Raw genomic sequence first — 57671 nt, 5'->3', positions numbered from 1 at the left:
AGACGCGCAGCCAGTGCAGCGCGGAGGCGATCATGAAGCCGTGCACCTCGTGGCGACCGAGGTTGTAGATGTAGGTGTCCCAGTCCTGGTGGAAGCCCTCGAAGGGGTGCGCGTACTCGTAGAGCGCGGTGCCGTCGAAGCGCGCCAGGCCGTGCTCGTCGGTGGGGAAATGCGCCGGCACCCAGTCGAGGATCACCCCCAGGCCGGCCTGGTGGCAGGCGTCGACGAAGGCGGCGAAGTCCGCCGGGCTGCCGTGGCGGGCGGTGGGCGCGAACAGCGACAGCGGCTGGTAGCCCCAGGAACCGCCGAAGGGGTGCTCCATGATCGGCAGCAGTTCGAGGTGGGTGAAGCCCATCTCCAGGGCATAGGGGATCAGTTGCTCGGCCAGGGCCTTCCAGTGCAGCACCGGCCCTTCCGGCCCGCCCTCGCGGCGCCAGGAGCCGACGTGGACCTCGTAGATCGACAGCGGCCGGTCATGGGCCTGGGCGCGGCTGCGCTCGGCCATCCAGGCTTCGTCGTGCCAGTGGAAGGCCAGGGGCTCGGCCACCACCGAGCCGGTGGCGGGCGGGTGCTCGGTGGCCAGGGCCAGCGGGTCGGCCTTCAGCGGCAGCACGCCATGGCTGCCGAGGATCTCGTACTTGTAGACCTCCCCCGGTTGCAGGCGCGGCACGAACAGCTCCCACACGCCCGTGGGGTGACGCAGGCGCATGGGGTGGCGACGGCCATCCCAGCCGTTGAACCCGCCCACCACCGAGACGCGCCGGGCATTGGGCGCCCACACGGCGAAACGCACGCCCTCGACGCCTTCGTGCTCCACCCGCTGGGCGCCGAAGACCTGGCCGAGTTCGCGGTGGTTGCCTTCGGCGAACAGGTAGAGGTCCATCTCGCCCAGGCAGGGGCCGAAGCTGTAGGGGTCCTCGGTCTCCTGCACGCCGCCGGCCCAGTGGATGCGCAGGCGGTAGCGGCCCTGGCCGCTCCAGGGGGCGCTGAACAGGCCGGGGGTGGCGGCCGGCTGCATGGGCACGGCGCCCTGCTCGTCCAGCAGCTCCACCTGCAGGGCGCCGGGCAGGTAGGCCCGCACCCGCCAGCCATCGGCCACGGGGTGCGGGCCGAGCCAGGCGAAGGGGTCGCCCTGCTCGGCCCGCACCAGGGCCTGGATGGCGTTGCGTTCGGCATCCGCGCCGACAAGGGTCTCACTCATGGGTCACTCCGGGGTCTTGGGTCAGCGCCACCAGGCCGCGCAGCGGCACGGCGAGCCAGTGCGGGCGGTAATGGGCTTCGTAGAGGATTTCGTAGGCGGCCTTCTCGATGCCGAACAGCGCGAGGGCAGCCTGCTCGCCGTCCCGTTCGAACCAGGCGTGGGGCAGCCCGGCGGCGGCGATGCGGTAGGCCTCCAGGCAGGCGCGGCCGGCTTGCTGCCGGTAGCGCTCGGCCAGTTGCCGACGCAGGGCTGCGGCCTGGGGCGCGTGGTCCGCCACCCCGTCACCCCGCACCAGCATGGCGGCGGCGTAGTCGAACGAGCGCAGCAGGCCGGCGACGTCCTTGAAGGGGCTGTGGCGGGCCCGGCGTTCGGCCAGGCTGCGGGTGGGTTCGCCTTCGAAGTCGATGAAACAGGCGTCGCCGTCCTCCACCAGCACTTGGCCCAGGTGCAGGTCGCCATGGACGCGGATCAGCAGCCCGCCGGCGCTGCGCCGGGCGAGGGTTTCCACCTGCTGGTGCAGGGCATCGCGACGCTGCAACAGCCCTGCGGCCAGGGCCGCCGCCTCGGGATCGAGGGCGGCGCGGTGGTCCTCCAGCGTCGCCAGTGCTGCGTCCAGCTGGGCCACCACGCTGCGGGCCCAGGCCTCGGTGGTGGCGGCATCGCTTTCCAGCGGGCCGAAGTCAGCCTCGTCGGCGGGGCGTGCCAGCACGCTGTGCAGCTCGCCCAGGCGCCGGCCGAGCACCCCGGCGAAGGCCTGCAGGGTGCGCAGTTCGGTTTCGGCGGCCTGCTCACCCCCGGCATCCGCCGCCAGGGCATTGCGCAGGGCGCGGTCGAGGTGCTCCAGGGTCCATTGCCAGGCGTCGCCCTGGTTCGGCCGGAAGGCCTGCAGCACGGCCAGGGTCCGGGCAGCGCCGTCGGCGTCCACCCGGCGCACCTGGCCCAGCAGCGCCGGGACGTGGGCGAAGCCCTGGGCGGTGAGGTAGGCGCCCATCTCCGCCTCCGGGTGCAGGCCGGGCAGCACCCGGCGCAGCAGCTTGAACATGTAGCGCCCGTCGATCACCGCCGAGCTGTTGGACTGTTCCGCCGAGAGCACTTTGACCGGCGCCCCCTGCCAGCCGGGCAAGGCGCCGGCAGCGGCCACCGGCAGCCAGTGCAGCTCGCCGCCGGCCACGGCGCGCACGGGCTCGCGGGCCAGGTCATCGAGCCAGCGGGTGATGAACGCCGGCACGCCGAAGCCCTCCATCAGCACGCCGTCGCGCCCGTCCAGGCGCAGGCGGGCCACGGCGCCGCGCAGGGCATCGGAGGCGCCGGCGGCCTGCTCCAACGGCACGAAGACCAGGGGCACGGGGTAGCTGGCGGGGTCGCCGGGCACCTCCACCTCCGCCAGCACGGCCGGCAGCTCTGCGTTGCCACAGGGCAACAGGTACAGCAGCCGGGCGGCATCGGCACGGGTACCGGGGTACCAGCGGCGGCTCGGCAGCCAGCCTTGCAGGGCCGCCTCCAGGGCAGCCGGTGGGAGGTCGGCCAGGCTGCCGTCCAGGGTCAGGGTGGGCAGGTCGGGCGGGGTCGCGGGAGCCGGTTCGGGCCTGGGCATGGCGGTGTCCTCAGTCCTGGGGACGGATGCGCCAGATGCCGAATGGCAGGCGCCAGGGTTCGATGCGCATCCACTGGACCTTGCCGTGCCAGGTCCAGGTGTGGCCGTTCATCAGGTCTTCGCCCTGGGTCATGGCGTCGTCGGGCAGGCCCATCTCCCACAGCGGCAGCTCGAAGTGCGCCTCCTGGGCCTGGTGCGGGTCGAGGCTGATGGCCACCAGGACGAAGTTCTCGCCGTCGGCGCTGCGCTTGCCGAAGTAGAGGATCTGGTCGTTCCAGGCGTTGTAGACCTGCAGGCCGAGGTGGCTCTGCAGGGCCGGGTTCTCCCGGCGGATGCGGTTGAGCTGGGCGATCTCGGCGACGATGTTGCCGGGCGCCTGGTAGTCCCGGGCGCGCAGCTGGTACTTCTCCGAGTCGAGGTACTCCTCCTTGCCGGGCACGGGGGCGGACTCGCAGACCTCGAAGCCGGAATACAGCCCCCACAACCCCGAGCCCATGGCCGCCAGCGCGGCACGGATGAGGAACGCCGCGCGCCCCTGGCCCTGCAGGTGGAAGGGGTTGATGTCCGGGGTGTTGACGAAGAAGTTGGGCCGGTAGCAGTCCCGCAGCGGCGGCTGGTTGAGTTCGAGCAGGTACTCGGCCAGCTCGGCCTTGGTGGTGCGCCAGGTGAAGTAGGTGTAGCTCTGGGAGAAGCCCAGCTTGCCCAGGCGCGCCATCATCGCCGGGCGGGTGAAGGCCTCGGCGAGGAAGATCAGCTCCGGGTGGCGACCGCGCACCTCGGCGATCAGCCATTCCCAGAACGGCAGCGGCTTGGTGTGGGGGTTGTCGACGCGGAACAGCGTGACGCCCGCCTCCACCCAGCCCAGCACCACGTCGCGCAGGGCCAGCCAGAGGTCGGGCTGGGCCTCGCGGGCATAGAAGTCGACGTTGACGATGTCCTCGTACTTCTTCGGCGGGTTCTCGGCGTGGCGGATGGTGCCGTCGGGGCGCCAGCTGAACCAGCCGGGGTGCTGCGCCAGCCAGGGATGGTCGGGGGAGCACTGGATGGCGAAGTCGAGGGCGATCTCCAGGCCGTGGTCACGGGCTGCCTGCACCAGCGCGAGGAAGTCGTCGCGGCTGCCGAGCTGGGGGTGGATGGCCTCGTGCCCACCCTCGGCGCTGCCGATGGCGTAGGGGCTGCCGGGGTCGTCCGGGCCGGCCTCCAGGGCGTTGTTCGGCCCTTTGCGGTGGGTGCGCCCGATGGGGTGGATGGGCGGGAAGTAGAGCACGTCGAAGCCCATGGCCTGGATCGCCGGCAGCCGCTCGATGACGTCGCGGAAGGTGCCGTGGCGCTGGCCGTCGTTGGCGGCGGAGCGCGGGAACAGCTCGTACCAGCTGGCGAACTCCGCCCGCTTGCGCTCCACCTCCAGGGGGAACAGCGGGCTGCACACCCGGTGCGGGTGGGCCTGGACCCGGTCCACGGCGGCGCGGGTTTCCGGTGCCAGCAGCAGCGCCACGCGCTCCTCCACCGACTGGGTGGCCTCCACCGCCTCGATCAGCGTGCGCAGCGCTTCCACCTGGTCCGGCGGGGCCTGGGCGGCGACCCGCTCCAGGTGGGCCACTCCTTCGCGCAGCTCCAGCGCGATGGAGACGCCGGCGGCGTGTTTCTTCGCCAGTTCGTCGCAATAGCTGGCGTACAGGTCCCACCAGGCCTCCACGGCGAACACCACGCGGCCGACACCGGGTGGCACGAAGCGGGCCTGCCAGTGGTCGTTGCCCAGCGGCAGCATGGGCTCCCGCTGCCATTGGGCCTCGCGGGACTCGCGCCACAGCAGGTGGGCCGCCAGCTTGTCGTGGCCATCGGCGAAGATCACCGCGCTCACCGTGCGCGGCTCGCCGGCGATGGCCTTGGCAGCGAAACGGCCGCCATCCACCACCGGCTCCACCGCCTCGATGGCGATGCGCGGGCAGGCCAGGGCTTCTTCCAGGGACAGCGCGCCGGTCAGGCGCGCCACGGATTCGGCAGGGTGCATGGGAAACATGGACGGGCTCCTTGTGGCCGGCGCGCAGCGGGCCGACCCACGGCCGCGCCGGTTGGCGGGAATCTGCTAGTTCCGAGCCCGGGCCGTCGGCAAAGTTCGAACTGATTGCGCCACCCCGGCACCACCCGGGCATGGCTCCGGCCCGGCGGGAGCGGCATAATCCCCGCTCCTTCGTACGGCCCGGTTTCCATGCGCATTCACGTCACCTTCATCGATCGCGTCGGCATCACCCAGGAAGTGCTCGCCCTGCTCGGCGGACGCAACCTCAACCTGGATGCGGTGGAGATGGTGCCGCCGAACGTCTACATCGACGCACCGACCCTGAGCCCCGAGGTGCTGGACGAGCTGCGCGAGGCCCTGCACAAGGTGCACGGTGTGCAGGACGTGACGGTGGTGGACATCCTCCCCGGCCAGCGCCACCGCCTGCAGCTGGATGCGCTGCTGGCGGCGATGACCGACCCGGTGCTGGCGGTGGACGGCAATGGCCGCGTGCTGCTGGCCAACCCGGCGCTGGTGGCGCTGTACGGCGAGGAACCGGCCGGCATCACCCTGGCCCAGCTGTTCGGCGACGAGAGCCTGCACGAGGTGCTGCGCGAGCAGGGCTTCCGCCTGCCGCTGCGGGAAATCCAGCTCAAGGGCCAGGCGCTGCTGCTGGACGCGGTGCCGATCAACGAGGGCGAGCGGCTCACCGGGGCGCTGCTGACCCTCTACCTGCCCAACCGCATCGGCGAGCGGCTCTCGGCCCTGCACCACGACCACGCCGAGGGCTTCGACTCGCTGCTGGGCGACTCCCAGCCCATCCGCACCCTCAAGGCCCGTGCCCTGCGGGTGGCGGCCCTGGATGCGCCCCTGCTGATCACCGGCGAGACTGGCACCGGCAAGGAACTGGTGGCCCGGGCCTGCCACGCCGTCAGCGCCCGGCGCAACCAGCCGTTCCTGGCACTGAACTGCGCGGCCCTGCCGGAGAACCTCGCCGAGAGCGAGCTGTTCGGCTATGCCCCGGGCGCCTTCACCGGTGCCCAGCGAGGCGGCAAGCCGGGCCTGCTGGAGCTGGCCAACCAGGGCACGGTGTTCCTCGACGAGATCGGCGAGATGTCGCCCTACCTGCAGGCCAAGCTGCTGCGCTTCCTCAGCGATGGCTGCTTCCGCCGGGTGGGCGGCGACCGCGAGGTGAAGGTGGACGTGCGCATCCTCAGTGCCACCCACCGCAACCTGGAGAAGATGGTGGCCGAGGGCAGCTTCCGCGAGGACCTGTTCTACCGCCTCAACGTGCTCAGCCTGGACGTGCCGCCGCTGCGCGAGCGGGAGCAGGACATCCTCCTGCTGGCGCGCTTCTTCATGCAGCAGGCCTGCACCCAGATCCAGCGGCCGCCGTGCCGGCTGGCGCCCGGCACCTACCCGGCGCTGCTGGGCAACCGCTGGCCGGGCAACGTGCGCCAGCTGCAGAACGTGATCTTCCGTGCGGCCGCCATCTGCGAGAGCAACATCGTGGAGATCGGCGACCTGGACATCGCCGGCACCGCCGTGGCCCGGCAGAGCGACGGGGAAGTGAACAGCCTGGAAGAGGCCGTGGAGAACTTCGAGCGCGGCCTGCTGGAGAAGCTCTTCGCCAGCTACCCCTCCACCCGCCAGTTGGCCGCCCGGCTCAAGACCTCCCACACCGCCATTGCCCATCGTCTGCGCAAGTACGGCATCCCGGGCAAGAACGCATGAGCGACCTTGCGAATCACTCGTAAGCGATTGATTTTCAAATAATAAAACCACCATTCAAGAGCGACCTTCGCCGCCGCTGGCGGCCGCCTGCCTGGGGCTGCGAGCACGCGCCTGGCAGCCTCGGGGGGCTCGCAGCGCTCAAAACAAATAATTCACATTAGATAAACATCCTATCTAATTGTTTTTATTGGATTTTATTTAGGTTTTTTACTCGAACGTATCGATTTCGATACAGCGTATCGAATTCGCAACAAATCCTTTGAAAGCCCCATCACGCCTGGATTTCGCGCACATGGCCGGTCGGTCACCGCGAGAGCCGTAGCGATTTCGCTACACGCACCAAAAGATTTCACATCAACAAAATATTATATCTATTTGTTTTTATTGAATTTTTATTCAATGGCATCCGCCTTGCTATGAGGCGCCCAGACAGCACGGGGCGACGCTCCGTGCCGGGGGTCCCTATCAGCGCCCGGCAAAGAACCGGGCCACCGCATCGAGGAGTTACCAATGAGCCAATTGCGCTTTACCGCTGATCACGAATGGCTGCGCCTGGACGCAGACGGCCTGGTCACCGTCGGCATCACCGACTTCGCCCAGGACGCCCTCGGCGACGTGGTCTTCGTTCAACTCCCCGAACTGCAACGCTACGCCAAGGGCGAGGAAGTCGCCGTGCTGGAGTCGGTCAAGGCCGCCAGCAACATCGTCATGCCGCTGGACGGCGAGGTGGTGGAAGTCAACGGCGAGCTGCCCGACACCCCCGAGCAGGTCAACGAGGACCCGCAAGGCAGGGCCTGGTTCTTCCGCATGCGCCTGGACGATGCCGGTGCACTGGATGGCCTGCTCGACCAGGCCGGCTACGATGCTTTGGTGAAGAACGCCTGAGGAACACCCGCCATGCCCATCCAGACCCGTTCCCTCGACACCGCCAACGAGTTCATCGCCCGCCACATCGGCCCGCGTGAGGCCGACATCCAGGCCATGCTGGACCTGCTCGGCCACAGCGACCTGGAAGCCCTGACCGCCAGCGTCATCCCCGAGTCCATCAAGGACAGCAGCGTGCTCGACCTGGCCCTGCCCGGCCAGGGCGAAGCCGAGGCCCTCGCGGCCATCAAGGCCATCGCCGCCAAGAACCAGCTGCTGCGCAACCACATCGGCCAGGGCTACTACCCCTGCCACACGCCGAGCCCGATCCTGCGCAACCTGCTGGAAAACCCGGCCTGGTACACCGCCTACACCCCCTACCAGCCGGAGATCTCCCAGGGCCGCCTGGAATCCCTGTTGAACTTCCAGACGCTGATCAGCGACCTCACCGGCCTGCCCATCGCCAACGCCTCCCTGCTGGACGAAGGCACCGCCGCCGCCGAGGCCATGACCTTCTGCAAGCGCCTGTCGAAGAACAAGGCCAGCAACGCCTTCTTCGCCTCCCGTCATTGCCACCCGCAGACCCTGGACGTGCTGCGCACCCGCGCCGAGCCCCTGGGCATCGAGGTGGTGGTGGGCGATGAGCGCGAGATCAGCGACGTTTCCGCCTACTTCGGCGCGCTGCTGCAGTACCCCGCCACCGACGGCGACATCCATGACCACCGCGACCTGGTGGAGCGCCTGCACGGCGCCAACGCCCTGGTGGCGGTCGCGGCCGACCTGCTGGCCCTGACCCTGCTGACCCCGCCCGGTGAGTTCGGCGCCGACGTGGCCCTGGGCAGCGCCCAGCGCTTCGGCGTGCCGCTGGGCTTCGGCGGCCCGCACGCGGCCTACTTCGCCACCCGCGATGCGTTCAAGCGCGACATGCCGGGCCGCCTGGTGGGCGTGTCCATCGACCGCCACGGCAAGCCGGCCCTGCGCCTGGCCATGCAGACCCGCGAGCAGCACATCCGCCGCGAGAAGGCCACCAGCAACATCTGCACCGCCCAGGTGCTGCTGGCCAACATCGCCAGCATGTACGCCGTCTACCACGGGCCCCAGGGCCTGACCCGCATCGCCAAGCGCGTGCACCAGCTCACCGCCATCCTCGCCGAGGGCCTGGCCCAGCTGGGCCACAGCGTCGAGCAACAGCACTTCTTCGACACCCTGACCCTGGCCACCGGCGGCCGTACCGCCGAGCTGCACGCCAAGGCCCGCGCCCAGGGCATCAACCTGCGCGAGATCGATGACCAGCGCCTGGGCCTGTCCCTGGACGAGACCACCACCCAGGCCCATGTGGAAGAGCTCTGGGCGCTGTTCAGCGACAGCCAGGCCATGCCGGCGTTCGACGCCCTGGCCGGCACCGCCGCCAGCCGCCTGCCGGCCGCCCTGCTGCGCCAGTCGCCGATCCTCAGCCACCCGGTGTTCAACCGCTACCACTCGGAAACCGAGCTGATGCGCTACATGCGCAAGCTGGCCGACAAGGACCTGGCCCTGGACCGCAGCATGATCCCGCTGGGCTCCTGCACCATGAAGCTGAACGCCGCCAGCGAGATGATCCCGATCACCTGGGCCGAGTTCGGCAACCTGCACCCCTTCGCCCCGGCCGAGCAGTCCCAGGGCTACCAGCAGCTGACCCAGGAGCTGGAAGCCATGCTCTGCGCCGCCACCGGCTATGACGCCGTGTCGCTGCAGCCCAACGCCGGCTCCCAGGGCGAGTACGCCGGCCTGCTGGCCATCCGCGCCTACCACCTGAGCCGTGGTGACGACCAGCGCGACATCTGCCTGATCCCGCAATCGGCCCACGGCACCAACCCGGCCACCGCAAACATGGCCGGCATGCGCGTGGTGGTCACCGCCTGCGACGCCCGTGGCAACGTCGACATCGCCGACCTCAAGGCCAAGGCCGAAGAGCACCGCGAGCGCCTCGCCGCGATCATGATCACCTACCCCTCCACCCACGGCGTGTTCGAGGAAGGCATCCGCGAGATCTGCGAGATCATCCACACCAACGGCGGCCAGGTGTACATCGACGGCGCCAACATGAACGCCATGGTCGGCCTCTGCGCCCCGGGCCAGTTCGGCGGCGACGTGTCCCACCTGAACCTGCACAAGACCTTCTGCATCCCCCACGGCGGTGGCGGCCCGGGCGTCGGCCCGATCGGCGTCAAGGCCCACCTGGCTCCCTTCCTGCCCGGCCACGGCCATCTGGCGCGCAAGGAAGGCGCGGTAAGCGCCGCGCCCTTCGGCAGCGCCAGCATCCTGCCCATCACCTGGATGTACATCCGCATGATGGGCGGCGCCGGCCTGCGTCGCGCCTCGCAGCTGGCGATCCTCAACGCCAACTACATCGCCCGTCGCCTGGAAGAGCACTACCCGGTGCTCTACACCGGCACCAACGGCCTGGTGGCCCACGAGTGCATCCTCGACCTGCGCCCGCTCAAGGACAGCAGCGGCATCAGCGTCGACGACGTGGCCAAGCGCCTGATCGACTTCGGCTTCCACGCCCCCACCATGTCCTTCCCGGTGGCCGGCACGCTGATGATCGAGCCCACCGAGAGCGAGTCCAAGGAAGAGCTGGACCGCTTCTGCGACGCCATGATCCGCATCCGCAACGAGATCCGCGCGGTGGAGACCGGCGCGCTCGACGCCGAGGACAACCCGCTGAAGAACGCCCCGCACACCGCGGCGGAACTGGTCGGCGAGTGGGCCCACCCCTACAGCCGCGAACAGGCCGTGTACCCCACCGCCAGCCTGGTGGAAGGCAAGTACTGGCCGCCGGTGGGCCGGGTCGACAACGTCTATGGCGACCGCAACCTGGTCTGCGCCTGCCCGTCCATCGAGGCCTACCAGGACGCCTGACCGGCCCGTGAAGGTGGGAGCGAGTTCATTCGCGAATGAATTCTCTCCCACGCACCGCCTTGCGCTTCAACGGTCGGGCCGCATGGCCCGGCCACCCCAAGTGTCTACGCTGACCCAATAACAACGAGCACGAACCAGGCTCAGGAGCGACACCATGTCCCTCAGCGTCTTCGACCTGTTCAAGATCGGCATAGGCCCTTCCAGCTCCCACACCGTCGGCCCGATGCGGGCGGCTGCCCGCTTCGTCGACGGCCTGCGGCGGGAGCACCTGCTGGCCAGCACCACCAGCCTCAAGGTGGAGCTGTACGGCTCCCTGGGCGCCACCGGCAAGGGCCACGGCAGCGACAAGGCCGTGCTGCTCGGCCTGGAGGGCGAGCAACCGGACAGCATCGACACCGAAACCGTGGAGGCCCGCCTGAAGGCCATCCGCGACAGCGGCGAGCTGCGCCTGGGTGGCGAGAAGCCCATCCGCTTCGTGGAGAAGGAGCACCTGGCGCTGATCCGCAAACCCCTCGACTTCCACCCCAACGGCATGATCTTCCGCGCCTTCGACGCGGCCGGCCTGCAGTTACGCGCCCGCGAGTACTACTCGGTGGGCGGCGGTTTCGTGGTGGACGACGAGGCCGCCGGGCGCGACCGCATCGTCGAGGACCAGACGCCCCTCGCCTACCCCTTCAAGACCGGCAAGGAACTGCTCGCCCACTGCGCCGCCAGCGGCCTCTCCATCAGCGCGCTGATGCGTGAGAACGAGAAGGCCTGGCGCAGCCCCGAGGAGACCAGCGCCGGGCTGCAGCGCATCTGGCAGGTTATGCAGGACTGCGTGAAAGCAGGCTGCCGCAAGGAGGGCATCATGCCCGGCGGGCTCAAGGTCAAGCGCCGCGCCGCCGCGCTGTTCCGCCAGCTCAGCGAGCGCCCGGAAGCCGCCCTGCGCGACAGCCTGACGGTGCTGGACTGGGTCAACCTCTACGCCCTGGCGGTGAACGAGGAGAACGCCACCGGCGGGCGCGTGGTCACCGCGCCCACCAATGGCGCGGCGGGCATCGTCCCGGCGGTGCTGCACTACTACACGCGCTTCGTCCCGGGCGCCAATGACGAGGGCGTGGAGCGCTTCCTGCTCACCGCCGCCGCCATCGGCATCCTCTACAAGGAGAACGCCTCCATCTCCGGCGCCGAAGTGGGCTGCCAGGGCGAGGTGGGCGTGGCCTGCTCCATGGCCGCCGGCGCGCTCTGCGAAGTCATGGGCGGCAGCGTGCAACAGGTGGAGAACGCCGCCGAGATCGGCATGGAACACAACCTGGGGCTGACCTGCGACCCGGTCGGCGGCCTGGTCCAGGTGCCCTGCATCGAACGCAACGCCATGGGCTCGGTGAAGGCCATCAACGCCGCACGCATGGCCCTGCGCGGCGACGGCCAGCACTTCATCTCCCTCGACAAGGTGATCCGCACCATGCGCCAGACCGGGGCCGACATGAAGAGCAAGTACAAGGAAACCGCTCGCGGCGGCCTCGCCGTGAACATCATCGAATGCTGAGTGCCGGTCCGTCGGGCGCCCAGCGCCCACGGACCCTCAATCGGTGCGCGCGGCGCACCTACAGGAAGACGGAATGACCACTGAAACCCTCGCCAAGACCCCGCTGCACGCACTGCACCTCGAACTCGGCGCGAAGATGGTGCCCTTCGCCGGCTACGACATGCCGGTGCAGTACCCCCTGGGCGTGCTCAAGGAGCACCTGCACACCCGCGGCCAGGCTGGGCTGTTCGATGTCTCCCACATGGGCCAGATCCGCCTGCGCGGCAACCACGCCGGCCAGGCCCTGGAAACCCTGGTGCCGGTGGACATCATCGACCTGCCGGTGGGCCTGCAGCGCTACGCGGTGTTCACCGATGCCAACGGCGGCATCCTCGACGACCTGATGGTGGCGCGCCTGGCCCCGGATGAGCTGATGCTGGTGGTCAACGCCGCCTGCAAGGACCAGGACCTGGCCCACCTGCGCCAGCACATCGGTGGCCAGTGCGAGATCGAACCGCTGTTCGAGTCCCGCGCCCTGCTGGCCCTCCAGGGCCCGGCTGCCGCCGAGGTGCTGGGCCGCCTGGCCCCGGAAGTGAAGAAGATGACCTTCATGCAGTTCGGCAGCGTGCGCCTGGAAGGCGTGGAGTGCTACGTCAGCCGCTCCGGCTACACCGGCGAGGATGGCTACGAGATCTCCGTGCCCGCCGACAAGGCCGAGGCCCTCGCCCGCACCCTGCTGGCCCAGCCCGAAGTCCAGCCCATCGGCCTCGGCGCCCGCGACTCGCTGCGCCTGGAAGCCGGCCTGTGCCTGTACGGCCACGACATGAGCAGCGCCACCACCCCCATCGAAGCCAGCCTCGGCTGGGCCCTCTCCAAGGTGCGCCGTGCCGATGGCGCCCGCGCCGGCGGCTTCCCGGGTGCCGAGCGCATCTACGCCCAGCAGCGCGATGGCGTGGCGCAGAAGCGCGTCGGGCTGCTGCCCCAGGAACGCGTACCGGTGCGTGAAGGCGCGGAAATCGTCGATGCCGACGGCGCGGTGATCGGCCGCGTCACCAGCGGCGGCTTCGGCCCCAGCCTGGGCGGCCCCGTGGCCATGGGCTACCTGCCCGCCGACAAGGCCACGCTGGACACCGACGTCTGGGCCATGGTGCGCGGCAAGCGCGTGCCCATGAAGGTCGCCCGCACCCCCTTCGTGCCGCAGCGCTACTACCGCGGCTGACGCTTTACCCTCGATGCCCCACCGGCGGCCCCTCGCCGGCCCGGGGCCTTCAGGCGGCGGGTCTACCGCCGCCTTTTCTTATCCTCGCCTCAACGCGTCAACGGCAACGCCAGGCCCGCCATCCCGAACAGCCCGCCGCACACCTGGTTGAAGCGCCGGCCGCTGCGCGCCAGCCAGGGGCGGACGCGGTGGGCCAGGCGGGCGAGCAGGTACTCCACCACGCATTCGATGCTCACGAAGGTCAGGGTCATGACCACGCACTGCAGCCACAGGGGCCGTGCGGGGTCGAGGAACTGGGAGACGAAGGCGCCGAAGAACAGGATCACCTTGGGGTTGGACAGAGCCGAGAACATGCCCTGGCGGAACAGGCTGAGGTTGCTGCGCCGGCCGACCTCGGTGCCGGCGTCCAGCTGGATGCCGGGCGAGCGCCAGAGTTGGATGCCGAGCCAGATCAGGTACAGGCCGCCGGCCACCTTGAGCAGGGTCAGTGCCTGGGCGGAGGCCTTGAGCAGCGCGCCGATGCCGAACATGGACAGCGCCATCAGCAGGGCGAAGCCGAGCGCGCCGCCGCTGATGGTGAACAGCGCCCGACGGTGCCCATGGAGGGCGCCATGGGACAGTGCCAGCAAGGCGTTGGGGCCGGGTGTTAGGGACAGGCCGAGGACGGCCAGCAGGTAGATCAACCAGGTATGCAAGGCCATCGGGTGGGGCTCCAGGGCAGGCGCGAGGCGCCAGTCTAGCGAGCCGCCCTGGGCTGCGCGAGGCCGGCGTTCACTCCCGGTAGCGCTGCTGGAAGTCGGCGAGCATCTTCTGGTAGCGCCCCGTGCTGCGCAGCGCCTGCAGGCCCTGCTCGAACACAGCCGCGAGCCGCGCCCCATCCGGGTTGACCTTGGAGAAGGCCAGCCAGAAGCCATCCTCCTGCATCAACCCCACCTGTTTCACCCTGCCCCGAAATTCGCCGCTCTGCTGGATGCGCATCAAGCCGGGCATGGTGTTCATCAGGATGTAGTCGACACGCCCCGCCGCCAGCATCTGCAGCAGCTGCGCATCGGAGTTGGCGGTGAAGCGCTCGATGGCCGGGTTCTCCATGAAGGCCGTCGGGTAGGTGTAGCCGTTGGTGATGCCGACGCTGTGGCCGTCGAGGTCGGCGGTCTTCAGGTCCTGCCGGGGTTCGTCGGCGCGACCGAAGATGGCCAGGCCTTCCTTGAATAGCGGGGTCGGGTGCCAAACGTATTGGTCGCGGTTGGCGTCGGTGATGGTGACGTCGAAGCAGGCCACGGCCTGCTGGCCCACCTCTGCCAGCAGCAGGCAGCGGGAAAACGGCACGGTGAGGAACTGCACCTCCACACCCTGGGTGGCGAACGCCTCGCGCACCAGCTCTGGTGCAAAGCCTTCGGGCTCGTTGCTGTCGAAACGCTTGGAAGAATAAGGTGCCCAGTCGTCCTCGGCGGCAATCACCACCGTTTCGGCCGCCACCGGCCCGACGCAGGCAGCCAGCACAACTGCCAGGAGCCATGCTTTCATCACGCCCCTCCTCTATTGGCGCGGGCCGGCGGGCCCGCTATTGGCCTCCACCAGTTGGCTCGGCAGCTCGCGGGGCATCCAGATCTGGAAGTGCACGCCGGCACCGGGAGCGGACTCGAACTTCAACCGGCCGTTGAGCTTGCGGGTGATCAGGTTGAAGACGATGTTCAGGCCCAGGCCGGTCCCACCCTCGCCGCGCTTGGTGGTGAAGAAAGGTTCGAAGATGCGCTCGTGCAGCTCCGCCGGTACGCCGCTGCCGTTGTCACGGTAGTCCAGCAGCACCTCGTCGCCCTCAGCCTTCAGGGACAGGACGATGCGCGCGGCCTGGGTCTCGGAGAAGGCGTGGCGCACGCTGTTCATGATGAGGTTGGCCACCACCTGGGTGAGCACGCCAGGCAGGCTCTGCATGGTCAGCTCGGCGTCGCAGTCCAGCACCGGCTCCACCGGCACCTTGCGGGTCTCGGGGTGCAGGCTGGTTATCAGGGCCTCCAGCACCTGGCGCACCTGGAACTGGCAGCGGGCTTCGGACACCTGGTCCACGGCGGTCTGCTTGAAGTTGGCGATCAGCCGCGCGGCGCGGCCGATGTTGTGGTCGAGCATGGTGCTGCTGTCCTGGGCGCGCTGCAGCAGGCTGCGGAAGGCGTCGCTGGTCAGGGTCTGGGCCTGGAACTGGCTCTGCAACTCGCCCAGCACCTCTCCCAGCACCGAGGAGGCGGTGACGGCGATGCCCAGCGGGGTGTTCACCTCATGGGCCACCCCTGCCACCAGGCCGCCCAGTGCCGCCAGCTTCTCGGACTGGATCAGCTGCCCCTGGGCTTCGCGCAGCTGGCACACGCTTTCAGTCAGCTCGCGGGTCCGCTCGGCGACGGTGGACTCCAGCTGGTCGGAGTAGGCCTTGAGCTTCTCCTCCCCTTCGCGCACCTGCCGCAGGTTGTCACCCAGGGCCTGCAGGTGCTGGTTGGTGGCGCGCACCAGCACGCCGATCTCGTTCTCGGCGTGTCCGGCGGGCTCGCTGAGGCGGGCGTTCTCCGGGGCGGCGATATCCACCCGGGCGATGGAGAAGATCAGCTGGCGCAACGGGCGGGTGACCCAGATATAGAAGATCAGCAGCAGGATCAGCGAGATGGCCAGAGCGTAGACCAGGCCGCTGACCAGGGTCACCACGGCGCGGTGGAGGAACTCGCCACCGTAGGGGAAGGTGTCCACTTCCACCAGCAGGTCACCCAGCCAACCGGCAGCGCCGATGCCGAGCTTCTCGGTGGACAGGCGCAGTTGGTAGTGGCGCGTCATGCCGAACAGCATGTCGTTGAGGGCGCGGCCTTCGGTCTGCGTCAAGCTGCGGGAACGGTCGGCGAACAGCTTGCCTTCCGGCAGCATGATCCGTGCGCCGACCACACCGCGCTGCTCGAGCATGCCCTTGAGCAGGTCGTCGGCGGTGCTCTGGTCGAGGCTGAACACCACGGTGGTGGCCGGGTCGCGCACCAGCCCGAACAGGGCCTGCACGTCCGCGTCCGGCAGGTCACGGCTGCGCTCGTAGTCCAGCGCGATCTGCACCAGGCTGACCACCAGGCCCAGCGCCACCGCACAGACCAGGGTCAGGCGCAGCAGGCTGGCGGAAAGGCTGCGCCCGACCACAACCTGGCCTTGCTCGGGGCCGACAGGTGGCGCGGCGGTCATGAGTGGTGCTCGTCCGGGTCGTCGGGGTACTGGTCACGGATGGCGAAGAAGGCGTCCTGGTGCTCCAGCAGCAGGTCCACCAGGCGAGGCTCGAAATGCCGGCCGCGCTCGGAGCGGATCAACTCCAGCACCTCTTCCCGGGGCCAGGGCTCCTTGTAGGCGCGCCGGGAGCACAGGGCGTCGAAGACGTCGGCCAGGGCGATGATCCGCCCAGCCAGTGGAATGGTGTCCCCGGCCAGGCCCTGGGGGTAGCCGTTGCCGTCCCAGCGCTCGTGGTGGTTGCCGGCGATTTGCGCGCCCACCTGCATCAGCAACCGGCGGGAACGCTGGAGGATGGCCACGCCGTAGTCGACGTGCTTCTTCATCACCACCCACTCGTCGGGGTCGAGCTTGCCGGGCTTGTGCAGGATGGCGTCGGGAATCGCCACCTTGCCGATGTCATGCAGCGGCGAGGCGTGCTGGATCAGGTACACCTCGCGCTCCGGCAGGCCGTAGAGCCGCGCCAGCATTTCGCTGAACAGCGAAACGCGCTGCACGTGGGCGCCGGTCTCCTTGCTGCGCACCTCCACGGCGTTGGCCAGGGTGTAGACCAGCTCCTTGGAGGTTTCCTGCAGGTCTTCCAGCAGGTTGATGTTCTCGAAGGTGATGGCCACGTTGCGCATGTAGATTTCCAGCAACTGCCGGTCCAGCTCGCTCAGCGGCTCCAGGTGGGTGACGTAGAGCAGGCTGGCGCCGCCGCGCTCGTTGCTGTGATAGAGCACGTAGGCGTCGTCGTAGTGGCACGAGGCTTTGGCCTCCAGCACCTGGCGGAAGCGCTCGGCGACATCACCAGGCAGGGTCTGCAGCGAGTCGTCGGCCTGGTAGCTGTGGAACTCGCCGGTGGCGGCCAGGGTGCGGGTCTGTTCGTGCCCTTCCCCCGGGCAGACCATGCAATACAGCGCCGACTGCCCCAGGTGCAGCAGGGTGGTCAGTTGCTCCAGCACCGTGGAGGAGAACACCTTGAGGGTCGCGGCGTTCTGCACCTTGGCGCAGGCCTCCAGCACGTGGCTCAGGCCCCGGCGCTGGGCCTCGATCACCCCCAGGTCGCGGTACGACCGCAGCATCGAATACAACAGCGTGCGCAGCTTCTGGGTGGTGAGCTCGGTCTTTTCCTTGTAGTCATCCACCTCGTACTCGCGGATGACCCGGTCCTCCGGAGCCTGGCCGGCCTGCCCGGTGCGCAGCACCAGGCGCGTCATGCGGTTGTTGCAGGTTTCCCGCAGGTACCGCACCAGGTCCAGCCCGGCGTGCTCGGTTTCCATCACCACGTCGATCAGCGCCAGGGCGATGTCATCCCGTGACTTGAAAATGTCACGGGCCTGGGCGGCGGAATAGGCGGGAACCAGCTCCAGGGGTCGCCCCTGGAACTCGAAGCCGCTCAAGGCGAGCCGGGTGACGGCGTGTACCTCGGCATCATCGTCCACCACCAGCACGCACCACGGCGGGATCGGCCGGGGAGCAGGCGGCGGTGAATGGGTTGAGGAGGGAGAATCGGCGAAGAAGTCCATAGCACTCATCCTGGACAAGGCCCAATGCCAGCAGCATAGACGGCCCGGATGGAGTGACTGGATTTTTTGCGTGTAAGCCGCTGCGCGGCGGCCTTAGGACGCCCCGGAAGCCGTCTGACTCCCGGGGCTGCGAGGGGTCAGGCGAGGTCGCCGGCCTGCTCGCGCAGGGCCCAACCGCCCTGCCCGTCCACGTCCAGGCGGTGGGTATGGAACTGCGCCAGGGTGGCGCGGTGGCCGACGCTGACCAGCAGCGTCTCGTCCAGGTGCTCGCGCAGCAACGAGTAGAGGGCGTGCTCCAGGCCTTCGTCCATGGCCGAGGTGGACTCGTCGAGGAACACCACACGGGGCCGGTTGAACAGCACCCGGGCGAAGGCCAGGCGCTGCTGCTCGCCGATGGAGAGGATGCGCGTCCAGTCCTGACTCAGCTCCAGGCGCTCGGCCAGGTGCGCGAGGTTGACCTGGCGCAGCGCCTGCTTCAGGCGTTCGTCATCCTCGGCCACGGCGGTATTGGGGTAGGCGATGGCGGTGCGCAGGTCGCCCAGGGGCAGGTACGGGCGCTGGGAGAGGAACAGCGCCTGGTGCCCGCCGGGGCGGTACACGGTGCCTTCGGCATAGGGCCAGAGCCCCGCCAGCGCCCGCAGCAGGGTGGTCTTGCCGCTGCCCGAGGGCCCCTTGATCAGCAGCGCCTGGCCCGGCACCAGCTCCAGCGCCAGGTCGGCCAGCAGGCGGTGCCCGTCGGGGCGCAGCACGTCGAGACTTTCGATGCGCAGGCCATCGGCGGCTTCATGGGTGTCCACCTTGGGCAACTCGCGGGCCTGCTGGTTGGCATCGAGGAAGCCAGTGAGACGGTCCAGGGTCGCGCGGTACTGGGCGAAGGTGTCGTAGGAGGTGCGGAAGAACGACAGCGAATCCTGCACCTGACCGAAGGCCTGGGAGGTCTGCATCACATCACCCAGCTTGATCGCCCCGCTGAAGAAGCGCGGCGCCTGGAGAATGAACGGGAAGACCACCGCCACCTGGCTCACCACCAGGTTGAAGCCGTCGAACTTCAGGCTCCGGTAGACCATGGCCCAGACGTTGCCGATCAGCGCGCTGAAGCGCCCCAGCAGCGTGCCGCGCTCGATGGCGGTGCCCTGGTAGAAGGCCACGTTCTCGGCGTACTCGCGCAGGCGCATCAGCGCATAACGGAAGTTCGCCGTGAGCTTTTCGTTGAGGAAGTTCAGCCGGATCAGCGGCCGGCCGAGGCGGAAGGCGATCCAGGTGGCGATGATCACGTAGATGTACACCGCGAAGACCATGGCCCGGGGGATCTCCACCCCACCCACCGTCAGCGGTGCCGACAGGCCCCAGAGGATGCCGGTGAAGGCCACCAGCGACACCAGGGCACTCACCGCCCCCAGGGCCAGGGATACCGAGCCGGTGACGAAGGCGTTGACGTCCAGCTCGATGCGCTGATCGGGGTTGTCCACCGGCTCGTCGAGGAACTGCCCGCGGTAGTAGGCATCGCCGTTCATCCAGTCGCCGGTCAGGCGCTCGGTGAGCCAGACCCGCCAGCGGATGTTGAAGGCCTGGGTGAGGTAGTAGTTGAACAGCGCCCGCAGCACGTGGATGGCCGCCAGCACCGCGAAAATGCCGAGGAAGTACCAGAACGCCGTCTGGTCCAGGCCCTGCAACGCGCTGTAGAAGCCGTTGTACCAGAACGAGAACAGCACGTTCATGCGCACCGAGAACAGCGCCATCACCAGCAGCAGGGTGAAGACCAGCAGCGGCTTCCAGCTGCGCTTGGGGCTGAGGTAGGGGCCGGCGACCTGCCAGAACTGACTGCCCCAACGGGTGAATCGAACCGCCAGCGCAGCGGCGGCGGAGAACGCAACGATGGTGACCAGGGACGCGACAGCGAGCCAGCTCAGGCTCTCCTGCAGGGCCTTGCTCCAATCCATTTCCATGCTGGGTATCCGTGCTTCGGGGGAAGGGGACGACGCGGTCGGGCCGGAGCCCGCCCCAGGCCACCGAAGCGAGGCGGTGGCGCTGTGTCGGCGCGCAGTATAAACAGCACCGGCCGCGTCGGAACATCCATCAGGGGCGGTGTCAGCCGGCGTTCAGCTGACCACTGCCCTGCCCGCCTCAGCCCTGGGCGGACTGGCCGATGCAGATGTAGCCGAAGGGGTTGTGGCGGATATCGCCCAGTTCGTAGCCGAAGTCCGGCCGCGCCAGGTACGGGCTCGACGGCTCGGCGGCGGGCTCGACCCCGAACGCGGCCAGGAAGGCCTGCTCGAAGCGCGCCACCGCCGCCTCCTGGGCCTCCAGGTCGACCTCTTCGTCCTCGGCGAAGCGGATCACGAAGTCCGGCAGGCCCAGGTGCTGCATGCCACAGGTGTAGAGCAGGTTCTCGTGGCCGATGGGCTTGCGCACGAACAGGCGGTACAGCGTCAGCAGCATGCGCCGCTGGTCACGAGCCTCCACCGACGCCTCCAGCGCGTCGATCAGCTCCTTCCAGCGCGCCAGGCCATGGGCCAGGCCTGCCGTCTCGACCTTGGCGGCCGTGACCAGCCCCTGCTCGATCAGGCGCCCCAGGGCCCGCGCCGCCGCCATCGCCGCAACGATGCGGGTGCGCTCGTGGTGAATGCGCGGCATCACGAAATAGGCGGTGGCGGTATGCGCCTCGATGGCCGCCTCGTCTTCCTCGGTCATGGACGGCTCCGTGCGGTCGGCACAGATGCGGTAGGAGCGCGGCATGCGGTCGTCGTGCTCCAGCTCGCTGAAGGCCTCGTCCAGGCGGAAGGTCTCCAGCCCCATGGAGGCCGTCATCGACTCGAAGGTATCGCGCAGCGCGTCGAAGCGGTCGAAGGTGCCCAGCACATTGAGGATGATGTCCGGCGGCAGGTCGGCCTTCAGCTCGGCCAGGCGCTGGTCCGCCGCACGGATGTAGGCCTCCAGCATCCCCAGGTAACGCACCGCGCTGGCCTGGACGGCCGGCGCCTGTTCCGCGAGCGGGAAGGTATCCAGGCAGTCCGCTCCCTCGCCGTCCACCTCCATGGGCTGGAAGAGCAGCTCGTGGCGCTGCGCCTCGACATCCACCAGTTTGAAGATGAAATGCCGGTGGTCATCGAAGCCGTTGTCCGGCCCGGGGCCCGACTCGTTGGCCACCGCGATGCGGAATCGGTCCGGGAGGAATTCGACGTACAGCTCGACGCTGTCGCCCTCCCCGTCCTCCAACTCCAGCCAGTCATAGCTGTCGCCACCGGCCTCGTAGCGCAGGTAGTGCTCCTGCACGTAGTCGGTCTCCAGCAGCGCCTGGATACGGGCGTAATCGATTGCACTCAAGGGGTTCATGGCGGCCTCTGGCGGTCCTGGGATGGGGGCCGGGATCGACACGGCCCAAAGCCCGGCATCCTAAGGCAAAGCTGCCGCCGCGCCTGAGAAGCAGGTCGCGGCGGTTGAATGCGGTGGAAGGTCAGTGCAGGGGAAGCAGGATGGCGGGTCGGAGTACGGTCGCCGGATAGCAAAGCGCAGCCAAGAACCACCCAAGAGCAGCGCAGGATGCGTCGAGAAAATCCCCTGTCAGTTGAATGCTGCAACGGGCAGGGGATCACCCATGACGCTCAATTACGCCAGCAGCGGGCGTAGCGTTCGCATACGCCAAAGCGGCGATCCAGTTCAGCCATTCGGCTCAAATGCGCGGCGAGGCCTTCCTTGCGAGCGACCGTGCGCCAGTCGTAGTAGCGCTTGAGCATCAAGGCGTTCAAAGCAGCCGCCTTGGAACGGTCCAACTCCGGGCTGTCCGGGACATAGGTGCGCAACTCGTCGGTTTCCAACGGACTCAGGCGGGCACTGTAGTCGTCCTTGTATTTCTTCAATACGGTTTCGCCCATCGCCATGGTGTCCTGCAGGAAGCTCATCAAGGCGGCCTGGTATTGCACCCAATACTCGTCAGGCAACGTCAGCCCCATCAACGTCTTGCGCTCCGCAACCATTCCCTCGGTCACTTTGAGCTGATCGGCCTTTGATAGGGGCTGAACGCTTCGCTTCATTTCAGGCGTGAGGCTGTCGGCGATGATCTGGTCGATCATCGCCGTTCGTTCAGGTGTGGCCGGTAGGACGGCCGGCGCCTCGGGGAAAATCGCGTTGCTTCCAGCGCAACCGGGCAGCCCCTTTTCAAGCAACACCAACGGATGACGCATAACTCGCCCACCGTCCTGACTGAGGCGTGCCATCGACGAGATGCACTGCCGCCCGTTGGAAGAAAAGGTCAGTTCGTACTCGGCACCCGCCTCAGGCGTGAAGTTGAAGCCGGTGGAACACACGTGGGAGCTGCCGCTGGAGTTGTTCCGCAGGAAAACTTCCTTGCCGGGTTTCAAGCGTATCTCCAGGTACGCATCCGACTCCTTCGCGGGAGCGATGGTCATGCCTGCCCGGCGACGGGTGTTGCCCGTGAGCATGTTGTTGAGGATTCCCGTTGTCGCCCCGTCGCAATGCGCTTCGTCGAAGACGTCGAGGGTCGCGTTCTCCATGTCGCTGACGAAGCGCAACTTGGCCGCGTCGGGCTGCGTGGCGTCAGAGTAAGAGCCGTTGATGCTGCAGCCCGTGAGCAGAAGCGCGAACGAAGTCAGCGCCATCAATGAGCGAAATGGGGGAAAATCTGGCGAAATCACGGTTCATCCTTGAGGCAAGCGCAAAGGCGGCGATCCTAATGAAGCCCCCCTCCAGCGTCCAGCCACTCGACTGCCAATCACTTCACCTATTCATCACCTGAGGCTCTCAATGTTCGTTTTCCGCCCGCTCACCATTGGAGGGTTTCTCGCCCTGCTGGTCGGTTGCGCCCCCATGCCAGCAGAGATGTCCCTGGACAGCAGCCCTCGCTCCGCCCGGGATGCGGGCCTGATCGTCGGTTCCCTGGTCGATAGCGGCCCCTACGGCACCTGGATCGGCTTCCGTCACCTGCAGACAGGCCAGGTCATGGGGTGGGGAGCCAAGGACCTCTATTCAGCCTGGCTGCCGGCTGGCGACTACGAAGTGCAGGAAATGGGCTCTCGCCGAGGCACGATGGGCCCGTTTGGCGCGCCCCTGCGTTTCACCGTGAAGCAGGGTGAAATCAACTACCTGGGAGAGCTGCTCTACAACTGCCCGGAACCCATCGAGTCGGCAGCACGCTATGGCGTCAAGCACTGCGGCCTCTTTGCCTTGGGCACTTGCGAGGTCACTTACGCCTCAGCACGCATCTGCATCGTGAACCGTCAGGAGTCGGCTCTACGCAGCTTCCTCAAAGAGCATCCTGAACACTCGGCCCTACCGGTACGCTCGGCACTCATGTCCGGAGGCAATCGCTGACGCCGGGGCCAGGAAAAGCACCTTGGCCTTCCAGCTCCTTCTGCTTCTGGCATCCGGCCCTGAGTGGCCGGTCATGAAACATCGTCTCCGTGGTTTCGCGAAGCTCAAGGGCCCGCCAGAATGCACGCCTGATACACCCCACCCCACGCAAGGAATGCCCATGGAGTTCTTCAAGAAGCTGCTCGGCTCATCGCAAGCAGGCACCCCCGATACCCCCTCTGATTCAGACCAGGAAGGCATGACACCGGCCGAGCAGGCCCGGCAAGTCGCACTGGAGGCCAGTGGCGAGCGCCTGGACCGGCACTGGCAAGGTATCGGTGCCGTCGAGCGCGATGTGCTGACCTTCCTCATCAGCCCCAGCTTCACCGGCGGGCCGTACTGGCCTTCCACCCGCCAGTCCTACCGGGTCGTCCGCCGTGACGGCAGCATCATCCTGGCCACCGACGGCCTCTGCTACCCCTTCGACGACGGTGACGAGCCGGTCAACGGCTTCGAACTGGAACTGTTCATCGACACCCCGGATATTCCCGAGCACGCACAAGGTGCCCCTGGCGACGTGGACCCGCTGCGCAACAGCTGGGCCTATGAGGTGCTCAAGAGCGTGGCCGACACCGTTGCGGACGCAGGTGGCATCACGACCCAGCTGGAGCGCTACGGCGCCCTCTCCCTGGAGCTGCCCGGCGTGAGCCAGTCCAACTGCGTGGGCAGCCAGGTGCCCCCGGCATTCATCACCGAAGACGACTGCGTCGGCATCCTGCTGGGCGGCCCCGCGCCAGACTTCGCCACCCGCCTGGAGGACATGCCGTTGTCGCCGGTCACCCTGGTACCGGTGGTGCTCATCACCGCCGCCGAGCTGGACTACATCCGCTCCGGCGGCCAGGCCGCGCGCCAGGACCTGCTGCAGCGCCTGCAGTCAGCCGGCATTGGGCACCGCAGCCTGCTCACCCGAGCCGGCGTCGTGTAGACACACGGACAAGACACGCCAAGCTCAGCCGAAGAACAGCCCATGCACTACTGGAACCAGGACAACTTCCAGAGCCTCACGGCCATCGCCGAAGCCTACGCCGACACGCCCGGCTACGAAGGCTTCGCCGCGTACTGCCAGCTGCGCGAGCGCGGGTTGAAGAAGCCGGCCCTGCAGGCCCTGGCCGGCTTCATCGCCGCCTGCCGCCACGCGCCCCTGGACGTGCAGCGCGAGCGCGCCTGCGAGCTGGCGGCGCTGCACTACCACACGCCTGCCGCCCACCAGCTCCTGGCGCAGCCGCTGCGGGTGTACCTCGGTCAGATACTGGAAGCCTGGTGCCAGGAGGCGCCGCCCTCACCCGTGCCCTACCGCTGGGCCGCGGTGATCAAGGAAGACACCGCCTACTTCCACCAGGCGCTGGAACAGGACCCCAACGACGCCATCGCCCTCTACCGGCTGGCGGTCGCCTACCTGGGCCAGGTGGACTACCAGACCCACCACCTCGGCGAGTCGTTCTTCATCGGTGACGAAGCCCATGCCGAAACCGCCCTCGCCCGGGCCGGCGAACTGATCGCCCGGCTCGCCCCCGAGCAGACACCGAAATGGCTGGCAGAGGAGCAACGCCACTGCCGCGCCCTGCTGGACGCCTGGAGCCGCTATCGCTCAGCCGACACGTCGGCCTCCTTCCCGGAGTGGTGCGAGGCGCAAGGGCTGGTGTTCGGTTTCAGCCAGGCGTTCTATTACGCGCGCTGAAGGCGGGCGGCGCCAGCCGCGCAAGAACGATCAAATCGCCTCGACGCCCTCTTGCTAAGGTCGGTGCCGTCTTCAAGGAGTGCCCCATGCCGAGCATCGAACAGGTCCTGTGGTTCATCGAGTCCGAACAGGATGCCAGCCTGGACCTCGGGTCCGTCGCGGCCCACGCCGGGCTGTCGCCATTCGCCCTGTCGCGTCTGTTTTCCCTCGCCACCGGCTGGTCGGTGATGCGCTACATCCGTGCCCGCCGCCTGACCCGGGCGGCCCATGCCCTGGGCGACGGCACGCGGGACATCCTGCAGGTGGCGCTGGATGCCGGCTATGGCTCCCATGAAGCCTTCACCCGTGCCTTCAGCGACCTGTTCGGGGTCACGCCCCGGCAGGTTCGCGAACAGGGGCACGGCAACCTGCACCTGGTGGAGCCCTTGCGCATGAAAGCCATGAATTTCGTGGAGCTGTCCGAACCCCGCTTTGAAACCCGCTCCGACTTCCTCATCGCCGGCCTGGGCGAACGCTTCACCTTCGACCGCAACGAAGGCATCGTCGGCCTGTGGCAGGCCTTCGCCCCCTATATGGGGCAGATTCCCGGCCAGTCCAGCGACGTCACCTACGGCCTGTGCTGCAACCCGGGCGAGGACGGCAGCTTCGAATACATCGCCGGCGTCGAAGTGCCCCGCATCGACGGGCTTCCGCCCACCTTCCGCCACTTCAAGGTGCGCCAGCAGGACTACGCCGTGTTCCGCCACCTGGGCCACATCTCCACCATCCACCAGACCTTCCTCACCATCTTCAACAGGTGGCTGCCGGCGTCCGGGTACGCCTTCGCCAACGCCCCGGAATTCGAGCAATACAGTGCCGATTTCGAGCCGATGCAGGGGACGGGGTTCGTGGAAGTGTGGGTGCCGGTGGTGCGACGCGCGCTTGGGTGAGTCGGCTGTCGCTCCTCCGGCTAGCCACCCACCCGCAACCAGATCACCGAGGCATCGTCGCTGGCCTTGAAGCGCGGGTAGCGCAGGCAGGCGGCGTCCTCGCGCTCGATGCGGCGCAGCTCCTCGGCCAGCGGCAGCAGGCCGCTTTCCAGTACCTGGGCCATCAGGGTCGGGGCGTCGTAGTGGTGGTAGGTGTCGATCAATGCGGCGAAGCCGTCGCTCATCAGCAGCAGGTCGTCGCCGGCGGCCAGGGGCGCCTGGGTGTATTGCAGGGCGGCCCTCGCCTGCTCGGCGTCGACGCTCAGCACCGCCTTGGGCCGCTCGCGGGCGGCGCGGCGGTCGGCCAGGACATGGGCACTGCGGACGTTGTCGGCGCCAATGCCAGGACCCAGGGCCTGGGCTTCGGCCTGCTCCTGCCAGCGATCCGGCTGCGGCGTGAGGAAGGCCACACCCTGGGCGCTGCGGTGGATCACGGTGCAGTCGCCGAGAAAGCCGCAGGCCAGCCGGTCGCCTTCCAGGGCGATGGCGGCAAGGGAGGCACGGGGCAGTTCCCAGGCAGCGACGGGCTCGCGCTGGCGATCACGCCGGTAGTCGGCAGCGACGGCCTGGAACACCTGCTCGCACAGCGAGGCCAGGGGGCCCGAAGCAGCCATGAAGCCGCGATGGGCCGCGTCGGCCAGCCAGGCCGCACCACCCCGCTGCCCCATCAGGCCCGGCTCGCCCAGGTCGGTGGCACCGTCGATGACCCAGGCATGCCGCCCGGCACAGCCGACGCGGTCGTCGTTGGGAACGGCGGCCTTGCCGGCAAGGCTGAGGGTCTGGATCAGGTCGAGGTGCATGGCGGTTCCTTCGTGTGCGATGAATGCGAGCCGCACATTCTAATCACCGCACCCGGCGGAACAATGCTGGCCCCTTGTCAGGGCCGATACCCCTGCGCCAGCAGCCAACCCTGCACCTTGCGCCGTGGCTCGGGCGCCAGCGCGGCCAGGGCTGCGTCCAGCCGACCGGCCTGCAGGGCGCGAACGATGGGCGCCAGCTCGGTGCCGTCCAGGTGCCAGACACCCAGGGGCTGGTCGGCGGTGATGACCACCTCCCGCGCCTCGATCAGCTCGCCCTGGATCACCGGCGCCGACTCCACCCGCACCTGGCGGATGTCCGCCTCGGCATGCAGCGGCGCGGCATCGGGCCAGGTGCGGCGACCACGCCAGAACGGCTGCTCCGGCCAGCGCTGCTCCAGGGCATAGAAGTCACGGCCGGTACGGGCGAAACGCTGGAACAGGTGCTCGACCCGGCGCTGGTGGAAGGTTCGGGCCAAGGCGGCGCGCTCCGGGTGGCGCAACAGGGTGTTGATCACCGCCGGGGCCTGCAGCGCGGAGGACAGGGACTGGAAGATGCCGTTGCCGGACAGCGGGTCCACCGCCATCGCCGCATCCCCGACCCGCAGCCAGTCAGGGCCGCTGGCCTCGTGGAAGAGGATCGCGGTGCTGCTGCGGGCATGCAGGCTGGCGGGTTGCAGGGCAGCCTCGCCGAACAGCTCGCGCACCCGAGCGGACTGCCGGCGACGTTCGGCGCACCAGGCCGGCAACCGGTCCCGGGGCGGCAGGTCGCTGGCGGTGGCGTCGAGGGTGATCTGCCAATAGCAGCGGCCGTCGGCCAGCCGCGCCATCCAGGCCCAGCCGTCGGCCAGGCTTTCAACCGCCGAGCCGGCCAGGCCGGGGGCGTCGTGCCACTGGTTGAGCAGGCTGAGGGTCTCCGGCCCGCGCAGCCGTCCGCCGGCCAGGGGCGCGGAGCGTCCGCGCGCTTCCACCAGGAAGCCGGCCCGCAGCACCTCGCCGCCTTCCAGGTGCACGGCGTGGCCGTCGGGGCCGTGCGCCAGCTTGAGTACCCGCGCTTCCAGCACCTCGATACCGGCAGCCTGCAGGTCGTCGCGCAGGGCGGCGTCGAAGACCGGCCGATCCAGCAGGCATTCCTGGTTGATGGATTGTCCCTCGCCGTTCCACTGCACCCGACGCGGCGAGGGTGCCGCTGCAGTGGCCAGCGCCCGGTGCAGCCCGGCCTGGCGCAGCCCCTCCAGCACCCGCTGGGAGACGCCCTCCACCGCCGCGAAACGACGCCACTCGCTGACCACCCGCACCGGGTAACCCAGGCGCGTGAGGCCCAGGGCGACGGCGGCACCGGCCGGGCCGGCGCCGAGGATGAGGATTTCAGTCATGGCCGCGCCGCTCCGGCCCGTGGTAGGCGGCGCCCTGGCGCAGCGCCTGCAGCAGTGCGTCCCGGCTGATGCCCGGCTGGCGCGCCAGGTGCGCAGCCAGGGTGCCGGCCAGGGCCGCGCAGGCGACGCTGGCACCGGCGACGCCGTTGTGGGCCACCACATGGGCGCCGAAGTCGGCCTGGCGGGTGCCGAGCCAGGACCACTGCCCCGGCGCGCAACGGGCATCGCCGGTGATGCGGATGACGCCCGGGTAGCTGGCCGGGTACACCGGCTCGCCCTGGGCCGGGCTGGAGGCACAGAGCAGCACGCCGGCGGCCTGGAGCCGGGCGCAGGCGTCACGCAATACCGGCCGGTCCGTGCGCAGGCCCAGGCTCATGCTCACCAGGCTCACCTCCTGCTCCAGCAGCCAGCAGAGGGCGGCGGCGATCTGCAGCGGGCTGGTCTGACCCCGCTCGCCGAATACCTGGGCCATGCAGACGCCCACCGGGCCGGCCTGGCGGCGGAAGGTGTCGAGCACCACCTGGCCGTGGCCGAGGCTGTCGAGCTGGACGTCGCCTTCGCGCAGTTCGCCGTCCTCCAGCCAGAAGCGCCGGGACGCTTTGACGCCGTCGGCCTGCTCCGGGGCAAAGCCGCTGTCGATCAGGCCGATGCGCACGTCAGCGGCCATCGAGGGCGATCTCGGCTGCCAGTGGACGCAGGCGCCCCTGCTCCAGACGCAGGTGCAGGTCCGCCTCGGCGAGGGTGGACGGCCGGTGGCTGATGAGGATGCGCGTGCGCCCGGCGAACAACTGGTCGATGGCGGCGATCACCTCGCGCTCGGTGGCTTCGTCCACTGCCGAGGTGGCTTCGTCCAGCACCAGGATCAGCGGGGCCTGCAGCAGCGCGCGGGCGATGGCGATGCGCTGTTTCTGCCCACCGGAAAGCTGCTGGCCACGCTCGCCCAGGGGGTTGTCCAACCCCAGCGGCAGGGAGGCCACCAGGCCGTCCAGCCGGGCCAGGCGCACCACCCGTTCCAGGGCCTCGCGGCTGGCGTCGGGGGCGCTGTAGGCGAGGTTCTCCGCCAGGGTGCCGCGGAACAGGACGATGTCCTGGCTGACCACGGCGATGCGCCGGCGCAGGGCCAGCAGGTCCAGCTCGCGCAGGTCGACGCCGTCCAGCAGGATGCGCCCCTGGTCGGGGTCGTAGAAGCGCTGCAGCAGGTCGATCAGGGTGGACTTGCCGACGCCCGAGGCGCCGCTGATGGCCACCTTGAGCCCGGCGGGAATCTCCGCGTCCACACCTTCCAGCACGGCGCCGGCACGCTGCTCGTGGGCGAAGTGCACGCCCTCCAGGCGCAGGGTGCCGGGGCCGTCCGGCAGGGGCACGGGCGTGACGGGCGGGCGCACCGGCACCGGCTCCTGCTGCAGCTCCATGACCCGCCCGAGGCTGACCGTCATGCGCTGCAGCGCAACGTAGAGGCCGAGCAGGCTCTGCACCGGCCCCACGGCCATGCCGAGGTAGGTGGAGAAGGCGATCAGCGCGCCCAGTTGCCAGGTGCCCTGGATGACCCAGTAGCCGCCGATGAGAAAGGCGCAGGCGCGGGACAACGAGGTGAGCGTGCCCGGCACCGCGTGGGTGAAGAACTCGGTGACCTGCACCCGCAGCAGCTGGCGCATGTAGCCCTGCCCCAGGCCCTCCAGGCGGCGGGCTTCGCGGGCCTGCTGGCCAGCAGCCTGGATGAACTTCATCGCCGGCAGGGTTTCCACCAGGAAGGACGACACATCCGCCGAACGTTCCCGCAGGCTGCGCACCTCGCGCTCGACCTTGCGGCGCATCCAGCGCAGCCAGAGCACTTCCACGGGGATCAGCAGCGCCAGCAGCAGGGACAGCTGCCAGGACAGCAGCAGCATCAGGCTCACCGCGCCGATCAGCCCGATGAGACTGGAGACGGCGGAAAACAGCGAATCCACGGCGAAACGCTGGATTTCCGCCACGTCGCCATCCAGGCGCGACAGGATGTCGCCGATGCGCTTGCGCCCGTAGAAGGCCGGCGAGAGCTGCTGCAGGTGGCGGTAGAGGTCGTCGCGCAGGGCGAAGAGGATGCGCCCGGAAAGCCGGGTGTGCAGGTAGCGGTTGATGCCCGAGAGCGCGGTGCCGATCAGGCCGACGGCGATCATCGCCACCGCCACCTGCACCAGCAGGCCGAAGTCCTTGGCCAGCAGGCCCTCGTCGATCAGCGTCTTGGTCAGCCAGGGCTGGGCCAGCACCAGCAGCGATGCCCCGAGGGACAACCCCAGCAACACGGCGATGGCGCGCAGCTGCGGGCGCACGAAGCCGTAGAGCCAGGCCAGGGCGCGGCGCAGTAGCTCGGGATCGTGGGCGTCGACGAGCTTGAGCAGGAGGCGGGTCATGCCGTCACCCGGGCATACCGGAACGTCGTAGGTGCAGCCGTAGCCCGGGCTTCAGCCCGGGTCTGCCCAGGCACACGGCATCGCGAATGAATTCGCTCCCACAGCGCCTTCAAGGGCGTCATCCCCTGAGCTGCTTGAGCTTGCGGTACAGGGTGGCGCGGCTGATGCCCAGGGCATCGGCGGCGGCGGAGACATTGCCCTGGTGCCGCTCCAGGGCGGCGCGGATCAGCTCCAGTTCGTTCTCGCGGATGCTGCCGGGCTGGCGGGTGGTGGCGGTGAGGTCGTCCAGCAGGCTGTCGGTGAGGTGGTCCAGCCCCAGCACGGTCTCCCCCGGTTCGCGCATGGCCAGGGCCGCGCGCAGGACCATTTCCAGCTGGCGGATGTTGCCCGGCCAGTCGTAGCCGCTGAACAGCTCGGCGAGGTCCTTGTCCAGGCTGACGTCGCTGGCACCGAAGCGGGCCAGCACGCTGGCGATCATCCCGGCCAGGTCGTCCCGCTCGCGCAGGGCCGGCAGGCGCAGGCTGACGCCGTTGATGCGGTAGTAGAGGTCTTCGCGGAAGTGCTGGTCCTGCACCAGGCGGCGCAGGTCGCGGTGGGTGGCACAGATCACCGCCACGTCGATGGCCTGCTCTTCGGCGGCGCCGAGGGGGGCCACCCGGCGCTCCTGCAGCACCCGCAGCAGGCGGGCCTGGAGCGCGAGGGGCATGTCGCCGATCTCGTCGAGGAACAGCGTGCCGCCGTGGGCCTGCATCAAGCGGCCGACCATGCCGCCACGGCGGGAGCCGGTGAAGGCGCCTTCGCGATAACCGAACAGCTCGGACTCGATCAGTCCCTCGGGGATGGCCGCGCAGTTCACCGCCACGAAGGGTTTCTCGGCACGCGGGCTGGCCTGGTGCAGGGCGCGGGCCACCACCTCCTTGCCGGTGCCGGTTTCCCCCAGCAGCAGCACGGGCAGGTCGCTGGCCAGGGCCTGGCGGGCCATGCGCAGGGCGCGGGCGAAGCGGCCATCGTGGCCGGCCAGGGCCTCCAGGGCCTGGGATGTTGCATGGCTGGGCACCTTGGCCGCCGCCGGGGCAGTGTGGCCGAGGGGGCTGTGGCGGGGCACCTGGAGCGCGCGGAAGAAGAATTCGCCCTGGGCGGTCTGCACGCTGCTGACGCCGCCCTTGAGCAGGCGGGCAATGAACGGAGCGGCGCGCTCGCCGATGAGGTCGCTGCCACGGCGGCCCACCAGGGCATCCCGGCCGACCCGCAGCAGTTCGCAGGCCCGCTCGTTGGCGGCGACCACCTCGCCCTCCAGGCTCAGGGCCAGCAGCCCGTGCCAGGCGCTGCCCAGGTACTGCGGACGGTTGTGGAAGGCCACCACAAGGTGATCGCCGTAGGTCAGGGCGAACAGGCGGCTCTCGATATTGCCGGCGGCCAGCATCAGGGTGGCGAGGTTGTCCTCGGGCTGGGCCATGACGCCTTGCCGGGTCAGGTCCAGCACGCCCACCACCTGCCCCTGGGGATCACGCAGCGGCACCGAGGTGCAGGAGAACGGGCTGAGTCGGTCGAGATAATGCTCGCCGCAGTTGATCAGGGTCGGTCGGCCTTCCACCACCGCCGTGCCGATGGCGTTGGTGCCCCGGCTCGATTCGCTCCAGCAGCTGCCGGGGCGCAGGTCACGCAGGCCGGAGCCCTTGAGGAATTCGGTCTGGCCTTCGATGGCCAGCAGGTTGGCCTGGGCGTCGCCGAGGATGATCAACCCGCCCTTGCCCTGCTGGCTGACCAGGTACTCCAGCTCGGGGGTGGCGGCATCGATCAGCAGGCGGTTGCCTTCCAGCAGCAGGCCGAGGTCGTGATGACGGAGTTCGGGCTGCTCGCCTTCGAGGCAGTTGAGCCCGTGGCCAAGGCTGCGCCGCCATGAGGCATCGATCTCCTCGCGGAGCACACCGCGGGGCAGTTCGCCTTCGTTGAGCAGCTTCAGCCGTGCCTGGTACGACTGGTGAAGTGGATCGGTCGCCATTTTTATTCGAATGTCCTGCGCCATCTCTCGCTCCAGCAACCGCCCGGCCTGGCCGTGGCGGACTGCACGCCCTGACTGTCTACACCCCCCGGCCGGTGCCGTAAAGAGCGCCGGTTCCGCAGGCTGGAAGCCAGCAAGTATCGGGCCACAGGGGCTATTTGCCGCTGCCCGGCGCCGAGTTGACAGCGAGTTTACCCAGGTTTACGTTAACGTAAAGGTAAACAAGCCGAGCCCCCTCCCCCATGTCCAAGACCTACAGCATTTCCGACCTGGCCCGCGAACTGGATGTGACCACCCGCGCCATCCGCTTCTATGAGGAGCAAGAGATGCTCTTCCCCGAGCGCCGGGGCCAGGAACGCATCTACAGCCCCAAGGACCTGGTGGCCCTGAAGCTCATCCTGCGTGGCAAGCGCATCGGCTTTTCCCTGGCCGAGTGCAAGGAGCTGATCGACCTCTACGACCCCAGCAGCGGCAACCGCAAGCAGCTGGAAACCTTCATGGAGAAGATCGCCGCCCGCCGCGCACAACTCGAACAGCAGTTGCTGGACATCCAGCAGATGCAGCTGGAACTGGACACGGCCGAGGAACGCTGCCTGGCAGCCCTGGCCGAGACCGAACGCAAGCAGGCCGCCAAGGCCTGATCCCCTCCCCGACTCACCGACAATCACAAGCACAGGTGGAACCATGACCTACTCGAGCCTGAACTTCGCCCTCGGCGACACCCTCGACATGCTGCGCGAACAGGTGCAAGCCTTCGTCGCCGCCGAACTGGCGCCCCGCGCCGCCGAGATCGACCGCGACAACGCCTTCCCCATGGACCTGTGGAAGAAGTTCGGCGACATGGGCCTGCTGGGCGTGACCGTCGGCGAGGAATACGGCGGTGCCGGCCTGGGCTACATGGCCCACGTCATCGCCATGGAGGAGATCAGCCGCGGCTCGGCCTCGGTGGCCCTCTCCTACGGCGCCCACTCCAACCTGTGCGTCAACCAGATCAAGCGCAACGGCACCCACGAGCAGAAGCAGAAGTACCTGCCCAAGCTGATCAGCGGTGAGCACGTCGGCGCCCTGGCCATGAGCGAGCCCAACGCCGGCTCCGACGTGGTTTCCATGAAGCTGCGCGCCGACCGCAAGGGCGACCGCTTCGTCCTCAATGGCAGCAAGACCTGGATCACCAACGGCCCCGACGCCAACACCTACGTGATCTATGCCAAGACCGACCTGGACAAGGGCCCCCACGGCATCACCGCCTTCATCGTCGAGCGCGACTGGAAGGGTTTCTCCCGTGGCAGCAAGTTCGACAAGCTCGGCATGCGCGGTTCCAACACCTGCGAGCTGTTCTTCGATGACGTGGAAGTGCCGGAGGAAAACGTCCTCGGCGCGGTCAACGGCGGCGTCAAGGTGCTGATGAGCGGCCTGGACTACGAGCGCGTGGTGCTGGCCGGCGGCCCGGTGGGCATCATGCAGGCCTGCCTGGACGTGGTGGTGCCCTACATCCACGACCGCAAGCAGTTCGGCCAGAGCATCGGCGAGTTCCAGTTCATCCAGGGCAAGGTGGCCGACATGTACACCCAGCTGGCCGCCAGCCGCGCCTACCTGTACGCCGTGGCCCAGGCCTGCGACCGTGGCGAGACCACCCGCAAGGACGCTGCCGGGGTGATCCTCTACACCGCCGAACGTGCCACCCAGATGGCCCTGGAGGCGATCCAGATCCTCGGCGGCAACGGCTACATCAACGAGTTCCCCACCGGGCGCCTGCTGCGCGACGCCAAGCTCTACGAGATCGGCGCCGGCACCAGCGAGATCCGCCGCATGCTGATCGGCCGCGAGCTGTTCAACGAAACCCGCTGATCCTCGACCGACGCCCCTCCCCTCCGGGAGGGGCGCGAAACGCACGACTCGGAGCGCCCCAGATGGCCATCCTGCATACCCAGATCAACACCCGCACCCCGGAATTCGCCCGCAACCGCGAGGCCATGCAGGCCCAGGTGGACGACCTGCACCGCCTGCTCGGCCGCATCCACGAAGGCGGCGGCGCCAAGGCCCAGGAACGCCACACCTCGCGGGGCAAGCTGCTGCCGCGTGAACGCATCAACCGCCTGCTGGACCCGGGCTCGCCCTTCCTCGAAATCGGCCAGCTGGCGGCCCATGGGGTCTACGGCGAAGAGGTCCCCGCCGCCGGCGTGGTGGCCGGCATCGGCCGCGTCGAAGGCGTGGAATGCATGATCGTGGCCAACGACGCCACGGTGAAGGGTGGCTCCTACTACCCGCTGACGGTGAAGAAGCACCTGCGGGCCCAGGCCATCGCCCAGGAGAACCGCCTGCCCTGCATCTACCTGGTGGACTCCGGCGGCGCCAACCTGCCGCGCCAGGAAGAGGTCTTCCCGGACCGCGAGCACTTCGGCCGCATCTTCTTCAACCAGGCCAACATGAGCGCCCAGGGCATCCCGCAGATCGCCGTGGTGATGGGCTCCTGCACCGCCGGCGGCGCCTACGTGCCGGCCATGAGCGACGAGACCATCATGGTGCGCAACCAGGCCACCATCTTCCTCGCCGGCCCGCCGCTGGTGAAGGCCGCCACCGGCGAGGTGGTGACCGCCGAGGAGCTGGGCGGCGCCGACGTGCACTGCAAGACCTCCGGCGTGGCCGACCACTACGCCGAGAACGACGAGCACGCCCTGGCCCTGGCCCGCCGCAGTGTCGCCAACCTCAACTGGCGCAAGGCCGGCGAGCTGAACCTGCGCACCCCCATCGCCCCGCGCTACGCAAGCGAGGAGCTGTACGGGGTGATTCCGGCGGACGCCAAGCAACCCTTCGACGTGCGCGAAGTGATCGCACGCCTTGTGGACGACTCCGCCTTCGACGAGTTCAAGGCCCTGTTCGGGACCACCCTGGTGTGCGGCTTCGCCCACCTGCACGGCTACCCCATCGCCATCCTCGCCAACAACGGCATCCTCTTCGCCGAGGCTGCGCAGAAAGGCGCGCACTTCATCGAGCTGGCCTGCCAGCGCGGCATCCCGCTGCTGTTCCTGCAGAACATCACCGGCTTCATGGTGGGCAAGAAGTACGAGGAAGGCGGCATCGCCAAGCACGGCGCCAAGCTGGTCACCGCCGTGGCCTGCGCGCGGGTGCCGAAGTTCACCGTGATCATCGGCGGCAGCTTCGGCGCCGGTAACTACGGCATGTGCGGCCGGGCCTACGACCCGCGTTTCCTGTGGATGTGGCCCAACGCGCGGATCGGCGTGATGGGCGCCGAGCAGGCCGCCGGCGTGCTCACCCAGGTCAAGCGCGAGCAGAGCGAACGCGCCGGCCACAGCCTGAGCGCCGAGGAAGAGGCGCGCATCAAGCAGCCCATCCTCGAACAGTACGAACGCCAGGCCCACGCCTATTACTCCAGCGCGCGGCTCTGGGACGACGGCGTCATCGACCCGGCACAGACCCGCGAGGTGCTTGGCCTGGCGCTCTCGGCCAGCCTCAACGCGCCGATCGAAGCGACCCGCTTCGGCGTGTTCCGCATGTAGCCCTCTCCCGGAGCCCATATGACCGACTTCAACACCCTGCAACTGGACATCGCCGCCAACGGCGTCGCCACCCTCTGGCTGAACCGTCCGGACAAGAACAACGCCTTCAACGCCGGGATGATCCGCGAGCTGATCCTCGCCCTGGATGCCGTCAAGGAACACGGCCAGGTGCGCTTCCTCATCCTCCGCGGCCGTGGCCGGCACTTCTCCGCCGGGGCGGACCTGGCCTGGATGCAGGAGTCCGCCCGCCTGGACTACAACGCCAACCTGGACGACGCCCGCGAGCTGGCCGAGCTGATGTACGCCCTCTACCAGCTCAAGGTGCCGACCCTGGCGGTGGTCCAGGGCGCGGCCTTCGGCGGTGCCCTGGGCCTGATCAGCTGCTGCGACATGGCCATCGGCGCCATCGACGCGCAGTTCTCCCTCTCGGAGGTGCGCATCGGCCTGGCACCGGCGGTGATCAGCCCCTTCGTGGTCCAGGCCATCGGCGAGCGCGCCGCGCGCCGCTACGCCCTCACCGCCGAGCGTTTCAACGGCGAGCGGGCCCGTGAGCTGGGTCTGCTGGCCGAGTGCTACCCGGCCGAGGACCTGGACCAGGCGGTGGAGAGCTGGACCGCCAACCTGCTGCTCAACAGCCCCCAGGCCATGCGCGCCAGCAAGGACCTGCTGCGGGAAGTCGGCAGCGGGGTGCTCAGCCCCAACCTGCGCCGCTACACCGAGAACGCCATCGCCCGCATCCGCGTGAGCGCCGAAGGCCAGGAAGGGCTCAATGCCTTCCTGGAAAAACGCAAACCCTCCTGGCAGGAGCAATGACCATGATCACCACCTTGCTGATCGCCAACCGTGGCGAGATCGCCTGCCGGGTGATGCGCACCGCCAAGGCGCTGGGCATTCGCACCGTGGCCGTCCACAGCGAGATCGACCGCAATGCACGCCACGTGCGCGAGGCGGACATGGCCATCAACCTCGGCGGCGCCAAGCCGGCGGAGAGCTACCTGCGGGTGGACGCGCTGATCGCCGCCGCCCAGGCCAGCGGCGCCCAGGCCATCCACCCCGGCTACGGCTTCCTCTCGGAGAACGCCGGCTTCGCCCGTGCCATCGAGGCCGCCGGGCTGGTGTTCCTCGGCCCGCCGGCCAGCGCCATCGACGCCATGGGCAGCAAGTCCGCCGCCAAGGCGCTGATGGAGGAAGCCGGCGTGCCACTGGTGCCCGGCTACCACGGCGAGGACCAGGCCCTGGAGACCTTCCGCGCCGCCGCCGAGCGCATCGGCTACCCGGTACTGCTGAAGGCCGCCGCCGGCGGTGGCGGCAAGGGCATGAAGGTGGTGGAGCGCGAGGCCGACCTGGCCGAGGCGCTCTCCTCCGCCCAGCGCGAGGCCCAGGCCGCCTTCGGCGACGCCCGCATGCTGGTGGAGAAGTACGTGCTCAAGCCGCGCCATGTGGAGATCCAGGTCTTCGCCGACCGCCACGGCAACTGCCTGTACCTCAACGAACGCGACTGCTCCATCCAGCGCCGCCACCAGAAGGTGGTGGAGGAAGCGCCCGCCCCCGGCCTCTCGGCCGAGCAGCGTCGCGCCATGGGCGAGGCCGCCGTGCGCGCGGCCCAGGCCATCGGCTACGTCGGTGCCGGCACCGTGGAGTTCCTGCTGGATGCGCGGGGTGACTTCTTCTTCATGGAGATGAACACCCGCCTGCAGGTGGAGCACCCGGTCACCGAGGCCATCACCGGCCTCGACCTGGTGGCCTGGCAGATCCGCGTCGCCCGGGGCGAAGCCCTGCCCATCACCCAGGCGCAGGTGCCGCTGATGGGCCATGCCATCGAAGTGCGCCTGTACGCCGAAGACCCGGAAGGCGGCTTCCTGCCCGCCAGTGGCCACCTGGACCTGTACCGCGAACCCGCGCCCGGCGAGGGCCGCCGGGTGGACAGTGGCGTGGCCGAGGGTGACGACGTATCGCCCTTCTACGACCCCATGCTGGCCAAGCTGATCGCCTGGGGCGAGAACCGCGAGGAAGCGCGCCAGCGCCTGCTGGCCATGCTGGAAGACACCGCCGTGGGCGGTTTCCGCACCAACCTGGCCTTCCTCCGCCGCGTGCTCGGCCACCCCGCCTTCGCCGCGGCCGAACTGGACACCGGCTTCATCGAGCGCCACCAGGCACAGCTGCTTCCCGCCCATGCCGCCCTGCCCGAGCAGGTCTGGCAGCTGGCTGCCGAAGCCTTCCGCCAGGGTGATGCCGCGCGGATACGCCAGGACGACCCGCATTCGCCCTGGAGCGGCAACAGCGGCTGGCGTGCCGGGCTGCCCAGCGAAACCGACCTGCACCTGGCCTGTGGCGAGGAACGCCAGGTGGTGCGCCTGCGCGGCCGGGTCGACAGCCCGATCCGCCTGGAAGGCGAGCGGCTGACCCTGGAGCTGGACGGCGTGCGCCGCACGCTGCTGGCCATCCGCCGGGGCGAAACCCTCTACCTGGAATGGAACGGCACGCTGCACACCGTCACCCGCGTCGACCCCATCGCCGAGGCCGAGGCCAGCCACACCCACCAGGGCGGGCTGACGGCGCCGATGAACGGCAGTATCGTGCGCGTGCTGGTGGAAGCCGGCCAGGCCGTGGAAGCCGGCACCGCCCTGGTGGTGCTGGAGGCGATGAAGATGGAGCACAGCATCCGCGCGCCCCACGCTGGCACCGTCAAGGCGCTGTACTGCAGCGAAGGCGAACTGGTCGCCGAAGGCACCGCGCTGGTGGAGCTGGAAGAGGCCTGAGAGAGCGCTGCCCCGTAGGGTGGATGTCGCTCCTTACATCCACCAACCTGGCCCGGCCCAGCACCGCCGGTGGACATGAAAAGCGATGTCCACCCTGCGCAGAAACAACCCGCAGGATGGGTCGGACGGCGTTCCGCGAGCGAAGCGAAACCCATCGGGCACCGAACGCCGATGAATGAGAGAGATGACGCAATGACGATCCCCAAGAAGGTCCGCCTGGTCGAAGTCGGCCCCCGTGACGGCCTGCAGAACGAGAAGCAGCCCATCAGCGTCGCCGACAAGGTGCGCCTGGTGGATGACCTCACCGCCGCCGGCCTCGGCTATGTGGAGGTGGGCAGCTTCGTATCACCCAAGTGGGTGCCGCAGATGGCCGGCTCCGCCGAGGTGTTCGCGCAGATCCAGCGCAAGCCGGGCGTCACCTACGCCGCCCTGGCACCGAACATGAAGGGCTTCGAAGCCGCCCTGGAGGCCGGGGTGAAGGAGGTGGCGGTGTTCGCTGCCGCGTCCGAGGCCTTCTCGCAGAAGAACATCAACTGCTCCATCGCCGAGAGCCTGGCGCGCTTCGTGCCGGTGGTGGAGGCCGCCCGCGCCCAGGGCGTCAGCGTGCGTGGCTATGTGTCCTGTGTGCTGGGCTGCCCCTACGAGGGTGAAGTGGCCGCCGAGCAGGTGGCAGCAGTGGCCGCCGAGCTGCATGCCATGGGCTGCTACGAGGTCTCCCTGGGCGACACCATCGGCACCGGCAACGCTGGCAGCACCCGCCGGATGTTCGAGGTGGTGGGGGCGCGCATCCCCCGGGAGCAACTGGCCGGCCACTTCCACGACACCTACGGCCAGGCCGTAGCGAACATCTACGCCAGCCTGCTGGAAGGCATCAGCGTGTTCGACAGCTCGGTCGCCGGACTCGGCGGTTGCCCCTACGCCAAGGGCGCCACCGGCAACGTCGCCACCGAGGATGTGCTCTACCTGATGAACGGCCTGGGCATCGAGACCGGCATCGACCTCGACCGGCTCGCCGCTGCCGGGCAACGCATCTGCGCCGTGCTGGGCAAGGAAAACGGCTCGCGGGTTGCCCGCGCCCTCCTCGCCCGCAACGCCTGATCCCCGGCAAGCGCCGGGCATGAAAAAGCCCGCGCATCCTCACGGATGCGCGGGCTTCTTCATTTCACCCGGCGCGTCAGGCTTCTTCGAGGTGCGGGGTGACGCCCACGCGCATGATGGCCTCGATGGCTTCTTCGCGGGTCGGCTCGGAGTCGTACAGGTGGCTCTCGAGGATCACCTCGCCGGCGGCCTTGAGGCGGAAGTAGTTCTTGCCGCCCGAGGACATGCGACGCTCGAAGCGATCACTGTTGACGCAATGGGTGCGGAACAGCGCGATGGCTTTCTCGGCGCTGTCCCGGCAGGGGTAGCGCCCGCTCTCCACCATCACCTGGGCCTCCCGTGTCTTCAGGCGAAAACGGTATTCGCCACTGCCGTATTTCTTCAGCTCGAAAAAGCCTGGCATGTCTCTCACTCCTTGCAGCTTCATTGCCCCCGCGGGGCGACCTTGCTCGCCCCGGCGGGGCCTGGGCGAACGAAACGCGCACCATACCGGCGCCCCCGGGGCCCGTATGCCGGGGGAACCTGCACCCGGGGTAGGCGCCGGACGGGTGGGTCGGGCGAAACGTCCTAGGCCTTCGAAGAGGCCCACGCCAGAGCCGCTCTGTCACATCACCGTCACCTCGCTGACTTAATCTCGCGGCTCCTCCCGCCCAATAGAAGGCACCGCTGCATGACGCGCGACGTCACCGAACGAGAAATCTGGAGCCGTACCCTCAGCCTGTTGCTGCTCGGCTTCGTCTGCTACGCCCTGCCCTGGTCGGTGTTCGCCGCCCTGCCCATTCCGGCCGACCGCTCCCCGGCGCTGCGCATCCAGGGCTCCAACACCATTGGCGCCAAGCTGGGGCCGGCCCTGGTGCGCGGTCTGATGGAGGAAGAAGGCCTGGGCAACATCCGCCAGGAAGCCGGCAGCCAGGAGAACGAAGTGCAACTGATCGGCCGCGCCCCGAGCGGACGCGAGGTGCGGATCAACGTGGCCGCCCACGGTTCGGGCACCGGCTTCGTCGCCCTCAAGGACGGCAGCGCCGACCTGGCCGCCTCCTCCCGCCCGATCAAGGACGCCGAAGCGGCGGACCTGAAGACCTTCGGCGACCTGCGCAGCCAGTACAGCGAGAACGTCATCGCTATCGACGGCCTGGCGATCATCCTGCACCCGTCCAATCCGCTAGCGAAGCTGGACACCACCCAGCTGGCCCGCGTCTTCGCCGGCGAGGTGAAGACCTGGGAAGAGATCGGCGGCAAGGGCGGTGCGATCCACCTCTACGCCCGCGACGACAAGTCCGGCACCTTCGACACCTTCAAGGAACTGGTGCTGGCCAGCCACGGCAAGGCCCTGGCCGCCGGCGCCAACCGCTTCGAATCCAACGACCGCCTGGCCGAGGCGGTGGCTGCCGACCCGCAGGGCATCGGCTTTGTCGGGCTGGCGTCGGTGGGCAAGGCGCACACCCTGGCGATTGCCGATGGAGACTCCCAGGCCATGGCACCGTCCACCACGCTGATCGCCACCGAGGACTACCCCCTCTCCCGCCGGCTGTTCTTCTATGTGAAACCCGGCGAGAAGAACGCCTGGGCACAGGCGCTGGTGCGCTTCGCCCAGGGCCCGCGCGGCCAGGCCCTCGTCGCCCAGACCGGGTTCGTCGCGCAGACCGTGCAGGCGGTGAAGGTGACACCCCAGGCCGGCATGCCCGAGGCCTATCGCCAACTGACCGGGGAGGCGCAGCGCCTGTCGGTGAACTTCCGCTTCCAGGAGGGCAGCGCCAACCTCGACAACAAGGCACTGCGTGACGTGGAGCGGGTGCTGGCCTACCTGAAGGACAGCGGCAAGCTGGCCAACCAGGTGGTACTGGTGGGCTTCGGCGATGCCAAGCCGGACCCGAACCGCGCAGCCCTGCTCTCCAAGCTGCGCGCCATGGCGGTGCGCCGCGAGCTGGCCAAGGGCGGCGTGAGCTTCCGTGACATCGTCGGCCTTGGTGACGAACTGCCAGTGGCGGCAGACAGCGACGAAGGCCGCATCCGCAACCGTCGCGTCGAAGTCTGGGTCTACTGACGCGCTGTTTTACCGCACCTCCGCCCCTTGCCCGGGTCCATAGTTATCCGTGCACAGTGCACCACGCGCTGTGCGTCGATTGCCCGGGACAAGGAGTACCGATGGAGGCCCTGCACGCATTCCTGTTCGCCGATTTCCTCGGCACCGCCACCTGGCTGTGGCTGAGCTTCCTGCTGGTCGTGGTGGCGCTGCTGGCGTTCGACCTGGGTGTGCTGCATCGCCACGAGCGTGAGATCGGTGTGCGCGAGAGCCTGCTGCTCTACAGTGGCTACTTCACCGCCGGGGTGGCCTTCGGCGGCTGGGTCTGGTGGGAGCTGGGGGCGCAGCCGGCGCTGGAGTTCTACACCGGCTTCCTGGTGGAACAGTCGCTGTCGATGGACAACGTGTTCGTCATGGCGATGATCTTCGGCTTCTTCGCCGTACCCCGGCTCTACCAGCACCGCGTGCTGTTCTGGGGGATTCTCGGGGTGATCGTGCTGCGGGCGCTGATGATCGGTGTCGGCGCGGCGCTGGTGCAGCGCTTCGACTGGATGCTCTACCTGTTCGGCGGCTTCCTGCTGTTCACCGGCGTGAAGATGCTGCTCAGCCGCGACCAGGGCGAGCGCGACCTGTCGCGCAACCCGGTGCTGCGCTTCCTGCGGGGGCACCTGCGCCTGACCCGGGAGCTGCACGGCAAGCGCTTCTTCGTCCGGCTGCCCACCGCCAGCGGCGGCACCCTGCTGCATGCCACGCCGCTGTTCCTGACCCTGGTGCTGATCGAGTTGGCCGACCTGGTGTTCGCGGTGGACAGCGTCCCGGCGATCTTCGCCATCACCCAGGACCCGTTCATCGTCTACACCTCCAACATCTTCGCCATCCTCGGCCTGCGCTCGCTGTACTTCGCCCTGGCAGCGCTCATCCACCGCTTCGTCTACCTCAAGTACGCCCTGGCCCTGGTGCTGATCTTCATCGGCGGCAAGATTTTCCTGCAGAGCTTCATCGGCAAGATTCCCGCCCTGGTTTCCCTTGGCGTAACCTGTGGCCTGCTGGCCGGTGGCGTGCTGATCTCGCTGATCCGCACGCGCAAGCCGCAGCCGGTCCATCAGAAGGAGCGCGGGCAGCGATGAAGGACGTGCGGATCGATGTACTCGAACAACGGGGTCGGGTGATCTGGCAGGTGCGCATGGGTGCGCGGGCGGTGAGCTTCCACGAAGAACTGGCCGCCCGCACCTTCGCCGCCCAGCTGCACCAGCGCCTGGAGTGGCTGCGCGCACAGCGCGAGGCCGCCAGCAGCCCCTCGGAACCCTCCCAGCCCCACCAGGATTGACCCACCCCGTTGACCCTCACGCCACGTCAGGCCCGAAGATGCCAGCCGGCACGCGAGGAGACCCAGGACATGCCCTTGAAAGTCGGTGAACTGGCCAGGCGCTGCGGCCTGACCGTGCGCACCCTGCACCACTACGACCAGATCGGCCTGCTGCGGCCTTCCGCGCGCTCGGACTCCGGTTACCGCCTCTACGACCGCACCGACATCGCCCGCCTCCACCGGATCCAGGTCCTGCGCAAGCTGGGCCTGTCCCTGGCGGCCATCGGCGACTGGCTGGACGGCCCGCCCGTGGCGCTGCCTCCGCTGATCGAGCAGCAGATCCGCCAGCTCGACCGGGAGATCGCCCACCGGCAGCGACTGCGCGAACGCCTGGCCAGCCTCGGCCAGCAACTGCGCAGCGGCGAGGAACCGGAGCTCGCCGAATGGCTGACGACCCTGGAGCTGATGAACATGTACGACACCTATTTCACCCCCGAGGAACTGCAGGGGCTGCGCCTGCACGCCGACGAACAGCGCCAGCGCGAATGGGCTGACCTGGTCGGCCAGGTGAAGGCGCTGATGGCGGCCGGCGTGCCGCCCCAGGCCGAGGCGGCGCAGGCCCTGTCACGAACCTGGATGCGCATGCTGGAGGACGACACCGGCGGCAACCCGGTGCTGTTCGCCAAGCTCAACGGCATGCACGAGGCGGAGCCGGCGCTGCGTGCGCAGACCGGGATCACGCCGGAGACCATGGCCTACGTGGTCCAGGCCTTCAGCGAGACCAAGCTGGCGATCTACCAGCGCTACCTGACGCCCGAGGAATTCGCCTTCCTCAAGGCCCACTACGGCACGCGCATGCACGAATGGCCGCCGCTGATCGCCGAGGTGCACCAGCAGATGGAATCCGGCGCCCCGGCGTCCGACCCGGACACCCTGGCCCTCGCCCGCCGCTGGCTGGAGCTGTTCCGTTCCTATGCCGGTGACGATCCGGTGACCCAGCAGAAGATCCGCGAGGCGCTGGTGCGCGAGCCGGAACTGCGCCAGGGCTCCTGGGCCAGCGACGCGTTGCTGGACTACCTGCGCCAGGCCATGGGCCACCTGATGGCCGCGCGCCGCTGAGGCCTTCTGCCCCCTGAAACGCACGAGGCCCGCACGGTTTCCCGTGCGGGCCTCGCTGTTGCTGCGCGGGCGATCAGTGGCCGCTGCGCATCATCTCGCGCGGTACGTACTTGCCGATCTCGTACTTGCCGATGGCGGCACGGTGCACTTCGTCCGGGCCGTCGGCCAGGCGCAGGGTGCGCTGCATGGCGTACATGTAGGCCAGCGGGAAGTCGTTGGAGACGCCGGCGCCGCCGTGGATCTGGATGGCGCGGTCGATCACCCGCAGGGCGACGTTGGGCGCCACGACCTTGATCTGGGCGATCTCGCTCTTGGCCACCTTGTTGCCGGCGGTGTCCATCATGTAGGCCGCCTTCAGGGTCAGCAGCCGGGCCATGTCGATCTCCATCCGCGAGTCGGCGATCTTGTCGATGTTGCCGCCCAGGCGGGCCAGGGGCTTGCCGAAGGCGGTGCGGCTGACGGCGCGCTTGCACATCAGTTCCAGGGCGCGTTCGGCCATGCCGATGGAGCGCATGCAGTGGTGGATGCGGCCTGGGCCGAGGCGACCCTGGGCGATCTCGAAGCCACGGCCTTCGCCCAGCAGCACGTTCTCGTAGGGCACGCGGACGTTCTCGAACAGCACCTCGGCGTGGCCGTGGGGGGCGTCGTCATAGCCGAACACCGGCAGCGGGCGGAGGATCTTCACGCCGGGGGCATCAGTGGGCACCAGGATCATGGAGTGCTGCTGGTGGCGCGGCGCATCCGGGTTGCTCAGGCCCATGAAGATCATCACCTTGCAGCGCGGGTCGCAGGCGCCGGAGGTCCACCACTTGCGGCCGTTGATGACCCACTCGTCACCCTGGCGCTCGGCGCGGGCTTCCATGTTGGTGGCATCGGACGAGGCCACGCCCGGCTCGGTCATGGCGAAGGCGGAACGGATCTCGCCACGCAGCAGCGGCTCCAGCCACTGCTTCTTCTGCGCTTCGTTGCCGTAGCGCACCAGCACTTCCATGTTGCCGGTGTCCGGCGCGGAGCAGTTGAACGGCTCCGGGCCCAGCAGCGAGCGGCCCATGATCTCGGCCAGGGGCGCGTATTCCATGTTGGTCAGGCCGGCACCGTATTCGGACTCGGGCAGGAACAGGTTCCACAGGCCTTCGGCCTTCGCCTTGGCCTTGAGCTCTTCCATGATCGCGGTGGGCTGCCAGCGGTCCCCTTCGGCGACCTGCTTCTCGAACACCGGCTCGGCGGGATAGACGTAGGTGTCCATGAACGCGGTGACGCGCTCACGCAGTTCCTGGACCTTGGGCGAATAGGCGAAATCCATGCGGCGTACCTTCTGAGGAGGGTGAGGAATGACCGGAAGGGTCTGGCAAGAATGCTAGAACAGGGATTAAGATTTACCCAGCCTATTATCGATATGCATGAACATTCATAAGCGATATGGTGCATCCCTCGACAAGAACAATCCAAGGAGCACGTGCGGCATGAACCTCAACAAGGTGGACCTGAATCTGTTCATCGTCTTCGACGCCATCTACACCGAGGCCAACCTGACCCGTGCCGGGCAGATCGTCGGCATCACCCAGCCTGCCGTGTCCAACGCCCTCGCCCGCCTGCGCGAGACCTTCAACGATCCCCTGTTCGTCCGCACCGCCCAGGGCATGGTGCCCACGCCGATGGCGCAGAACATCATCGGCCCGGTGCGCAACGCCCTGCAGCTGCTGCGGGTCTCGGTGCAGGAGAGCCGCACCTTCAACCCGCTGCAGGCCAACAAGACCTACCGCATCAGCATGACCGACCTCAGCGAGGCGGTGATCCTGCCGCTGCTGTTCCAGCGCCTGCGCCGCCTGGCGCCCCAGGTGCAGGTGGAGAGTTTCCTCGCCAAGCGCCGTGAGACCACCAAGGAGCTGGCCGCCGGGCGCCTGGATTTCGCCGTCGACGCGCCGCTGAACACCGACCCGCAGGTGCGCCACGTGAAGCTGATGGACGACCGCTACGTATGCGCCATGCGCCGTGGCCACCCGCTGGCCAAGGAGCGCATCAGCCTGGACGAATACCTCTCGCTGTCGCACATCCACATCTCCAGCCGCCGCAACGGCCTGGGCTACGTGGACCTGGCCCTGGGCAAGATGGGCATCCAGCGCAAGGTCGCGCTGCGTTCGCAGCACTACATGATGGCTTCCACCGTGCTGCAGAGCACCGACATGGCGATGACCGTGCCGGAGCGCTTCGCCCGCCGCCACGACCTGCACTTCGTCGACCTGCCGGTGAACGACGTGCCCGCCCTGGAGACCCACCTCTACTGGCACGAAAGCACCGACCAGGACCCGGCCAACCGCTGGATGCGCGAGCAGATCATCGAGATCTGCCAGCAGGTCACCCAGCAGGAGCGCGTGCGGGCCTGATCAGGCCCCCAGCGCCTCCCCCGCCTCCCGCTCCGCCAGCGGCCGGATCGGCCGCCACTGGCGCAACTTGCGGTACAGCGTGGGCACCACGAACAGCGTGAAGAACGTGCCCACCAGCAGCCCCCCGACGATGACCATGCCGATCTGCCGGCGGCTCTCCGCCCCGGCGCCGGTGGCGATGGCCAGCGGCAGGGAGCCCAGCACCATGGCGCCGGTGGTCATCAGGATCGGCCGCAGCCGCTGCACGGCCGCCTCCATGACCGACTCATCCAGGCCACGCCCCTCGCGCAGCTGCTGGTTGGCGAACTCGACGATGAGGATGCCGTGCTTGGTGATCAGCCCGATGAGGGTGACCATCCCCACCTGGGAATAGATGTTCAGGGTGCCGCCGAACAGCTCCAGCGCCAGCAGTGCGCCGGCCATGGAGAGCGGCACGCTGAAGAGGATCACCAGCGGATCGACGAAGCTCTCGAACTGCGCCGCCAGCACCAGGTAGATGAACACCAGCGCCAGCGCGAAGGTCAGCGCCACGCCCGCGCCGGAGGCCTTGAAGTCACGGGAGATGCCGGTGTAGTCGAACTGGGTCTCGGCGGGCATCACCTCGCGGGCCACCGTCTCCAGGTGGTCCAGCGCCTCGCCCAGGGTGTAGCCGGAGCCGACGTTGGCGCTAAGGGTCACCGCGCGCAGCTGGTTGAAGTGGTTCAGCTCCCGGGGGGCGACGGTTTCCTCCACCTCGATCAGGTTGGAGAGCTGCACCATGCTGCCGTCGCGCCCGCGCACGTAGACCCGGTTGAGGTCGTCCGGGTTGCTGCGGTCGACGTCCGCCAGTTGCACCAGCACGTCGTACTGCTCGCCGTTCTGCTTGAAGCGGGTCACCTGGCGGCTGCCAAACAGGCTTTCCAGGCTGCGGCCGATGGTGGCGACGTCGGTGCCCACGGCGGTGGCCTGCTCGCGGTTCACTGTGACTTTGAGTTGCGGGGTGTTGAGCTTGAGGTCGGTGTCGATGCTCTCCAGCCCCGGGTAGTCGCGCACCCGCTGCAGCAACTGGTCCACGTACTGCTGCAGCTCGGCGTACTCCAGGGACGAGCGGATGACGAAGTTCACCGGCTGGTTACGCGCGCTCTGCCCCAGCGGCGGGCGGTTCACCGGGAAGGCCCGCACACCGGGGATGTCCTGCAACTTGGGCAGCAAGGCGTCGCGGATCTCGAACTGGCTGCGGCTGCGCGCGCTCCAGTCCTCCAGCTTGAGGAAGGAAAGCCCCTGGGCCACGGTGGGGAAGCCCACTACCACCATGTAGCGGTTGGCCTCGGGGACGCTGCGGTAGGCCTCCTCCAGTTGCCGGGCATAGCGCGCGGTGTACTGCAGGGTGGCGCCATCCGGGCCGTTGAGGGTGCTGACGATGGTGCCGGTGTCTTCGGTGGGCGCCAGTTCGCTGCGCAGGCCGCTGAACATCCACAGGCACAGCAGCAGCACGCCGACGAGGAACAGCGCGATCAGCACCCAGGCGCGCAGGACCCGTTCCAGCAGGTGCCGGTAGCTGTAGGTGAGGCCGTTGAGGAAGCCTTCGATCAGGTTGTACAGGCGGCCATGGCGCGGCTCCGCCCGGTGCGGCCTGAGCAGTTGGGCACACATCATCGGTGACAGCGTGAGGGCGACGAAGCCGGAGACCAGCACCGCGCCGGCCAAGGTCCAGGAGAACTCGGTGAAGAGCTTGCCCGAGGTGCCCTGCATGAAGCCAATGGGCGCGTAGACCGCCGCCAGGGTGAGGGTCATGGCGATCACCGCGAAGGCGATCTCGCGGCTGCCCTTGAACGCCGCCTGCACCGGTGACAGGCCCGCCTCGATATGGCGGTGGATGTTCTCCAGCACCACGATGGCGTCGTCCACCACCAGGCCGATGGCCAGCACCATGGCCAACAGGGTCAGGGTGTTGATGGAGAAGCCCATCAGCGCCATCAGGGCGAAGGCGCCGATCAGCGACACCGGGATGGTCACCAGCGGGATCAGCGTCGCCCGCAGGGAGCGCAGGAACAGGAAGATGATCAGCACCACCAGCACCACCGCCTCCCAGATGGTGGTGTAGACGTTGGCGATGGATTCGCGGATGAACAGCGAGTTGTCGTTGGCGATGGCCATCTCCATGCCTTCCGGCAGCAGGCTGCGCACGTCGGGCAAGGCGGCGTTGAGGCCGTCGGAGATGTCCAGCGGGTTGGCGGTGGCCTGCTTGACCAGCCCCAGTGAAACCGCCTGCCGCCCGTTGAAGCGCACCAGGGAGCGCTCATCAGCCGCGCCGATCTCGGCATGGCCGACGTCGGACAGGCGCAACAGGTAGCCACGGCGGTCGTCGATGATCAGGTCGTTGAACTGCTCGGGGGTCTTCAGGTCGGTTTCCGCCAGCACGCTGAACTCACGCTGCACCGACTCGATGCGGCCGGCGGGGATCTCCACGTTCTGCCGGCGCAGGGCGGCCTCCACGTCCTGCACGGTGAGGTCGTGGGCGGCGAGCTTCTCCGGATCGAGCCAGATGCGCATGGCGTAGGTGCGCGCGCCGCGGATCTGTACCTCGGAAACGCCGGGGATGGTCTGCAGACGGTCCTGCACCACCCGCTCCAGCACGTCGGTGATCGCCATGGCGCTGTGCTGGTCGCTGTAGAACGCCAGCCAGACCACCGGCTGGGCATCGGCCTCGACCTTCTGCACCACCGGCTCGTCGATCTCGTCCGGCAACAGGCCGCGCACCCGCCCGAGGCGGTCGCGCACGTCGTTGGCCGCCTCGTTGGCGTTGCTGCCGAGACGGAACTGCGCGGTGATCTGGGTGTTTTCCGAGCGGCTGATGGAGGACACGAAGTCCAGCCCCTGGATGCCCGACAGCACGTCCTCGATGGGCTGCGCCACCTGGGACTCCATGATCTCCGGGCTGGCGCCGGGGTAGATGACATTGACCGTGACCACCGGCACGTCGATGTTCGGGTACTCGCGCACGGTCAGCCGCTGGTAGGCCATCAGCCCCAGCAGGACCACCACCAGGGACAGCACGGTGGCGAACACCGGCCGACGGATGCACAGGTCGGAGAGGGTCATGACTCGCCCCGCGCGACGGTGCGGACCTCCTGCCCCGGCGCGGCCTTCTGCCAACCGGCGGTGATCACCTGCTCGTCACCGGCGAGGCCTTCCACCACCTCGGCCCGCCCGCGTTGACGCTGGCCGATGCGCACCGGCAGACGCGCCACCTTGCCGTCCACCACCACGGCGACAAACAGCTGGCGCCCCACCGGGATCACCGCTTCCTCGGGGATCAGCAGCGCATCCGGGCGCTCGGCGAGGATCACCGAGACCTTCACGAACTGGCCCGGCTTGAGGCGCCGGTCGGCATTGGCGATCTCGGCCCGGATCGCCTGGCTGCGCCCCACCTCGTCCAGCCGCGGGTTGAGGGCGGCGATGCGCCCCTGGAAGCGCTCCCCCGGGTAGGCGTCCACGCTGATCTCCACGGTCTGCCCCAGTTGCACCTGGGCCACCGCCTTCTGCGGGATGCGGAAATCCACCTTGAGCGGGTCGAGCACTTCGAGGTTGACGATGTCCTGACCGGCGCTGAGGTAGTCGCCGGGGCTGACCTGGCGCAGGCCGAGCACGCCATCGTACGGCGCACGGAGCTGGGTCTTGTCGAGACGGGCCTGGGCCAGCGCCAGGCTGGCGCGGGCGGCCTGCTGTTGCGACAGCGCCTCGTCCTGGGCCTGGGCGTTGCTGGCGCCGCGCTTGTAGAGCATCTGGGCGCGCTGGTAGCTCTTCTCCGCCAGGTCGAGGTTGGCCCGGGCCTGGTCCAGCTCGGCACGGGCGATGGCATCGTCCAGGCTGACCAGCAGGTCGCCGGCCTTGACCGCCTCCCCCTCGCGGAAATGCAGGCGGGCGAGACGCCCGTCCACTTCGGGGCGCAGGGTCACCGATTCATCGGAGCGCAGGGACCCGAAGGTCACCAGTTCGTCCCGGACCAGGGCACGCTGGGGCTCGGCCACTTCGACCAATGGCGGGTTGGCGGCGAACGCCGGGCAGGTGAACAACCCACACAGCAGCAAGGGCCAGACGCGGCGGCGAACAATCATCTACAGCCTCTTTTCGAGTCGTTTTTATCGAAAATGAAAAAGTCTACCGGGAGTATCGGCGGAGTTTTGTCAGAGGCACGTAAAGATGCAGGCAGTCTGTGACGGTTTGTATCGGGAGGGATGCATTTCGGAGGCGGGCCAGCCGGCGTGGGAGCGGTTCAACCGCGATGCCCGGGACGGGCCTTCATTCGCGAATGAATTCGCTCCCACGAAACAGGCCAGGTCCCGGGGCTCGTGGACGCCGCCCTGCCATGAGGGAGTGCCAGGAAATGGTGGGCTGAAGCGGAACGCCGCCCGACCCACCCTACAAACTGGATGCCGCGCGGTGGCTCGGCATCAGCGCGGGCACCCGGTGTGGGAGCGGTTTCAACCGCGATGCCCCGCAAGGGGCCTTTTTCGCGAATGAATTCGCTCCCACGAAGATGCTGCCCGGTACCGCGTTTTGCCCAGCTCCGCTCGCGTGCCGGTGATCAGCCTTCGCGCGCAGAGCCGCTCCTGCAAGGTGCGCCGTGCTTACTGGCGCATGCCGCGTCCGCTCACCAGCAGGCGCACGCAGACGATGTAGAGCACCAGGGTGGTCAGCAGCATCAGCGCGATGGCCACGCCGATGTTGATGTCGGAGACGCCGAGGATGCCGTAGCGGAAGGCGTTGACCATGTGCAGGATCGGGTTGATCAGCGAGACCTTCTGCCAGAACGCCGGCAGCAGGCTGATGGAGTAGAACACCCCGCCCAGGTAGGTCAGCGGCGTCAGCACGAAGGTCGGGACGATGGAGATGTCGTCGAAGTTGCGCGCGTACACCGCGTTGATGAAGCCGCCCAGGGAGAAGATGGTCGCCGTCAGCAGCACCACGATGACGGTGACGCCCAGGTGATGCACCTGCAGGTGGGTGAAGAACAGCGACAACAGGGTGACGATCACTCCCACCGCCAGGCCGCGCAGCACGCCGCCGATGGTGTAGCCGAGGAGGATGGTGTGGGGCGACACCGGCGAGACCAGCAGCTCCTCGATGGAGCGCTGGAACTTGCTGCCGAAGAAGCTGGACACCACGTTGCTGTAGGAGTTGGTGATCACCGACATCATGATCAGCCCCGGGACGATGTACTCCATGTAGGTGAAGCCGCCCATGTCACCGATCTGTCGGCCGATCAGGTTGCCGAAGATGATGAAGTACAGCGCCATGGTGATGCCCGGGGGCAGCAGGGTCTGCGGCCAGATGCGGGTGAAGCGGCGGACTTCGCGATAGACGATGGTGTTGAGGGCGACCAGGTTGGCGCGCAGTTCCGAACTCATATGGCCACCTTCGACAGGTTCTTCTCGACCAGGGACACGAACAGCTCCTCCAGGCGGTTGGTCTTGTTGCGCAGGCTCAGCACCTCGATGCCGACGGCGGAGAGCTGGCGGAACAGCTCGGTGATGCCCTGGCTCTTCTCCACCTGCACTTCCAGGGTGTGGTCATCCACCAAGCGCACCGGGTAGCCGACCAGGGCCGGCGCCGTGGCGAGGGTGTCCTTGAGGTCGAGCAGGAAGGTCTCGACGTGCAGCGTCTTCAGCAGCGCCTTCATGCTGGTGTTCTCGACGATGGTGCCGTGGTCGATGATGCCGATGTGGCGGCAGAGTTGCTCCGCCTCCTCCAGGTAGTGGGTGGTGAGGATGATGGTGATGCCCTGGGCGTTGAGATCGGTGAGGAAGCTCCACATGGACCGGCGCAGCTCGATGTCGACGCCGGCGGTGGGCTCGTCGAGGATCAGCAGGCGCGGCTGGTGCACCAGGGCGCGGGCGATCATCAGGCGGCGCTTCATGCCGCCGGACAGTTCGCGGGAGGCGGCGTTGCGCTTCTCCCACAGGCCCAGCTGGGTCAGGTACTGCTCGGCGCGCTCCTTGGCGATCTTCGCCGGGATGCCGTAGTAGCCGGCCTGGGTGACGACGATGTCGAAGACCTTCTCGAACTGGTTGAAGTTGAACTCCTGGGGCACCACGCCCAGGCAGCGCTTGAGGGCGTAGGGGTTCTTGTCCAGGTCGTTGCCGAACACGCTCACCGTGCCGCTGGTCTTGTTGACCAGGGTGGAGAGGATGCCGATGGTGGTGGATTTGCCGGCCCCGTTGGGGCCCAGCAGGGCGAAGAAATCGCCTTCGGCCACTTCCAGGTCGATGCCCTTGAGGGCCTGGAAGCCGTTGCCATAGGTCTTGGTCAGCTGCCGGATGGACAGTGCGGAAGTCATGGAGGGAACGTGCCTTCAGTCAGGAATGTGCAAAGACGCTGCGCCAGGCGGCAAGGCCCGGCGCAGCGCTCGGTGGGGTGAGCCTAGCATCAGGTCAGTGGGGTCATCACCGCACGGCGGTAGGCCGGACGCGCCTTGAGCCGCTCGTACCAGGCCGCCAGCGCGGGCTGCGGCGGCCGCTCGATGGGCATCTCGAACCAGGCGTAGATGAAGCAGCCCAGGGGGATGTCGCCCATCGCCAGGGTTTCGCCGGAGAGGTAGGGCTTTTTCGCCAGGGCCTGCTCCGGCAGGGCCAGCAGCTCGCTGCAACGCGCCAGGGCGGCTGCGATGCGCGCGGGGTCGCGCTCGGCCGGCGGAATACGCAGCGTGCCCCAGAACAGGTCGCGGAATACCGGCGCCAGGGTGGTGCTGGTCCAGTCCATCCACTTGTCCCCCACGGCACGCACGGCCGGGTCTTCGGGGTAGAGGGTGCCGGCTGCGTAGCGCGCGGCCAGGTAGCGGACGACGGCGTTGGACTCCCAGAGCACCAGGTCGCCGTCTTCGATCACCGGGACCAGGCCGTTCGGGTTCATCGCCCGGTAGGCCGGCTCGTTGACCAGGCCGAACGCGCCCCCGGCGTCGACGGACTCGTAGGCGACACCGACCTCTTCGGCGGCCCAGAGGGCTTTTCTCACGTTGGAGGAGTTCTTCCGGCCCCAGATCTTCAACATGTCGCGGCTCCAGCTGTTTGGCAGGCCGACATTCTAGAGGCATTGCCCGGGCAGGTGACCAGGCATTTGCATTGATAACGTTTATCGACCTGAGCGAGGTGGCGCGGCCTTCAGGGCTCGGCATCCAGCACGCCGGGCGTCGCGGCCTCGGCCTGGAGATCGCCGCTCATGAAGGCGGCGCCCGGCTCGAACAGGTGCGGATAGACCTGCTGCAGATGGCCGAAGAACAGGGCCTCCGGCAGGTCGTCGAACTGGCCGTGGTCGGCGAGGTACTCCATGTAGCGCTCGCCCTGGCGGTTGAACGGGTGGAAGACGCTGTCGTGCACCCCATCGAACGCCAGTGGTTCCACGCCGAAGACCCGGCACAGCGCCAGGTTGAATGCCGGCGTCGCCTTCACCCAGCGGCCGTCCAGGTGCAATTCGGTGTAGCCGTGCATGGCGAACACCTCGCTTCGCAGCAGTTGCAGCAGGCGCGGCGTGGCCAGGTGGTTGCGCACGTCCGCCAGGCCGATGCGGGCCGGGATGCCGCAGACCCGCGCACACGCAGCCAGGAGGATGGCCTTGGGCACGCAGTAGGACGTCCCCGCCATCAAGGCATGGCTGGCCTTGAGCGTCTCCGGGTCACGGCTGAAGGTGTAGGGGTTGTAGCGGATGCCGTCGCGCACGGCGTGGTACAGACTGACCGCCTGGTCACGCGGGTGCGGGCTTTCGCCGCGATTGCGCAAGGCGAACTCAACCACCAGGGGGTGGTCACTATCAACGAAGCGACCGGATCGTAGGCTGGACTGCATGGCGTTGCTCCCGTGGGGACAGGCCCCAGTCTAGAAGCAGGCGACACCCTGCCGGCACGACGATCCGGCCAAGCTGAACGCCCCTGTCGCCGTCCTGGCGACACCCTGACCCGTGACGGCGGCCGCGTCGTCCTCAAGGAGGATCAAGCATGGTGTTTCTCTGGTTGCTCGTTCTGGTACTGGGGGTCGCCTGGCTGGCGCACCGCCGCACCGCTCCCCTGCCCGCCCTTGGAGCGGTCGCCCTGTACCTGCTGGCCATGGGGGTGTTCAGCCACTCGCCCGGCTGGCTGCTGGCGATCCTCTGGATTCTCTGGCTCGCGGTGGCCCTGCCCCTGGCCCTGCCGGACATGCGCCGCAAGCTGATCACCGCCCCGCTGTTCGCGTGGTTCCAGCGCGTGCTGCCGCCCATGTCGGAGACCGAGCGTGACGCCATCGAGGCCGGCACCGTGTGGTGGGACGGCGAGCTGTTCAGCGGTCGCCCGAACTGGAACACGCTGCTCGACTACCCGCGCCCGACGCTCACCGCCGAGGAGCAGGCCTTCATCGACGGCCCCACTGAAGAGCTGTGCGCCATGGTCAGCGACTGGGACATCGGCCAGCGCATGGACCTGCCCCCGGAAGCCTGGGCGCACATCAAGGCCCACGGCTTCTTCGGCCTGATCATTCCCAAGGGATACGGTGGCAAGGGCTTCTCCGCCTATGCCCACTCCCAGGTCGCCATGAAGCTGGCCACCCGCAGCGGCGACCTCGCCTCCACGGTGATGGTGCCCAACTCCCTCGGCCCCGCCGAACTGCTGCTGCACTACGGCACCGACGAACAACGCCAGCACTACCTGCCGCGCCTGGCCACCGGCGAGGAAATCCCCTGCTTCGCCCTCACCGGCCCGCTGGCCGGCTCCGATGCCGGGGCGATGCCCGACACCGGCATCATCTGCAAGGGCCAGTGGAACGGCGAGGAAGTGATCGGCCTGCGCCTGACCTGGGAGAAGCGCTACATCACCCTCGGCCCGGTAGCCACCCTGCTCGGCCTGGCCTTCAAGGCCTACGACCCGGACCACCTGCTGGGCGACGAGGAGGACCTGGGCATCAGCCTGGCCCTGATCCCCACCGACACCCCCGGGGTGAACATCGGCCGCCGCCATCTGCCCCTGGGCGCTGCCTTCATGAACGGCCCCAACTCCGGCAAGGACGTGTTCGTCCCGCTGGACTACCTGATCGGCGGCCAGGCCATGCTCGGCAAGGGCTGGATGATGCTGATGAACTGCCTCTCCGTCGGCCGCTCCATCTCGCTGCCGGCGGTGGGCACCGGCGCCGCCAAGTACACCAGCCTGGTGACCGGCCAGTACACCCGTGTGCGTGAGCAGTTCAACGTGCCACTGTCGGCCTTCGAAGGCATCCAGGAAGCCATGGCGCGCATCGGCGGCAACGCCTGGCTGATGGACGCCGCGCGCATGCTCACCGCCAACGCGGTGGACCTGGGCGAGAAGCCCTCGGTGCTCTCGGCCATCCTCAAGTACCACCTGACCGAACGGGGCCGCGAGTGCATCGGCCACGCCATGGACGTGCACGGCGGCAAGGGCATCATCATGGGCCCGAACAACTACCTGGGCCGTTCCTGGCAGGGCGCGCCGATCTTCATCACCGTGGAAGGCGCCAACATCCTCTCGCGCAACCTGATGATCTTTGGCCAGGGCGCCATCCGCTGCCATCCGTTTGTGCTCAAGGAGATGGCCCTGGCCGCCCGCGAGGACCGCGAGCGTGCGCTGGAGGAGTTCGACGACCTGCTGCTGCGCCATGTCGGCTTCGCCGTGAGCAACGCCGCCAGCACCCTGCTGCTGGGCCTGGGCGCAGGGCGTCTCAGCCCCGCACCGGGGGATGCCCTGGCCCAGGGCTATTTCCGCAGCCTCGACCGGCTCGCCGCAGCCTTCGCCGTGCTGGCGGACCTGAGCATGATGCTGCTGGGCGGCGAGCTGAAACGCCGCGAGCGCCTGTCCGCCCGCCTGGGTGATGTGCTCAGCCACCTCTACCTGGCCTCTGCCGCGCTCAAGCGCTACCACGACCTGGACCACCCGGAGCACCTGCGACCGCTGGTGCGCTGGTCCCTGGAGGAATCCCTGGGCAAGGCCGAGGACGCCCTGGCGGGCCTGCTCGCCAACTTCCCCAGCCGTATCCTCGGCTGCCTGTTGCAGGTGCTGGTGTTCCCGCTTGGCCGTCGCCACAAGGGGCCGTCGGATGCGCTGGATGCCGAAGTGGCCGAAATCCTCGGTCGCGACCGGGGCGACCCGGCGCTGGAAAGCGTGCTGGTCGGCTGCTTCCGGCCTTCCGCCGAGGGCGATCCAGTAGCGGCCCTGCAGCGCGCCGTGGACGCGCTCGCCGACGTCCAGCCGCTGCAGCGGGAGCTGCACAAGGCGTTGAAGGATGGACGCGTCAAGCCGACGGCCGGCGAACACCCGGTGGACGCCGCCCTGGCTGCCGGCGTGCTGGACGCCGAGGCGGCCCAGCGCCTGCGCGCCGCCGAGGCCGCGCGGCGGGTGGTGATCGACGTGGATGACTTCGACAAGGAGGAGCTGCTGCCAACGGCAGGCAAGGTGCGCTGAGCCCCGGCGGGACAGCGGGCGCGGAGGGCCTTATACTCCGCGCCCGTTCATTGATTCGTTCCAGGATGTACCGCCATGTCCAACCCCTACCTCGACCATCACCTCGCCCTGCTCCACCACCTGCGCGGCATCCTGGTCGCCCTGGGCGAGGCCGAGCAGGTTCCCGAAGAGAACCATGCCCTGTTCGTCGAGCGCTTCGACGAGCTGATCACCGAACTGCCCCGCGACCCGGAAGGCAGCCAGTACCTGGGTCAGGACCTGATCAGCCAGGTCTTCCACCGCTACCCGCAGATCGCCCACCTGGTGCCGCGCGACCTGCTGTGGTTCTTCGGCGGCGACTGCCTGCATTTCATGCCGGATGAAGAGATCGCCCTGTTCCAGCGCCTTGATGAGCGCCGCTTCGAGGCGGAAGAGAACGACTAACCGTTCGACTGGAACCAGGAAAAACAGCTGCTCGCCCTGGGCGACGACGCCAGCAAGCACTGAACGATGACCATTGGCCGCCCTTCGGGGCGGTCGGTGGAATCGGTAAGGCAGGTGAAGAGGCAGGCACTTTTCACGGCACGAACAAAAACGCCGCTCGATGAGCGGCGTTCTTGTTTATCTGGAGCGGGAAACGAGACTCGAACTCGCGACCCCGACCTTGGCAAGGTCGTGCTCTACCAACTGAGCTATTCCCGCATGCAACCGTAAAACTGG

Annotated in this window: 44 protein-coding genes, 1 tRNA gene and 1 pseudogene (1 of these 46 running past the window's edge); 22 read left to right on the top strand and 24 right to left on the bottom strand. The window is 68.4% G+C overall.

Annotated elements, in window-relative coordinates; all coding sequences use genetic code 11:
• The 3 genes in view from glgB to BM198_RS20875 are tightly spaced (at most 10 nt apart) and all read right to left on the bottom strand, a layout consistent with a single transcriptional unit that may run on beyond the window.
• Positions 1–1201, bottom strand: the 5' portion of a protein-coding gene (gene glgB, locus BM198_RS20885; protein ID WP_074972051.1) for a 1,4-alpha-glucan branching protein GlgB. Its footprint begins 986 nt before the window's first position; the window shows 1201 of its 2187 coding nt (coding positions 1–1201); the start codon lies at positions 1199–1201; its stop codon lies off the left edge, out of view.
• Entirely contained in the window at positions 1194–2795 is a 1602-nt protein-coding gene (locus BM198_RS20880) for a putative maltokinase (RefSeq protein ID WP_074972049.1), read from the bottom strand. The genes glgB and BM198_RS20880 overlap by 8 nt, the downstream gene beginning before the upstream one ends.
• A 10-nt stretch (positions 2796–2805) precedes the next feature.
• Positions 2806–4806 (bottom strand): alpha-1,4-glucan--maltose-1-phosphate maltosyltransferase, encoded by a 2001-nt coding sequence (locus tag BM198_RS20875; protein ID WP_074972228.1) that lies wholly within the window; start codon positions 4804–4806, stop codon positions 2806–2808.
• Between the two features lie 198 nt (positions 4807–5004).
• Between BM198_RS20875 and BM198_RS20870 the strand changes: the two genes are divergently transcribed.
• The 5 genes from BM198_RS20870 (at position 5005) to gcvT (ending at position 13022) form a co-directional block, all read left to right on the top strand.
• Complete coding sequence (locus BM198_RS20870) at positions 5005–6528, top strand: sigma-54-dependent transcriptional regulator (RefSeq protein WP_044399610.1); 1524 nt, start codon at positions 5005–5007, stop codon at positions 6526–6528.
• 510 nt (positions 6529–7038) lie between these two features.
• Positions 7039–7413, top strand: coding sequence for a glycine cleavage system protein GcvH (gene gcvH / locus BM198_RS20865; protein ID WP_074972047.1), 375 nt, complete (start codon positions 7039–7041; stop codon positions 7411–7413).
• A gap of 12 nt (positions 7414–7425) precedes the next feature.
• A complete protein-coding gene (gene gcvP, locus BM198_RS20860; RefSeq protein ID WP_074972046.1) occupies positions 7426–10293 on the top strand; it encodes an aminomethyl-transferring glycine dehydrogenase in 2868 nt (955 codons plus the stop codon).
• 154 nt (positions 10294–10447) lie between these two features.
• Entirely contained in the window at positions 10448–11824 is a 1377-nt protein-coding gene (locus BM198_RS20855) for an L-serine ammonia-lyase (RefSeq protein WP_074972044.1), read from the top strand.
• A gap of 73 nt (positions 11825–11897) precedes the next feature.
• Complete coding sequence (gene gcvT, locus BM198_RS20850; protein ID WP_074972042.1) at positions 11898–13022, top strand: glycine cleavage system aminomethyltransferase GcvT; 1125 nt, start codon at positions 11898–11900, stop codon at positions 13020–13022.
• A gap of 89 nt (positions 13023–13111) precedes the next feature.
• Here gcvT and BM198_RS20845 read toward each other — a convergent pair whose 3' ends face one another.
• From BM198_RS20845 to BM198_RS29385, 7 genes are all read right to left on the bottom strand, one after another.
• Positions 13112–13723, bottom strand: a complete 612-nt coding sequence (locus BM198_RS20845) for a LysE family translocator (RefSeq protein WP_074972040.1) — start codon at positions 13721–13723, stop codon at positions 13112–13114.
• Between the two features lie 70 nt (positions 13724–13793).
• Positions 13794–14546: a substrate-binding periplasmic protein gene (locus BM198_RS20840; protein ID WP_074972038.1), complete on the bottom strand. Its 753-nt coding sequence runs from the start codon at positions 14544–14546 to the stop codon at positions 13794–13796.
• Positions 14547–14558: 12 nt separating this feature from the next.
• Positions 14559–16223 carry an ATP-binding protein gene (locus BM198_RS20835; RefSeq protein WP_074972036.1) on the bottom strand — a complete coding sequence of 555 codons (1665 nt, stop codon included), beginning with the start codon at positions 16221–16223 and terminating at the stop codon, positions 14559–14561.
• On the bottom strand, positions 16220–17770 hold the full coding sequence (locus BM198_RS20830) for a DUF3369 domain-containing protein (protein WP_074972034.1): 1551 nt from the start codon (positions 17768–17770) through the stop codon (positions 16220–16222). Before BM198_RS20830 ends, BM198_RS20835 begins: the two co-directional genes overlap by 4 nt.
• Positions 17771–17907: 137 nt before the next feature.
• The gene (locus tag BM198_RS20825; RefSeq protein WP_044399638.1) at positions 17908–19716 is read right to left on the bottom strand and encodes an ABC transporter ATP-binding protein/permease; all 1809 of its coding nucleotides are present in this window, start codon (positions 19714–19716) and stop codon (positions 17908–17910) included.
• 178 nt (positions 19717–19894) lie between these two features.
• Complete coding sequence (locus BM198_RS20820) at positions 19895–21103, bottom strand: hypothetical protein (RefSeq protein WP_074972032.1); 1209 nt, start codon at positions 21101–21103, stop codon at positions 19895–19897.
• 269 nt (positions 21104–21372) lie between these two features.
• Positions 21373–22422: a hypothetical protein gene (locus tag BM198_RS29385; protein WP_139233675.1), complete on the bottom strand. Its 1050-nt coding sequence runs from the start codon at positions 22420–22422 to the stop codon at positions 21373–21375.
• A gap of 109 nt (positions 22423–22531) precedes the next feature.
• Here BM198_RS29385 and BM198_RS20810 point away from each other — a divergent pair, with 109 nt between their 5' ends.
• The 4 genes from BM198_RS20810 to BM198_RS20795 all read left to right on the top strand — a co-directional run bounded on the left by BM198_RS20810 (position 22532) and on the right by BM198_RS20795 (position 25744).
• Positions 22532–23098, top strand: a complete 567-nt coding sequence (locus BM198_RS20810) for a hypothetical protein (RefSeq protein ID WP_074972030.1) — start codon at positions 22532–22534, stop codon at positions 23096–23098.
• A gap of 160 nt (positions 23099–23258) precedes the next feature.
• Positions 23259–24062, top strand: coding sequence for a suppressor of fused domain protein (locus BM198_RS20805; RefSeq protein WP_074972028.1), 804 nt, complete (start codon positions 23259–23261; stop codon positions 24060–24062).
• 42 nt (positions 24063–24104) lie between these two features.
• Positions 24105–24815 (top strand): hypothetical protein, encoded by a 711-nt coding sequence (locus tag BM198_RS20800; protein WP_074972026.1) that lies wholly within the window; start codon positions 24105–24107, stop codon positions 24813–24815.
• A gap of 86 nt (positions 24816–24901) precedes the next feature.
• A complete protein-coding gene (locus BM198_RS20795; protein ID WP_074972024.1) occupies positions 24902–25744 on the top strand; it encodes an AraC family transcriptional regulator in 843 nt (280 codons plus the stop codon).
• 20 nt (positions 25745–25764) lie between these two features.
• Here the strand turns inward: BM198_RS20795 and BM198_RS20790 are convergent, their stop codons facing one another.
• The 5 genes from BM198_RS20790 to BM198_RS20770 form a co-directional block, all read right to left on the bottom strand.
• Positions 25765–26583 carry a protein phosphatase 2C domain-containing protein gene (locus tag BM198_RS20790; RefSeq protein ID WP_074972022.1) on the bottom strand — a complete coding sequence of 273 codons (819 nt, stop codon included), beginning with the start codon at positions 26581–26583 and terminating at the stop codon, positions 25765–25767.
• Positions 26584–26660: 77 nt separating this feature from the next.
• The gene (qhpG, locus tag BM198_RS20785) at positions 26661–27956 is read right to left on the bottom strand and encodes a flavin-dependent monooxygenase QhpG (protein ID WP_074972020.1); all 1296 of its coding nucleotides are present in this window, start codon (positions 27954–27956) and stop codon (positions 26661–26663) included.
• The gene (qhpE, locus tag BM198_RS20780) at positions 27949–28623 is read right to left on the bottom strand and encodes a subtilisin-like serine protease QhpE (RefSeq protein ID WP_074972019.1); all 675 of its coding nucleotides are present in this window, start codon (positions 28621–28623) and stop codon (positions 27949–27951) included. Before qhpE ends, qhpG begins: the two co-directional genes overlap by 8 nt.
• The gene (locus BM198_RS20775) at positions 28613–30346 is read right to left on the bottom strand and encodes an ABC transporter ATP-binding protein (RefSeq protein WP_074972017.1); all 1734 of its coding nucleotides are present in this window, start codon (positions 30344–30346) and stop codon (positions 28613–28615) included. Before BM198_RS20775 ends, qhpE begins: the two co-directional genes overlap by 11 nt.
• Before the next feature lie 118 nt (positions 30347–30464).
• Positions 30465–32372, bottom strand: a complete 1908-nt coding sequence (locus tag BM198_RS20770; protein ID WP_074972015.1) for a sigma-54-dependent Fis family transcriptional regulator — start codon at positions 32370–32372, stop codon at positions 30465–30467.
• A 218-nt stretch (positions 32373–32590) separates the two neighbouring features.
• Between BM198_RS20770 and BM198_RS20765 the strand changes: the two genes are divergently transcribed.
• The 6 genes from BM198_RS20765 (at position 32591) to BM198_RS20740 (ending at position 39723) form a co-directional block, all read left to right on the top strand.
• The gene (locus BM198_RS20765) at positions 32591–32989 is read left to right on the top strand and encodes a MerR family transcriptional regulator (RefSeq protein ID WP_044399652.1); all 399 of its coding nucleotides are present in this window, start codon (positions 32591–32593) and stop codon (positions 32987–32989) included.
• Positions 32990–33032: 43 nt separating this feature from the next.
• The gene (locus BM198_RS20760) at positions 33033–34196 is read left to right on the top strand and encodes an isovaleryl-CoA dehydrogenase (protein ID WP_074972013.1); all 1164 of its coding nucleotides are present in this window, start codon (positions 33033–33035) and stop codon (positions 34194–34196) included.
• 62 nt (positions 34197–34258) lie between these two features.
• Positions 34259–35866 (top strand): carboxyl transferase domain-containing protein, encoded by a 1608-nt coding sequence (locus tag BM198_RS20755; protein WP_074972011.1) that lies wholly within the window; start codon positions 34259–34261, stop codon positions 35864–35866.
• Between the two features lie 18 nt (positions 35867–35884).
• A complete protein-coding gene (locus BM198_RS20750; RefSeq protein ID WP_074972009.1) occupies positions 35885–36679 on the top strand; it encodes a gamma-carboxygeranoyl-CoA hydratase in 795 nt (264 codons plus the stop codon).
• Positions 36676–38625, top strand: a complete 1950-nt coding sequence (locus BM198_RS20745; protein WP_139233674.1) for an acetyl/propionyl/methylcrotonyl-CoA carboxylase subunit alpha — start codon at positions 36676–36678, stop codon at positions 38623–38625. Before BM198_RS20750 ends, BM198_RS20745 begins: the two co-directional genes overlap by 4 nt.
• A 192-nt stretch (positions 38626–38817) precedes the next feature.
• Entirely contained in the window at positions 38818–39723 is a 906-nt protein-coding gene (locus tag BM198_RS20740) for a hydroxymethylglutaryl-CoA lyase (RefSeq protein WP_074972005.1), read from the top strand.
• Positions 39724–39799: 76 nt separating this feature from the next.
• Here the strand turns inward: BM198_RS20740 and BM198_RS20735 are convergent, their stop codons facing one another.
• Positions 39800–40126, bottom strand: a complete 327-nt coding sequence (locus BM198_RS20735) for a YegP family protein (RefSeq protein ID WP_044399664.1) — start codon at positions 40124–40126, stop codon at positions 39800–39802.
• Positions 40127–40393: 267 nt separating this feature from the next.
• Between BM198_RS20735 and BM198_RS20730 the strand changes: the two genes are divergently transcribed.
• From BM198_RS20730 to BM198_RS20715, 4 genes are all read left to right on the top strand, one after another.
• Entirely contained in the window at positions 40394–41767 is a 1374-nt protein-coding gene (locus tag BM198_RS20730) for a substrate-binding domain-containing protein (protein ID WP_074972003.1), read from the top strand.
• A 101-nt stretch (positions 41768–41868) separates the two neighbouring features.
• Positions 41869–42873, top strand: a complete 1005-nt coding sequence (locus BM198_RS20725; protein WP_074972001.1) for a TerC family protein — start codon at positions 41869–41871, stop codon at positions 42871–42873.
• Positions 42870–43073: a hypothetical protein gene (locus BM198_RS20720; protein WP_044399668.1), complete on the top strand. Its 204-nt coding sequence runs from the start codon at positions 42870–42872 to the stop codon at positions 43071–43073. The genes BM198_RS20725 and BM198_RS20720 overlap by 4 nt, the downstream gene beginning before the upstream one ends.
• A 69-nt stretch (positions 43074–43142) precedes the next feature.
• Positions 43143–44171 (top strand): MerR family transcriptional regulator, encoded by a 1029-nt coding sequence (locus BM198_RS20715; RefSeq protein WP_074972000.1) that lies wholly within the window; start codon positions 43143–43145, stop codon positions 44169–44171.
• A gap of 73 nt (positions 44172–44244) precedes the next feature.
• Here BM198_RS20715 and BM198_RS20710 read toward each other — a convergent pair whose 3' ends face one another.
• Positions 44245–45474, bottom strand: coding sequence for an acyl-CoA dehydrogenase (locus BM198_RS20710; RefSeq protein ID WP_044399671.1), 1230 nt, complete (start codon positions 45472–45474; stop codon positions 44245–44247).
• Positions 45475–45634: 160 nt separating this feature from the next.
• Here BM198_RS20710 and BM198_RS20705 point away from each other — a divergent pair, with 160 nt between their 5' ends.
• Positions 45635–46555, top strand: coding sequence for a LysR family transcriptional regulator (locus tag BM198_RS20705; protein ID WP_044399673.1), 921 nt, complete (start codon positions 45635–45637; stop codon positions 46553–46555).
• Here the strand turns inward: BM198_RS20705 and BM198_RS20700 are convergent, their stop codons facing one another.
• The 6 genes from BM198_RS20700 to BM198_RS20675 all read right to left on the bottom strand — a co-directional run bounded on the left by BM198_RS20700 (position 46556) and on the right by BM198_RS20675 (position 54375).
• A complete protein-coding gene (locus BM198_RS20700) occupies positions 46556–49636 on the bottom strand; it encodes an efflux RND transporter permease subunit (protein WP_074971998.1) in 3081 nt (1026 codons plus the stop codon).
• On the bottom strand, positions 49633–50652 hold the full coding sequence (locus BM198_RS20695) for an efflux RND transporter periplasmic adaptor subunit (RefSeq protein WP_074971996.1): 1020 nt from the start codon (positions 50650–50652) through the stop codon (positions 49633–49635). Before BM198_RS20695 ends, BM198_RS20700 begins: the two co-directional genes overlap by 4 nt.
• 513 nt (positions 50653–51165) lie before the next feature.
• Entirely contained in the window at positions 51166–51945 is a 780-nt protein-coding gene (locus BM198_RS20690) for an ABC transporter permease (protein ID WP_044399681.1), read from the bottom strand.
• On the bottom strand, positions 51942–52874 hold the full coding sequence (locus BM198_RS20685) for an ABC transporter ATP-binding protein (RefSeq protein ID WP_044399683.1): 933 nt from the start codon (positions 52872–52874) through the stop codon (positions 51942–51944). The genes BM198_RS20690 and BM198_RS20685 overlap by 4 nt, the downstream gene beginning before the upstream one ends.
• A gap of 89 nt (positions 52875–52963) precedes the next feature.
• Positions 52964–53584, bottom strand: coding sequence for a glutathione S-transferase family protein (locus BM198_RS20680; RefSeq protein WP_074971994.1), 621 nt, complete (start codon positions 53582–53584; stop codon positions 52964–52966).
• Between the two features lie 110 nt (positions 53585–53694).
• Positions 53695–54375, bottom strand: a complete 681-nt coding sequence (locus BM198_RS20675) for a transglutaminase-like domain-containing protein (protein WP_074971992.1) — start codon at positions 54373–54375, stop codon at positions 53695–53697.
• A 149-nt stretch (positions 54376–54524) separates the two neighbouring features.
• On the opposite strand from BM198_RS20675, the gene BM198_RS20670 reads away from it, so the two are divergent.
• Positions 54525–56972 carry an acyl-CoA dehydrogenase gene (locus BM198_RS20670; RefSeq protein ID WP_074971990.1) on the top strand — a complete coding sequence of 816 codons (2448 nt, stop codon included), beginning with the start codon at positions 54525–54527 and terminating at the stop codon, positions 56970–56972.
• A gap of 75 nt (positions 56973–57047) precedes the next feature.
• Positions 57048–57458, top strand: a pseudogene (locus BM198_RS20665) (PA2817 family protein).
• 119 nt (positions 57459–57577) lie between these two features.
• Here BM198_RS20665 and BM198_RS20660 read toward each other — a convergent pair.
• Positions 57578–57653 (bottom strand) — tRNA-Gly (locus BM198_RS20660).
• Positions 57654–57671: the final 18 nt, after the last annotated feature.

The sequence above is a fragment of the Metapseudomonas otitidis genome (assembly GCF_900111835.1).
GTDB classification, from domain to species: domain Bacteria; phylum Pseudomonadota; class Gammaproteobacteria; order Pseudomonadales; family Pseudomonadaceae; genus Metapseudomonas; species Metapseudomonas otitidis.
This window is presented reverse-complemented; position numbering and strand designations above follow the sequence as displayed.

Coding starts and splice junctions, on each gene's coding strand:
- BM198_RS20880 (WP_074972049.1), bottom strand. CDS start 2,795: ATGCCCAGGCCCGAACCGGCTCCCGCGACCCCGCCCGACCTGCCCACC.
- BM198_RS20875 (WP_074972228.1), bottom strand. CDS start 4,806: ATGCACCCTGCCGAATCCGTGGCGCGCCTGACCGGCGCGCTGTCCCTG.
- BM198_RS20870 (WP_044399610.1), top strand. CDS start 5,005: ATGCGCATTCACGTCACCTTCATCGATCGCGTCGGCATCACCCAGGAA.
- gcvH (WP_074972047.1), top strand. CDS start 7,039: ATGAGCCAATTGCGCTTTACCGCTGATCACGAATGGCTGCGCCTGGAC.
- gcvP (WP_074972046.1), top strand. CDS start 7,426: ATGCCCATCCAGACCCGTTCCCTCGACACCGCCAACGAGTTCATCGCC.
- BM198_RS20855 (WP_074972044.1), top strand. CDS start 10,448: ATGTCCCTCAGCGTCTTCGACCTGTTCAAGATCGGCATAGGCCCTTCC.
- gcvT (WP_074972042.1), top strand. CDS start 11,898: ATGACCACTGAAACCCTCGCCAAGACCCCGCTGCACGCACTGCACCTC.
- BM198_RS20845 (WP_074972040.1), bottom strand. CDS start 13,723: ATGGCCTTGCATACCTGGTTGATCTACCTGCTGGCCGTCCTCGGCCTG.
- BM198_RS20840 (WP_074972038.1), bottom strand. CDS start 14,546: ATGAAAGCATGGCTCCTGGCAGTTGTGCTGGCTGCCTGCGTCGGGCCG.
- BM198_RS20835 (WP_074972036.1), bottom strand. CDS start 16,223: ATGACCGCCGCGCCACCTGTCGGCCCCGAGCAAGGCCAGGTTGTGGTC.
- BM198_RS20830 (WP_074972034.1), bottom strand. CDS start 17,770: ATGGACTTCTTCGCCGATTCTCCCTCCTCAACCCATTCACCGCCGCCT.
- BM198_RS20825 (WP_044399638.1), bottom strand. CDS start 19,716: ATGGAAATGGATTGGAGCAAGGCCCTGCAGGAGAGCCTGAGCTGGCTC.
- BM198_RS20820 (WP_074972032.1), bottom strand. CDS start 21,103: ATGAACCCCTTGAGTGCAATCGATTACGCCCGTATCCAGGCGCTGCTG.
- BM198_RS20810 (WP_074972030.1), top strand. CDS start 22,532: ATGTTCGTTTTCCGCCCGCTCACCATTGGAGGGTTTCTCGCCCTGCTG.
- BM198_RS20805 (WP_074972028.1), top strand. CDS start 23,259: ATGGAGTTCTTCAAGAAGCTGCTCGGCTCATCGCAAGCAGGCACCCCC.
- BM198_RS20800 (WP_074972026.1), top strand. CDS start 24,105: ATGCACTACTGGAACCAGGACAACTTCCAGAGCCTCACGGCCATCGCC.
- BM198_RS20795 (WP_074972024.1), top strand. CDS start 24,902: ATGCCGAGCATCGAACAGGTCCTGTGGTTCATCGAGTCCGAACAGGAT.
- BM198_RS20790 (WP_074972022.1), bottom strand. CDS start 26,583: ATGCACCTCGACCTGATCCAGACCCTCAGCCTTGCCGGCAAGGCCGCC.
- qhpG (WP_074972020.1), bottom strand. CDS start 27,956: ATGACTGAAATCCTCATCCTCGGCGCCGGCCCGGCCGGTGCCGCCGTC.
- qhpE (WP_074972019.1), bottom strand. CDS start 28,623: ATGGCCGCTGACGTGCGCATCGGCCTGATCGACAGCGGCTTTGCCCCG.
- BM198_RS20775 (WP_074972017.1), bottom strand. CDS start 30,346: ATGACCCGCCTCCTGCTCAAGCTCGTCGACGCCCACGATCCCGAGCTA.
- BM198_RS20770 (WP_074972015.1), bottom strand. CDS start 32,372: ATGGCGCAGGACATTCGAATAAAAATGGCGACCGATCCACTTCACCAG.
- BM198_RS20765 (WP_044399652.1), top strand. CDS start 32,591: ATGTCCAAGACCTACAGCATTTCCGACCTGGCCCGCGAACTGGATGTG.
- BM198_RS20760 (WP_074972013.1), top strand. CDS start 33,033: ATGACCTACTCGAGCCTGAACTTCGCCCTCGGCGACACCCTCGACATG.
- BM198_RS20755 (WP_074972011.1), top strand. CDS start 34,259: ATGGCCATCCTGCATACCCAGATCAACACCCGCACCCCGGAATTCGCC.
- BM198_RS20750 (WP_074972009.1), top strand. CDS start 35,885: ATGACCGACTTCAACACCCTGCAACTGGACATCGCCGCCAACGGCGTC.
- BM198_RS20745 (WP_139233674.1), top strand. CDS start 36,676: ATGACCATGATCACCACCTTGCTGATCGCCAACCGTGGCGAGATCGCC.
- BM198_RS20740 (WP_074972005.1), top strand. CDS start 38,818: ATGACGATCCCCAAGAAGGTCCGCCTGGTCGAAGTCGGCCCCCGTGAC.
- BM198_RS20735 (WP_044399664.1), bottom strand. CDS start 40,126: ATGCCAGGCTTTTTCGAGCTGAAGAAATACGGCAGTGGCGAATACCGT.
- BM198_RS20730 (WP_074972003.1), top strand. CDS start 40,394: ATGACGCGCGACGTCACCGAACGAGAAATCTGGAGCCGTACCCTCAGC.
- BM198_RS20725 (WP_074972001.1), top strand. CDS start 41,869: ATGGAGGCCCTGCACGCATTCCTGTTCGCCGATTTCCTCGGCACCGCC.
- BM198_RS20720 (WP_044399668.1), top strand. CDS start 42,870: ATGAAGGACGTGCGGATCGATGTACTCGAACAACGGGGTCGGGTGATC.
- BM198_RS20715 (WP_074972000.1), top strand. CDS start 43,143: ATGCCCTTGAAAGTCGGTGAACTGGCCAGGCGCTGCGGCCTGACCGTG.
- BM198_RS20710 (WP_044399671.1), bottom strand. CDS start 45,474: ATGGATTTCGCCTATTCGCCCAAGGTCCAGGAACTGCGTGAGCGCGTC.
- BM198_RS20705 (WP_044399673.1), top strand. CDS start 45,635: ATGAACCTCAACAAGGTGGACCTGAATCTGTTCATCGTCTTCGACGCC.
- BM198_RS20700 (WP_074971998.1), bottom strand. CDS start 49,636: ATGACCCTCTCCGACCTGTGCATCCGTCGGCCGGTGTTCGCCACCGTG.
- BM198_RS20695 (WP_074971996.1), bottom strand. CDS start 50,652: ATGATTGTTCGCCGCCGCGTCTGGCCCTTGCTGCTGTGTGGGTTGTTC.
- BM198_RS20690 (WP_044399681.1), bottom strand. CDS start 51,945: ATGAGTTCGGAACTGCGCGCCAACCTGGTCGCCCTCAACACCATCGTC.
- BM198_RS20685 (WP_044399683.1), bottom strand. CDS start 52,874: ATGACTTCCGCACTGTCCATCCGGCAGCTGACCAAGACCTATGGCAAC.
- BM198_RS20680 (WP_074971994.1), bottom strand. CDS start 53,584: ATGTTGAAGATCTGGGGCCGGAAGAACTCCTCCAACGTGAGAAAAGCC.
- BM198_RS20675 (WP_074971992.1), bottom strand. CDS start 54,375: ATGCAGTCCAGCCTACGATCCGGTCGCTTCGTTGATAGTGACCACCCC.
- BM198_RS20670 (WP_074971990.1), top strand. CDS start 54,525: ATGGTGTTTCTCTGGTTGCTCGTTCTGGTACTGGGGGTCGCCTGGCTG.